Raw genomic sequence first — 57671 nt, 5'->3', positions numbered from 1 at the left:
AACGATTATGAAAGATTTATGTCAGAACCTGTTCTTCCTCTGCGTTGGTTTCGGCTTCAGCTTAAAGATGCTCCGCCATGCAGGCGGCAAGCTTTGCGCCATGATTGCCATCGCTGCCTGTGTTCTGATTACTCTTCAGGATCTTCTGGGCGTATTCGTAGGCAACCTGATTGGCCTTCATCCGCTTCTGGCACTGCAGTGTTCTTCATCCGCTATGTCGGGCGGTGTTGGTACAGCTTCCGCATTCGGACCTATCTTTGAAAGCTGGGGCGCAGCGGATGCCACCACAATTGGTGTCGCTGCCGGTACCATGGGAAATATCATGGGCTCCCTGATTGGCGGTCCTGTAGCCGCATTCCTGATTTCCCGGCATGGTCTTAAATCCGACCCGAATGACAAACCGGAATCAGCAAAATCAGGCACTGTTGCAACACTTGACAACAGCAGAATGATTTCCATGTTTGCCATGACGCTGCTTATCGCTGCTCTTGGTATGCCGATTTACTGTATCCTTGATAACATCCCAATGATTGAGATGCCTAAATTTATCGGCTGTCTGTTCGCAGGCGCAATCGCACGTAATGTCATGGAGGCATGCAATATCAAGTTCTATGTTCCAGAAGTCGACGCTATTGAGCATATGTTCCTGGAACTTTATCTGGCCCTCGTGCTCATGACAACCGATATCACGAAACTGGCTCCTGTAGCCGGCCAGATGGGTATCATCCTTCTCTGCCAGGCAGTTTTAATGGCAGCATTTGCAATCTTTGTATCCTACAACATGTTCGGCCGCGACTACGGCGCCGCTGTTATGGCTGCAGGAAACTGCGGATGGGGATGCGGTTCCGGTCCTAACGCCGTTGCAAATGAAAAAGCCGTTATGGATGAGTACGGATGGCATAATGTAGCATGGGTCCTTTACCCATCCTTCGCCGTTATCATCGACGATATCTACAATCCAATCTTCCTTTCCGTATTTGGAAGCCTGGTGAAATAAAAGCACGTTCATTGCTAACTTAATATAGAATTATTACATAGACAGCCCGGCCCCCCAAATAGCCGGGCTGTTTATCGTTGAGTGGCAATGAAAAGTGTGCGAAGCGTGCTTTTCGTTGTTTCATTGGACGAATTCCCCCACCTGTGTTATAGTATAGACGGATGTAAAGATTTCGCATATTTTATAAAATTTCTTCTGCATCAGACAACCATGTTTACCATAAAATACAAACAGGTGATATATAAATGAAAAAATTATTTTCAAAAGCTTTCTTCTTTACCGCCCTTCTGGGTCTTTCCACCGCTTTATGCAGTTGTTCTTCCTCCGGCTCCGACAGTTCCCCGTTCACCTCCAATTCCGAAACATCACAGGAGATGAAAAACGGACTTCAGGTTCTGACGATAGGAACAGCCGACAGCGGCGGGACCATGTTCCCGGTCGGCAACGCCATTGCCCAGGTTATCAGCGAGCATGATTCCAATATCAAAATCAATATCAGCGCCTCCAACGGTTCTTTCACCAATGTAGAATGGATCGAAGACGGCCAGATTGATATGGGACTTGTCAGCGGGGATGTTGCTCTGGCCGCATATTCCGGAACGCATGAATTTGAAAACAGGCCCGTTAAAAGCCTGCGGACCATAGGCGCCATTTATGTCAGTGTTTCCAACTGGATGGCCCCGGATTCGGCAGGGCTCACTTACGTCCATGATCTGGCAGGCAAGAGCGCTGCGATTGGACCTCAGGGTTCCACAACCGATCTTTCCGCACGCATTGCAATCGATGCGGTTGGCCTGAACTCCAAGAAAACCACCCTGGTTAACTCCGGCCTTGGCTCCGGTTCCGTTGCCGTAGAGGATGGAAGTCTCGATGCCGTACACGGTTTCGCCGGAATTCCCATCACCGGGCTGACCGAGCTTGCAGATACCATTCCCTGCCGTCTCCTCAAGTACACTCCCGAGGAACTGGGAACGATTCTTTCAAAGAATTCCTTCTATTATAAGACGGTAATCCCAGCCGGAACGTATCCTGGCCAGGACGAAGACGTTGACTCCTTCGGTATCAAATGTCTTCTCTGCGTCGATGAGAGAATGGATGAAGATCTCGTCTATCAGATTACAAAAATTCTGGATGAGTCTATCCCACAGCTGGCTGCCAGCCACGATTCACTCGCTTCACTGACGCAGAAAGGGTTTATCTGCAACGATCTGGCTATTCCGCTGCACAAAGGTTCCGAACGGTATTACATAGAAAAGAACTATCTGGAAGAAAAATAACATCTATTACATAACAGCAGAATACGGTGTTCCGGCAATTTAACTGCCGGGACGCCGTATTCTAATTTCTACTTTTAATCTGTAAATTCCCCATAATCATTTCCTGAATTAAGTTTTACTACATCTCATCTTTTACATACCCCGCCAGATTGTAGGCATGGTCTGATATTCTCTCCAGATTGCTGATAATATCCAGAAATACGACTCCGGAGGACGGATCGCACTGGCCGCTTGAAAGACGTTCTATATGTTTATCCCTCAATTCTTCTTCCAGCATATCCACGTCATCCTCATACTGGCTCACCTTCCTCACATCGTCCATATCGCCCGTCTGTCTGGCCGCTATGGCATGGGTGAAGGATTTTACCACTTTCTCACTGATCGCCCTCAAATCGGCGCTTCCCGTCTCTGAGAAGGCCACCTTATGTTCTTCCATGTAATCGGCCTGCTCCGCCAGGTTCTCACAGTGGTCGCCCACCCTCTCAATATCGCTGATACTGTAGAAGAGGTTGTTCACCAGCAGCTTCTGATGTTCGGTCAGGGACAGGTTGTTGACTTTGATAAGATATCCCGTCAGAAGCTCTTCCATCCTGTCGATATCCTTCTCATTCCTGTAAACCTCTTTTGTCTTCTCTTTATCCCTGTTCAAAATAGCACTTGTGGCAAGGCGGATATTATTGAGGGCTATCTGCCCCATATGTACAGTCTCCATCTGAGCCACCTCAATAGCAAAGACAGGCGATTCGAAAATACGCTGATCCAGATGGCGGAACGCCGTCTCGATCTCGCGGCTGTCCTCCCTGCTCTCCTCTTCCGGCTCCCCGTCCTTTACAAGCAGACCAGAAATCTTTACAAGCTGGTTGGCAAACGGATATAAAAGAAGGGTGTTCGTCACATTGAAAATTGTATGGAACATGGAAATCTGCACGGAGTTAATCCCCGAACCGGCCATCATCGGCCGAAGCAGGGACAACGCATACATGCCGATCCCGAATATAACGGCTCCCAGCGTATTAAACGTCAGATGGATGGCCGCCGCCCTCTTGGCCGTCCTGTTGGCCCCGGCGCTGGAAAGCATGGCCGTAAGACATGTTCCTATATTCTGTCCCAGGGTGATATAGATGGCCGCCCCCGTCGTCACGACACCGTTCATCGCCAGCGTCTGGAGAATTCCGACGGAAGCCGTAGAGCTTTGCAGAAGCGCGGTCACCAGGGCTCCTGTTACAATGCCGAGAATCGGGTTTCGCCCCATAATGGCAAACGCCTTTGCAAAAATCGGTGCATCTGTGTAAGGATTAATCGCTCCGCTCATAAATTCAAGGCCCACAAAAAGAAGGCCGACGCCGATTACAATTTCTCCGATCAGGTTATTCTTCTGTTTTTTGGAAAATACGATCAGGAACGTGCCGATACCAATACACAGCGGTGCAAAAAAGGCTGGCTGCAGAACGGTAAACGCGTCTCCCAACTGATTTAAAGATACCATCCAGGCAGTAATTGTCGTACCAATATTGGCGCCCATGATAACGCCTACCGCCTGTGTAAGATTCAGAATTCCAGCATTGACAAATCCGACTACCATAACCGTCGTGGCCGCACTGCTGTGAAGAATTGCCGTAATTAATGCTCCCAGAACCACGCCCAGAAGCCTGTTATTTGTTACCATGCCGAGAAAGTGGTTCATCTTGCTTCCGGCTGTCTTCTGCATGCCGTCACCCATGATGCGCATACCATACAAGAACATGCCCAGGCCTCCGGCAAATGTAAACAGATTGCTTACGTCATTTATCGACATAAAAATTCTCCTCCTGTGTCCGCTTTTTTGGCAGATGCACTGCCGGGTAAAAGCCGATCTTTTCTATCATATCACAGGGAAAATAGCTATTTCAAGCTTTTTGTAAAATATGTAAAATTTATGTAATTTACAGGTAAAACAGGGAGATTTTTATTGCATTTTGTCACTTTTCGTTTTTCAGCCGTCCATGCTCATTTTGCGGTTCTATGAATACACTTTTAATATAAACACTTAAAACGAGGTATGGTATGTTACATGAAATGAATTTATCGCCGGACTCAGATATCTTTGAAATGAACGACTCTGATGTTTCCGGTATTGCCAATCCGGCTGATAACGGAAATTTTGACTCCGGAGTTTCCGCTATGCAGGATAACCGCATGATTGATCCGGACTTTTCTGTTATGCCGGAGGATGACGTAATCGATCCCGATTTCTCCGTTATGCCTGATTATGATGTGATCGATCCCGATTTCTCCGTTAATCCAAACTGGTTTCCAATCGGCCCCGGTCCCGTCATCCCCTGCCCGAACTGTTTCCCACTCCCAACGCAGAACGTCAACGCCAGATTTATAAATGCCTCCCCTGAATTTTCCGGCCTTACGGTGGAAGTTGACAACCGGGTTATCCTGACCGGCATGGACTTTGCAGAAGTCAGCCGCTACAGAAGGTACTCAAGAGGATTCCACAGGGTAACGGTTATGGCGGCCAATGGCTTTGTTTTCCTGCAGCAGAATGTTTTCATCGGCAATAATTCAACCATCGCAATTGTCAGCTCCAATAACAGAATGAACCTGACCACCATCACGGACGGCGGATGCAGCGCCAACTTCAGCAACTCCTGCTTCCGTGTGTGCAACCTGGCTTATGCAAGCGGCGCCGTCAACGTAATTCTGTCAAATGGATTAATGAGCTTTACCAACACCCGCCCAGGCACAGCCGGAAGCTTCAGCAAGCTCCGTCCGGGAAGCTATCCTGTCTCTGTAGCAAGATCTGCACGGCCGGCAGTAAACCTGCTCTCTACCTTCATCAACCTCAATCCAAACAGGGTATACACCTTATATGTCCTGAACTGGAACCCCTCTCCGGACACAATCCAAATCCTCCTTGTGGAAGATATGCGCTGAAAACAGAAAAGTGTATCATTCCTTTAAAACGAAACAGAAGTAATTAAATATAGTCTGCGGGGCCCCTCAGGGAGCCGCCGCAGACTGTCACCGGTAATGCATCTGTCTCATTTATCTTATTTTTAAAATGTGCCTTCCTCACGTCTTTTCAATATCTTCCGTATTACAAGCAGATAGACGGCAACGCTCATCACCGTCCCTCCAAAATCGGAAATCATCTCCGTGTAGAAAATAGAGGTTACGCTGAAAAGGATAGGAAGTCCGAATACTCCGCCCAGATACAGCACCTTACGGAACATGGACAGGAAGATAGCCACGGAGGCAACTCCCATTCCGGTAAAGCCGTCAACCACCGTATACTGAAGAGCCAGAGGGATGATTCCCAGCGTATAGATTCGGATGGCCCACACGGTCAGGGAAATGTATTCTTGGTTCTGCGTAAAAATCCTGGCAAAATAGTAGGGCAGAGTCTGTGAAACCACAAACATAACCGTTGTAAAAACGAGTGCCAGGCTTACAATATATTTCTGTGCGCTTAACACCCTGTCGGAGCGTCTTGCCCCGAAATTATATCCCAGGATCGGCTCCGTGCCGCCCGTGATGCCTCCCAGGGGCATCGTCACCATCAGCATAAAACTCTGGACAATTGTAGCGCAGGTTAAGAGTTTATCTCCCTCTGCCCCACCGTAATGCTGCAGGGCCGCATTAAGGGCAATAATCAGCACATTGTCGAAAGCAATTATCAGAAACGGCGTCATTCCCAGCACCGTAATCTTCCTGATAATTCTCCATTCGTAGCCGCCGAAACCAATCCGGATCGGCACTTTTTTCCCAAATAGGAACAAAAGCACAAAGATACAGGAGGCAAGCTGCGACAGTACCGTAGCCAGGGCGGCCCCTGCAACTCCCATGTGGAGGCCAAAAATAAAAATGGGATCCAGGATAATATTGATAACGGCACCAAGAGTCACCGATTTCATTCCCACCTTGGCAAATCCCTGGCAGATGATAAACTGGTTCATCCCCACCGCCATCAGGGCAAAGATGGTTCCCATCAGATAAATCGTTATGTATTCGTTGGCATAGGGGAAAATTGTTTCACTTGCGCCGAACCACATGAGCAGCCTGTTTTTCAGAAGCAGCGCCACTACCGTTGTGATGACCGAGATAACAGCCAGCATCAGAAAACTGTTAGCCAGTATCTTTTTCGCCTCTTTCTCATTGCCCTCGCCCATTCGGATACTCATTAGCGGCGAACCGCCGATTCCTACCAGGGAGGCAAACGCTGATATCATCGTCACGATCGGCCCGCAGATTCCCACTCCGGCGAGCGCAACTTCTCCAATCCCCGCAATATTTCCTATATACATTCTGTCCACCACGCTGTAAAGCACATTTACAAACTGTGCCAGCATGGACGGGAGTGCAATTCTGATTACAAGTTTCTTTATGTCGTCTTTTCCGAGGTCATTTTCTATCTTCATACTTCTTTTAATTCTCCCTGATTGTCTCAATAAAAAGTGTGTAAAGTGTGCTATACGTGGTCTAAATTCAATGGACGCCACTCGTTTATATCGTGTTTTTGCCGGAAAGTCAAGAGGTTTTCCATTAATAATTTCAGGAGTTCGACAGAAGTCGCCTTTCCCACTATAAAAAGGAGCAGCCGATCTGACCACTCCTTTTACCGTTATGCAGTTTCAACCGCTCTGCATTATCCTTTATATTGAAGAATCCCCTCCATGGCAATCAGCGCGCAGACCACACCATCCAGTACGGGAACTCCGACTGAGGCCTCTATCCTGCGATCAAGGCCGGAAAAACCGGCGCAGCCCAACACTATCACTTCCGCGCCGTCCTCATTCACGGCCTGTGCGGCAGCCTTGATCAATTTTTCCTCCTGGCTGCCCTCCCAGTCTATCCCAGGCGCGCGAACCGAAGCCATAAAACGTTCTAATCCATATTTTTCCACCAGCCTCCTCTTCAGCAAAGTCGTCGCCGGGCTGGAGCCGACCACGGAAAACGTCCGACCCAGCAGAGGCGCCATACGCATAGAAACCTCTCCGATTCCCATGACTGGTTTCCTGGTTGTCTCCTTCGCGCCGTCCAGGCAGGGGTCCAGATGGCAGGCTACGATAAATCCGTCGTATGACGCCTCCTTCTGTTGAATCATTTTCAGCAAAAAAGTTCCTGCTTTCACCTGATCCGCACAGCAGCCAATAAATGGCGGAGCGCCTTCAAGGCAGACCGTATCCGCGTCAAACCGATCGGCCGAATAACTTTGGACCGTCATATCTATAGCCCGCGTCATCTCCTGGCTGCTGTTTGGATTGATTACCAATATTTTTTTCATACTTCATTTTCCTCCGTCTGCCGATCCAGGCAGAGCAGCGTGCGGTAAAGGATCCGGACCCCCTTCTCAATCTGCTCCGCCGTCGTATATTCTTTTGGCGAGTGGCTGATTCCTCCAACACTTGGGACAAAAATCATCCCCGTCGGAACCTTGTAAATCAGTTCCTTGGAATCATGTCCTGCCCCGCTGGACATCACCACAGAGCTGATCCCATCCTCTTGGATGCAGGCCTTTTCTATCGCTTTCATGACCGATTTGCTCAGCATCTTGGAAGGTTTGTTCACCTGAAGTTCAAACATCACCCGAACCTCCGAAAGCTCCCTCTTCGCGCTGATTTCCAGCTCTTTCGCAAACTGCTCCACCCGGGCCTGTTCCAGATCTCTCATCTCCAGGTAGAGAGTAACCTCCGATGGGATGACATTATACATTCCTGGCTGCACCTCGATATTTCCCACCGTAGCCACAAATGGATGACCATATTCCAAAGCCTTCTCATGGATCATCTTGATAATCGCAGCTGCAGCGGTTACAGGATCCTTTCTCAGCTTCATAGGTGTAGTTCCCGCATGGTTGGACTCCCCGGACACCCGAACCTGATAGCGGGTGATGCCGACAATGCCGTCCACAACTCCGATGTCATATCCTTCAGAGGCCAAATAGGCTCCCTGCTCGATATGCAGCTCTACAAAAGCCTTGACATGACTCATATCCCGGACGGAACTTTTAATATCCTCCACGCTCAACTGGTAATGCGCTAATTTTTCTTCCAGTCCCTTCTCATTTAAATCCTGGCGTCCGGTCATCACGCGGCTGCCGAAGGTACCGCCCATCTCACTGCCCTCCTCCGCATTAAATGCCACAACCTCAATCGGATGATCGGTCTCCACCTGTCCATCATTCATCATATGTACGGTTTCCAACGCGGCAATGATTCCCAGATTGCCATCAAACAGCCCTCCGTTTACCACCGTATCCAGGTGGGAGCCGGTCATAATCACCGGCGCTTCCGGATAGCGTCCCTCCCGTCGTCCAATCACATTTCCGATCCGGTCTTCCGTCACCGTCAGGCCTGCCTCCTCCATCATGCTCTTTAACGCTCTCACTGCCTGTTTATATTCCGGACTAAAGCCGGGGCGCGTGTATCCTCCCTCTGGCGTCCGTCCTATGTCTCCAGTACGGTGTAGATTTTCCTCCAGCCGTTTTTTATTTACCTGCATAAACTTCTCCTTCTAAATAGCAATTCTAACCTTCCATTCTCACCTTTTCTGCCCTTACTTCTGCGCCTGCTGTATCTTTCACTTTCTGTTTTCCAAAAAACTCTTCCACTACATCAGCCGGTGGCGCAGGCGTAAGGAGACTCACCACCACATTGGCAGCAGTGGAAGTAAAAATTGCGGGCAGAATCGGCATCCAGCCGAAGGGTTGTCCCAGAAGGTACCATAGAATCGCGGTTACGATCCCCACTATCATTCCAACCAGTCCCCCCTGGGAATTGGAACGTTTCCAGGTAAAGCCAAGTATGATCGTCATGGCCAGCATAGAGCCAAGAACCCCTACCATGTTAGACTGAATCATCAGAACGGTCGAAGAGTTAAACAGGGACAATACAATGGAGATAATTCCCACTGTCAGTGTCGTGGTCTTTGAAATCATGAGCACTTTTTTGCTGTCCGCCTCCGGATTAATAAACTTCTGATACAAATCCCGGGTGGCCGTGGTTCCTGACTGAAGAAGCACTGAAGCCGCCGTCGAGATAGCGGCCCCCAAGATAGCGGCCAGAACAATTCCTCCTATCACCGGACTTACCATCTCTACCATGGCGATGGAAGCCACCGTGTCCGTCTTCACAATTCCCGGCTGCAAAATGCGCATACCCAGACCAATAATCATCAGAGGCAGATAAAAGAGCACAAAGAGGATGCCTGAAACGCCCTGGCTGTAACGCGCTGTCTTTTCATCCTTACAGGAGTTAAACTTTGTAATCAGCTGCGGCAATCCAAAATTTCCGATTCCCCAGGTAACGCACCAGGAGAGCGCCAGCCCCACTCCGATGCTGCCTCCGGCAAACGGGTCCAGTAAAGACGGATCCACAGCGTATACCTGCTCATGAAGAGCCCAGAATCCCCCAGTTTTTCCCAGGATGGCGAACATCAGCGCATACGCGCCGAAAAGAATCAGCACCGAGGTGAGAACGCTGGTCCATGCCACCGATTTCATACCGCCGGTCACGGTAAATGCCAGAAATACGACTCCCACGATGATGACCGACATATATTCAGGGATCCCTGTGATAATTTTAATAATGGAAGCCGACGCCACCAGCTGCGCCATCGTAAACAGGATGGTTGAAAACAAAATCAGCACAGCCGCCAGAGCGCCATGGATACGGCCAAACCTCCTATCCAGGAAATCTGAGATTGTCACGCCTCCAAAACGTCTTAACCGGGCAGCAAAAAAGCCCGCAAATAAAATTGTGCAGATCAGAGTTCCGGCCCAGTTCCACCAGCCGCCCCATCCAAATTGATAATAATATCCCATATATCCTATAAATGAGACCGCGCTCAGCACCGTAGTAAAATAGGACGCCGCACTGGAACAAATGCCAAGGCTCCTGCCCGCCACTGCCCAATCATCACTGTTTTTCACGCCCCGCGATGCAATTTTCCCCACAACGATCAATGCTAAAAGATACAGCAGCAATACAATAATATAGATCATAACTACCTTCCTCCCGCCTTCCTGCAAAGTATTTATGTTATCTTTTCTCCTCTTTTTTAACCTTCCCTACACCGTTCTTCTCATCCGTTTTCTGGGTCCAAACCGCCAGTATCATGGGCAGCAGGCTCAAAAATGCAAAAAACAGCCAAAACACTTGTAACTCTGTCGGTATAAAATCAGGAATCATTTATTTTCCTCCCCATTTGTATTTTAAATAAGTAATTCTGCATTTGCAGCTTTAATCAAAGAATCATTTATGATACGTCTCAATCAGGCGGCCCCAGCCCATGCTCTCCTCATCTACAATCCCGTCTTCCATCACGATGCGGCCTCTGACAACAGTCATCACCGGCTTTCCTTTAAGCTCCCATCCATCGTAAACCCTTGCAATATTCTTCGACTGGGAATAATTCTTCTCCTTATCCACAACAAAGGTTCCGTCCATATCCACCAGCACAAAATCTGCATCCGCGCCCGCGTTAATCACACCTTTTCTCGGATAAAGGCCAAAGGATTTTGCCACATTGGTGCTTAAAAGATCTATCGCACGCTCAAAAGATAAGCGATTCTGATTGACCGCGTTCAGCATCAGGGGCAGCCTCAGATCCACTCCCAGGAATCCGGACGGTGCTTTGAAAATGTCATCCTTTCCGCTTTCCTTTTCTGCTACTGTATAGGTTGCATGATCACTTCCGATGAAATCTACCGAACCGTCATTGACATAATTCCAGAGTGCTTCCACATCCTCTCTCTTTCTCAGCGGCGGATTACATTTCGCATAAGCTCCGTGATTTACCACATCGTCTTCTGTCAGGAACAAATACTGGGGGCAGGTTTCCATATAGACTTCCAGTCCCTCCTGCTTCGCCTTCTTAATCAGTTCCATCGATTCCGGGGTGGACATATGACAGAAAATCAATTTCACTTTACAGTCTTTTGCAATCATAAGCAGCTTGCTCACTGTCTCGTACTCCGCGAACTTCGGGCGTGACAGGCAATGATAGATGGGAGAAACTTTCCCCTCTTTCCGGAATTCCTTGATTAGCTTAGAAATAACATCGTTGTTCTCAGCATGGACTGCACAGAGTTTTCCCGTCTTCGCCACCTCACGGAAACCAAAATACATCTCGCCGTCATTCGCCATGGTAAGTCCCTCGAACTCCTCGTCGCGTCCCTCCGGCGCTTCGTGAAGAAAGGTTTTAAACGCCACGATGCCGGTCTCGCCCATCTCCCTAATCTTGTCCGGATGCTTAGAGCCCGCAGCCGCGAAAAAAGCAAAATCCACCACGCATTTATCCTGCGCATCATTGATTCGGTTCTGTAAGATTTCTTTAGAATACTGCGGTGGTTTTGCAATTGGATGTTCCAGTATGGTCGTCACGCCTCCGGCGGCCGCGGCTTTCGTCTCCGTAAAGAAAGTTCCTCTGTCTGGCCTTCCCGGTTCTCTGATATGCATATGGGATTCAATCATCCCCGGAAGCAGGAAACGTCCCTTTGCGTCAATGGTCTTGACTGCCTCTGGCGCATCCCCGTTTAAACAAACATTAGTGATGGTTCCATCCTTCACTGCGACTGCTCCCTCAAAAAAAGTTCCATTTGTATAGATTTTTGCATTTCTAATTACTAAGTCTGCCTGGTTCATACGATTCCTCCTATTTATTTTACCGAATTTTCCGACTGTCTCATCTCTTCTCCCATAATTCAATCTCCACTTCGGCTGTCTGTCACCCTGTTTCTGTTATTATGAATTCTTTATTTACCTGACTTTGATCTGCGCCATGGCCGGGCGAAAATCTTTTTTCATCCTTGCAAGGAGGAATAGTTTCTGATAACATGATTACAATCAGTTATTTATGAAGCAATTGTAACATGGGGATCAGACCGTGTAAAATAGCAATGTTGGTTAGGAATTATCGGCTTTTCCGATATTTGAAACAGAAGAAAACATGCTGTGCAAACCTTCTATTGTTAATAAACTGATCTGGATTGTATTTACTGGAATGGAAAGGAGAACTTCGTTGAATTTACTGGAGATAGAGGCATTTATGGCAATCACGGAAACACGGAATTTGTCCAAAGCGGCGGACAAGCTCTTTGTATCCCAGTCTACTGTCAGCAGCCGTCTGAACAGTCTGGAGGCGGAAGTCGGAGGACAGCTGATCCTGCGCAGACCGGGCATTAAGGGCGTAACCCTCACCCCCAAAGGAACAGAATTTATCACTCTGGCCAGCAGATATCTGGCTGTGGAAAAGGATATTAAAACCTGGAAGGACAATGTCTCCAAATACGATTTAAAGGTATCGGCTCCCCACAGTATCAATTCCTACCTGTTCACCGGACTTTATCGTCGTTTTTCGAGCAATAGCCATCTCAGGCTCACTATCAGTACACACTGGAATAACACAATTTACAATCTCCTGGACAATTATCTTTTGGATATTGGATTTGTGTCACGGCCATTTCCCTCAAAAAATCTGAACACGACTCCGATTTTCTATGAGCCCCTGGTTCTCATCAGCGACCGCCGTTATTCTTCCTATCCAGATGTACTGGATGCCTCAGAGTTGTCCGTGGAGGATGAGGCTTATCTGGACTTGGGCGTAGAATATGAAATCTGGCACAGCCAGAACTGGAGTCCCGTAGAAAAATCAAAAGTCAATGTGGATACACCTACTCTGATCGAATTTTTTCTTCAGGCAGAGCGCGCCTGGGCCGTAGTACCGCTGTGCGTGGCTAAAATGCTCAATCGGGATGGGAACATCACGCTCTCCACCCCCATCCCTGAACTTCCCCGACGCACCATCTATGTGGTCACCCAGCGAGACGTCAATCCGTCCGGAGTGAATGCAATCCGCATGTTCATTGAGGAAACCAAGCGCTATGTAGCTACTCTGGACTATGTACGTGTGCCCGCGGAAGATGGAGAATAACGCGCTCCGCAGCAAAAGGCCATAAAAATGAGAATTGTATTCAATCGAGTAGGAGGCTAGCCATCAAGTGACTAGCCGACCTCTCACACCACCTGGCATACCGTTCGGTACCAAGGCGGTTCCTTAGTTTTCACAAATTATTAGATAATAGTCAAGCATAGATGTATATCCCAGCTTGGCTATTATTTTATTTGAGAATATTTGGTTCAGGATTTTCGCCATTCTCCAATATCCTTTTCGACTATTCGCTAGTTCCTTTGCTTTCCAATGCTCTAATTTTAAGCGGCGGAGAATCAGAGCGGTCTACTGGAAACAGTGGAAGAAAATCAAGACAAGATACCGAATGCTTAGAAGGGTACATCCGAAATCAATCCAAAAGATGAAGGAAAAAATACGAAAGCTGACAGACCGAAATAATGGAATGAGCAACCAAGTCAGGGAAGAGAAGTATCAAGAGTTTGTGCGGGGATGGGTAAATTACTTCAAACTGGCAGACATGAAAGGTCTTCTCAGAGGCATAGATGAGTGGGCACTTCCCAGCACCTCGATCAGCTTACTCTGGCATACGGTATCAAAGAACTTTTCCAAGTCCATGTCCACCACATATACATAGCCTTCGTTTACATTCTTTTGGCACCGTTTCAGCGCATCATGTGCACCTCTTTTTGGCCGAAAACCTAAGCTGTTTTCTGAAAACTGCTCCTCATATATCGGGAAGAGTTCCTGCGTGATTGCCTGTTGAATCACTCTGTCAACCACAGTTGGAACTCCCAGTTTCCTGAACTCGCCTTTTGTCTCTTTGGGTATTTCTACCCTGCGAACCGGGTTTGGCTTATATTTACCATCCCTTATCTCTTGGATTAGAGTGTCTTGGTTTTCCTTTAGATAGGGCAGAAGTTCATCCACCTGCATTCCGTCCGTTCCACCTGCTCCCTTATTTGATTTCACTTTCTTGTAAGCCCTGTTTAGATTATCTTTTCGCAAAATCAAATCCAAAAGATTGTTCGTCCAATAGTCTGTGATGATACCGCTCTTTTCAGTAATCTTCCCGTAGTCGAACACTTCTGCATACTCTTTCTGTTCCGCAGATACCATTTGCAGATAGTCCTCAATATGAAGTTGTCTGTCCTTAAATCTACTTTCAGTTACTTTCATTGCTTGTATCTCCTAAAGTTCAGCCCTTCGCCGATGTCTTAAGCCATCGGTTTACTATGGCCTCTGCTGACTTCTCGCCATTCGTTGTTACTCACGAGTTTCTTACTCTGTTTCCACTCGCTGACGAGGCCTCCCTGGGTACCACACGTCACTTTCTCTCCATATATCTGCCACATTTATTACAGTTAATTCCGAGTAGTTATTGGACTTTGACTTGTATTGCAGCCTTATCCTTAACTGTAACCTGATGTGATTTCTGTTCGTCAGACCAGAGATTTGCCTCCGCCTTCCTTCAGATTCCCCTCGCGTTAATCGTAGTCTGTACCACGAATAGGACATCCTTGGTCTTGGCTGTATCCTTCCCACTACTAGGGCGGATTGGGGACTTTCACCCGTTAGTAACGTGCGCCGCCAGGCGCACAATAAAAAAGACCGGTACTGAAATTTTCAGTCCGGTTCTTTTTTACTCAGCTGCAGGCCCTGGTTGTCGTCAACCTGCTGCTGAAATGATTTTCTGTGGGGTACTGCCTTCGCGGAATCGTAACGGAGTGTAATGCATCAAGGAATTTCGAGTAACTTGATATTTGGTTTGTTCTTCATCCGTTTTGGTCTCCCGAACAGAAATGATTTTCATCCGTTCAATAAGTTAATGCACCACATGCGCATTTTATTGCACGTATACCAAAAAAAATTATTTTTTTTGATATAGTCTATTTTAGTATGAAAATGGCGATCCGTCAAGTTTTAGCGCACTATCTTGAAGAGATTCCCGTCTTTTGCAAATCCTGGTATCTGATAAAGCACAAGAATGTCGGTAATTTCCTGACTCTTCGCAAAATCCGACGGTTTCATATTAAAATATCTGAGATCTATCATATGAACTTCCTCAAAATGATTGATGACAAAGGGGGCAAATGAGTGGGCATAGGAATCTTTTATAATCAAAAGTTTCTTTCCCTTTGCCTCCTCCCCTGCTTTTTCATTTAAAATTTTCGTCCATCCGTGGTTTCCGTCCAGAAAAACGGAATACTGATCTTTTTTCTCCAGCGCCTTTTCATTATAAAGCGAATCATGCGCCTCCGGAAGTCCATCATAGAATACTTTATATTTTACAGGGGCTGCCGGGAGGAACAGTGTGATATCGTCCGGAACCAGCTCAATACCCAGCTTTGACTGGATGGTTCCCAGGAAATCAGAGGACACTACCGTTTCCGCAAACTCTTCCGGCTCCCACGGTTTAAACCCGGCCGCCTGCCCGTACAGCCGGTAGGCATAATAGGCGCCGAGTGTCGTCCAGTGATGATCCGTCCTGTAATAGACCGGTTCGTCTCCTGCTTTTTTGAGTATTCCTTCAACATCCAGGAGAATGTTATCCTCTCCTGTCATTTCTCTGATTTTTTCCCGGGCCAGCTTTGTCACCGCGGCCTGATCGGCAGGAGCCGCAAAGGGCGGAAGTTTCCCGGTCAGAACCTGGGATGCGGACGGAACCAGCATGATTTTCACATGCTCCTTCCCGGCCATGGCGGTAAACCCGGCCGCCGCAGATGCCAGATAATCCAGATTCTTAAAAAGCTGCTCCGTCATTAAATCCTCTGTATCTGTTTTTTCTATATAATAATGATCTTTTCCAAAATAAACTCCGTTCACGTCTTCCCTTAGAATCAGCCGCTCCGCGTTAGTTTTAGCCGCCACAAACGTTCCCCTGAACGGGAACTGGTCGGACAGCCACGTCTCATAATTTTTTCCAAAGCTTCCGTCCATAAAGGATTCGGGCGTAAATGTCGGTTTTCCCGCCAGATACCGGTTCTCCTCTTCTGAAAAGGTCTTTGCGGGCAGCACCGCGCTCAGAACCGATAAACATGTGAGCGGAATTAAAAATGCCGCTGTCGTAATCACTTTTCGTTTCAAAATGCCTCACCGCCTCCCGTCTGTGTCCTCTTTACCGATGTTACAGTTTTTCCTTTTACTGTTCTGCTTTCCACTGTTTCTAAAATCTGAAATACAGGAACGGGTTATATCCCGCGTTCACCAGATAAGCCGTCGACAGCAGAAGCACGGCGCAGACAAAGAGCGGTTCCAGGATAAAAAGCGTTTTCTCCTGCAGATGTTCCCTGCAGAAGGACGCGGGCAGGGAGGTGGCTCCGATTGCCGCAGCAGCCATCAGAAGCAGGTTTGTAAAAAAGAGATAAAAGGTTCTCGTATTGACCGCGCTGATTCCGGCCGTTCCAAAAAGCTGCCTGAAGTATAAAATTCCCTGTCCCATATCATCGAAGGCAAAGAGCACCCAGCCCATGTAGACTGCAAGCATCGCGTAAAACCATCTGATAAAGGACGGGCATTTTTCCAGCAGGCTGTGCAGGAAAAATTTCTCCGCCAGCAAAAGAACGGCAAAATAAAGCCCCCAAAGCAGAAAGTTCCACCCGGCTCCATGCCAGATTCCCGTGAGCAGCCAGACGATCAGGATGTTCCGAAACTGAAGCACCCGTCCGCACCGGCTTCCACCGAGCGGAAAATAGACGTACTCCTTAAACCAGGTCCCCAGCGAGATATGCCAGCGGCGCCAGAACTCAGTAATGCTCTTCGATTCATACGGATAGTGGAAATTCTCCGGAAAATGGAACCCGAACATCCGGCCCAGTCCCATGGCCATATCGGAGTAACCGGAAAAATCAAAGTAAATCTGCATTCCGAATGCAAAGACGCCAATCCACACCATCAGGACGCTTCTTTCATCGGGCGCAATATGAATAATCTCATCCCAGATCTGTCCCAGCTGGTTTGCAAACAGCACTTTCTTCCCCAGCCCCGCGGCAAACAGGACAATACCCTCCGAAAAGCAGGCAAGCGTCTCCTTCCTCTCCGTCAGTTCCTTAGCGATTGTGCTGTAGCGCACGATCGGGCCGGCAATTAACTGCGGAAACATCGCCACATAGGCGCCGAAGGCCACGATACTCGTCTGGACTCCGGCTTTTCCCCTGTACACGTCTATCGTGTAGGACATGGTCTGGAAGGTGTAAAAAGAAATGCCGATAGGCAGCGCCAGGTTAAGAAGCGGCGCTCCTGCCCCCGTTGCGGCGTTCCATGCGCCAATCAGAAAATCCGTATATTTGAAAATACAGAGAAGCGAAAGATTGATTACGACCGAAGACGCCACGGCAAGCTTCGCTCCTACGATATTCCCCCCGCCTTTTAACCGGTAAACAAGCTTCCCATGAATAAAGTCAACAACCGTGGAAAAAAGGAGGAGCAGAATGTAAACCGGCTCCCCCCATCCATAAAAAATCAGGCTTGCTACAAACAGTATCCCGTTCCTGTACCTGCGGGGCGCTGCATAGTAGACAAGCAGCGCCACAGGAAGGAAACGGAACAGAAACAAAAGACTTGAAAATACCATTTCCAGCTCTCCTTACATTTAATTTAGCGTACTATGATTCAAAAAATCCGGCAATCGTGTCAACGGCGATTTGGTTATTCTCTTTTGCAGACTCAAGCGCTGCTTCCTCGCCCTGCTCTTCCGCTTCCATTTCAGGTGAACCAAGCATGATAAAGAATACATAGTCGCCGTGTGTAACTACTTCAGACGCCTCGATCTTAGGCATATTCATCGGATACTGAAGCGCTCCGTCGAGCTGGCTCTTCCTGTAGTCCTCAAGCGCCTTTGCCACATCGGCCGCCTTTCCTTCTTTAGCCTTGACGCCGATAAACATCTCCACATGTGCAGAAATCATCGGGCCTTCCGCCACATAGGAATCATACTGGTCCTTCGTAATGCCGAAAGTGCCTTCCATCATCGTCTCGTCAAACATCATGCTGGGTACGTACTTCTCGCCATAGGCTTCCTTTACCGCCGCATAGACTTTACCCAGAAGCTCATCTGAAATCTCTGTGCTTGCCTCTGTCCCGGTTTCCCCGGATGCCGTCTCATCATTCTCTTCGCTCTCCGCGGGAACAGTCTCCTGCGTTTCCTCTATTGTAGTTTCCGGTGCTGTTGCCTCCGTTTTCGGTGCACAGGCTGTAAGGCCTGCCGCCAGCGCCGCTGCTGCAAAAATCATCGTTCTTTTCTTCATAATAAGTCTCCCTTGTCTGGTTTTTCATGCTGCCTCCTGCTTTATGTAAGATAACACGCATTTTTATGCATTCCCTGCCTGTTAATGGCCTTCGGGCTATTGCCGAATCGGAATTTCTATATTATAATGGACGCACATATAAATATCAATTGAATTTTAGTTACGAATAGTTTACGATTTACAGGAGGACGATACCCATGGGATTTGAATATGTCAGCAAACTGCCGACACCGGATGAAATTAAGGAACAGTTTCCGCTGGCGCCCGAACTGGCCGCAGTCAAGGCTGTAAAGGACGCGGAGATCCGTGATGTTTTTACAGGAAAGAGCGATAAATTTCTAGTTATTATCGGTCCCTGCTCGGCCGACAGGGAGGATTCCGTATGTGATTACGTAAACCGCCTTGCCAAAGTACAGGACAAAGTGAAAGACAAACTGATACTGGTTCCCAGAATTTACACCAATAAGCCGAGAACCACCGGCGACGGTTACAAAGGTCTGCTTCACCAGCCGAACCCGGAGAAGAAGCCTGATCTCTTTGAGGGTCTGCTGGCCATCAGGAAGCTTCATATGCGTGTTATCGGGGAAACGGGATTTTCAACGGCAGATGAGATGCTCTATCCGGAAAACCTTACTTATTTAAATGACGTAATGTCCTACATAGCCGTCGGCGCCCGTTCTGTTGAAAACCAGCAGCACCGCCTTGTATCCAGCGGCATCGACGTGCCTGTTGGCATGAAGAACCCAACCAGCGGCGGACTGTCCGTCATGCTCAATGCGGTTCACGCCGCACAGCATGGACATGAGTTTATCTACCGAAGCTGGGAGGTCAAGACAAAAGGCAATCCTCTGACCCACACCATTCTCAGAGGTTCCGTTAACAAACACGGTCAGTGCCAGCCAAACTATCATTATGAAGATTTAAAACTGCTTCTTGAACTTTACATGGAACGCGATTTACAGTATCCGGCCTGCATTGTGGATGCCAACCATTCCAACTCCAATAAGCTCTATCAGGAGCAGATCCGTATTGTAAAAGAGGTGCTCCACAGCCGCCGCCATTCGGACGATATCCGCAATTTCGTCAAAGGCGTTATGATTGAGAGCTACATCGAACCTGGCTGCCAGAAGGTCGGCGAACACTGCTACGGCAAATCCATCACCGATCCATGTCTGGGCTGGGATGATTCCGAGCGTCTTCTCTATGAGATGGCCGACAGTCTGTAAGAGACCGGATTGGTATATATTCAAAACTGAAACTGTAGAATTACAAAGCCCTGCCGGTACTGCACCGTCAGGGCTTTGTAATTTGTTATTCGTCTGTATTACCCTCATCTGTCTTGTTCCCAACTGTCTTACTCTCATTTTTGAGTTCTTTCAGCACCTCGTTCAGTTTTTTCACAACAATGCAGGTACAAACAATAATAATGGCCGCTAGGGCTGCTATGCCACTGTAAACAGGGTTTAAGTAGGAGTTGATGAAGGGATCTCCTTCCGGTTTCATCAAAGCCCCCAGCCCAGATAAAAAGACAAAGTTGGAAAAATAAAATACACAAAAACTAATAATGCTTATTACAGCCTCTCTCATGTTAAAAACCTCCCCGGTTCCTATTCTGCAATCCCGCAGATGTAAATTAACATCTGGGTTACTTTTTAACTGTTTTATTATACCATATTATAAACATGAAAATATGAATATTTATTAACAGATATCCGCCGATATTCTTAAAATTCCCCCCGGCCAAGCACCGGAGGATTCTCCTGTGGATAAAAGGAAAGCCTGGCGTTTTTGCACGTCAGGCTATTTTCTTTCTGTTCTGATTATTCTTCTTTATTTCCCATTTATTTATAATCCGTCCGCGTGAAATACCGATTCGGGAAGTTCAATTTCTACAAGTCCCATATAACCGGGAGCCACGTCGTATTCGTTAAAAACAAGCACCATACGTCCCGCATCATTGATATAAAAAGTCTGGTTCTCTTTAATTTTTTCAAAATCACTTCCCATCTCATCGTCCAGGAAGTAGGTTTTATTTTCATCTTCCTGCATGTTCTTTCGCATCACGTCCCTGGCTGCATCGGACAACAGGGTTACGTAGTCTGTTCCCGCTGGAAACATATCTTTCAGTTCCAGTATTTTGTCTGTTTTCTTGTCTATGTTATAGATGATTGCACTCTGGTATCCGCTGGCCATAATCTCATCAGTCTGGATTTTCAGGGTGAAGAACCGGTTGTTGTCTGCCAGCACTTTATATTCGGTATATAGTCCTATATGGGCCTCTTCTCCGTCCCTCTTTACATCTTCTTCAAACTGGGCGATAATCTGGTTGGTGTAGTCTTCCACCGACTTATTAACCTGCTCGGCAGCGCCGGTAATGCCGGAGCCTTCACCGGCCTCGATCTTCGGCACCTCGACTTTCGCTTCCGAATTCTCATTCTGCTGCTCATAGGTTCGGAATGTAACTACTTTTGTAATGGCGCCAAGCACCGGGATACGGCTCATTGCATATGCCGTCTCGGCACTGGTATTTGCCAGAACCGTAACCACCAGAAGGGCTGCCGCCGCCGTCTGTGCGGTTCTGAGGAAATAATGGGAGGCCGTTCTCCTTCTGCCCTGTTTCCCGTTATCCTGAACCTGTTTTGAAACTTCTTTCTTTCCCGTCACTCGGTCTGTCTCCTTCTCCTGTTTTACATTCAGGGCGTCTCTGCCTTCCTGCATTGCCTGCAGCACTCTTCCTTTCAGTTCCGTTGGGACTTTGATTTCTTTATATTCGTGCTCCATCTGCTCCATTCTGTTATTTAATTGTGGATCCGCCATCAGGGATTCCAGTTCCTGGTTTTCATTGTCCGTGATTTCTCTTTGGTCTTTCCCCGCTTTTTTCATGAAACTGCCTCTCCTTTCATCAACTCTGTTTTTAATTTCTTCAGGCTCCTGTACAGGATGCTCTTAACGGTGTTCAGATTAAGCTCCATATACACGGCTATCTCCTCTAACTTCCACTCCTCACAGTATCGGAGCAAAATAATTGTTTTTTCTGTCTGATCCAGTTGTGCCAGCAAATTTATCGTATCAAAATCACAGTATTTATCTTCTTTTGCATCTTCATTTTCCGAGAACAGGGGAAGTACTTTTTTCCTCTTCTCAAGCTCGTCGATAGCCGTATTAATTACGATTCTGAACAGCCAGGTCTTCATATAAGATTCTTCATTCAGCTGTCCTGAATTTTTGATGGCTTTAACTACGCTGTCCTGTACCACATCCAGTGCATCTGCTTCATTTTTCATATATACAAATGCCATACGGTACATAGATTCATAGGAAGCCAGAATTACTTCTTCAAGTTTATCCCGCATTGTTTCTTTTCTCACTTCTCTATTCTCCTTTCTTGACCGTTAGACGGCCGGAATTGCAGAAAAGTTTCAATTTTTTATGGTTTTATATGGTTATTTCCCGAAATGTCAGGCTCGGGGTACTTTTTGTCCATATTTTCATATTCTACAATAAGACTTTAATTTATACCAGGTATCTTTTATGCATATTAATGACTATTACAATAATAATTTTGAAAATCACGTGGGTTCACCTCAGTGTTCGAAATGTCCCCCCTGTTCTGACTGCCCTCTTTGCTATCCCTGCCAGAAGTGCTGTCCTACCGTTGCCGTAGGCACAACTTTGACAGGTGCACCCGGAACAAACGCAAGAGTCACCAATTCAGGGACTCCCTGTAAAGCGGTTCTCAATTTTGAAATTCCAAGGGGCAGCACCGGGGCTACCGGAGCTACCGGAGCCGCTGGAAGCAACGGCTCTACTGGGCCGACCGGGCCAACGGGTGCTACCGGGGCCGCTGGAAGCAACGGTGCTACTGGGCCGACCGGGCCAACGGGTACTACTGGGCCTACTGGGCCAACGGGTGCTACTGGCGCAGCTGGTAGCAACGGCTCTACTGGGCCGACCGGGCCAACGGGTGCTACTGGCGCCGCTGGTAGCAACGGCTCTACTGGGCCGACCGGGCCAACGGGTGCTACTGGCACCGCTGGAAACAACGGTGCTACTGGGCCGACCGGGCCAACGGGTGCTACCGGAGCCGCTGGAAACAACGGTGCTACTGGACCAACGGGACCAACGGGTGCTACTGGTAGCAACGGTGCTACTGGGCCGACCGGGCCAACGGGTGCTACTGGCACCGCTGGAAACAACGGTGCTACTGGGCCGACCGGGCCAACGGGTGCTACCGGAGCCGCTGGAAACAACGGTGCTACTGGACCGACCGGGCCAACGGGTGCTACTGGCGCAGCTGGAAACAACGGTGCTACTGGGCCAACGGGGCCAACGGGTGCTACTGGCGCGACTGGAAGCAACGGTGCTACTGGACCGACGGGTGCTACCGGGGCCGCTGGTAGCAACGGTGCTACTGGGCCGACCGGGTCAACTGGTGCTACCGGCGCAGCTGGAAGCAACGGCTCTACTGGACCGACCGGGTCAACTGGTGCTACCGGCGCAGCTGGAAGCAACGGTGCTACTGGACCGACCGGGGCTACCGGCGCAACTGGCGCTACCGGACCGACTGGCGCTACCGGCGCAGCTCCCGAAGATGTTTTCGCGTCCTTTGCTACTTTTGCTCTGCAATTTATAAATGCCACTCAAATACAGATGGGAACTTCTACCGCAGATCCGAGCGGTCAGATTGTATTAACGGATCTTACCCGTATTGCACTTGCGCCGGGATATTATCTGATTTCGTACCATGTTTCCTCGATTCTTGCAACTCCCGGCTATATGCAGATTACGCCTTCCTACAACGGAAGTTCTCATATTGAATACGGAATATATTTTAGAACAGGAACCAACTATTCAAGCGCCTACGGTTCCAACTCAATCATCATTGAAGTTTTGCAGGAAACGTTTTTTACACTGACATTTAACAGTAACGTCCCCAACAGCGAGGGCACCGCAACAATAGCCATCGTCAAGCTCAACCGGGATGCTTCGGGGGCAAACGCCGTGAGCGCCCTTATTTAAAAAGCAGTAAACCTCTCTGCTCTCCTGTCCTTTCTTTCACGGTTTATTACAGACAATTTAAAAGTCCGCTCCGGTTACTAGCCGGGGCGGGCTTTATAGATACAATGGAATATTCGCGGCAGTGACAAATTCACAAACCCTCTTTTCGCTGCCTGAAGCAGCTCAAACGCTTTGAATTTTCAGCAAGATATGTGAAGTATTTTCCTCCATAATCTGCTATTCTGGAATCAGGAGGAATTTTGATATGGATAACAATTTACTGGAAACGGCGCGGGTGATTGAATATATTGAAGCGCATTTACTGGAAGACACTCTGGATCTAGAATCTGTTGCAAAGGAAATCGGCTATTCGAAGTATCATTTACACAGAATGTTTGCCTCTGTCGTCGGCCTTACACTCCATAATTACATTAAAAGACGCAGAATGACGGAGTCCGCACAGATGCTTTTGTCTACCGATTTATCCATCCAGGAAATTGCACTGTGCGCCGGTTATGACGCACAACGTTCTTTTTCCAGAAGCTTCAGAACCATGTATCAATGCAGTCCCCAATATTATAGAAAACACGGCGATTTTCTCCCCCTTCAACTGAAATATGATATCACCAGCCGAAAAAAAATCAGAGGTGATATGATACGGGAAATCAAAATCGCAGAATTGGATGCGCTGACTCTCATCGGCTACAGCGCCTGCACCGGAAAGGGATTTCAGACCATTGGAAGATGCTGGCACAAGCTGCACAAAAACAAATCCAGAATTAAAAACAGAACGGATCTTTCCTTTTTAATCGGTGTCAACGATTACTCGGAATTTGAAAACGGCGATGAAAGTCCCGTCTTCAGATATATTGCGGGAGCGCAGGTATCCTCCATCGAACACCTTCCCGGAGGAATGGAAGTCTTTCACCTGCCATCCGGCAGATATGCCGTATTCTACTGGAGAGGCAAAAATGAAGATAGTCTGAAGCCGGTTGCGGAGTATATCTATCAGGAATGGTTTCCCCATTCAACCTGCCGGTTCAGTGAAAATAACCCCTATGATTTTGTCCGGTATGGAGAGGATACCGACGAACACGGTGAAAATGAAATACAATACTGGGTACCTATCGCATAAGGCAGCCGAAGCATACATTTCAGCGCTCCCAATATTTCTCAATTTTGCGGAGAACCCTGTCCGAAGGTTCTTTTCTCACTGAAGTATTTGTACAGACAAATTTTGCGCCGCATTTCATTCCTGATGTTTTGAAAAATTCCTTCATCGCACGCAGCGCCCCGCTGCTCTGGCCGCACAGCCCGGAAAATGGGAATGGGGTGTTGCATGCAGTCAGGAGGACATACCTCTGCTGTTCCGACAGACGTGGCTTCGGAAAGGTACTGGTCTCCTCCATCACAACGCCCAGAAGGCGGTCAAACATATTTTTTACCGCGGCAGGGACATTCGCCCAGTAAACGGGAGCCGCAAGAATGACCGTGTCACACTCCCGCAGAAGAGCTGCTATCTCCCGGATATCATCGTTCCGGATACACATTCCCGAAGTAAGGCAGGAACGGCAGCCGCGGCAAAATTCAATATGTTTCTCATATAGATTTATCTTATCCACTTTCCAGCCATTGCGTTCGGCGGCATTTACCGCGCACTCCAGCATCTTCGCCGTAACCCCGTTTCTGCGGGGACTCCCCGCTATGGCCAGCACTCTTCTGTCGTTCATCTGAAACTCCTCTCTGCTCAACATTCTGTTTTCAAAATGGAGCGGTAAAGCGTGTCGTAGCCGTAGTCCAGAAACTCCTGTTTGGAAAGCTTAAGTTCCCGGCTGATGTAAGCCTCTTTACTTGACGCCGTCTGTATCAGGCCGGAGAGCATTCCCCAGAAAGAAAATATGGTGGCCATAACCTCCAATTCCTCCCTCAGCACGCCCTCCCTGATTCCATCATTTATAAATTCTTTCAGCTCTTCATTCAGCACCTCTCCGATGCGGTAAGTCTCCAGCTCTTCCGGCATAAAATCCCGACCGTCAAAATCAATATTAATCGTATCTGAAACCATTTTAAAATAGAGTGGAAATTCTTCCTGATACTCCTGTAACGCACGGCATATTAAATCGTATCTGCGCCGCGTGTTTTTCTCCTTTCTGAGTGCAGAACTGATGCAGCCATGCAGTTTTTTCATACTCTCAAGGGCAAGAATGCCTGCAATCTCTTCCTTATTTTTAAAATACACATACAGTGTTGCCTTACTGTACCCCGATTTCTCAGCAATCTCATCCATTGACGTCGCATCAATGCCTTTTCGTGAAAACAGCGCTTCAGCTGCTAAAGCAATTGCCTCGCGGTGCACACTTCCCGGTTCTTTTTTTCTTCGTCCCATGGCCCCTCCATTAATTAAACTGTTAGTTTAATTTTATCCATCCAACTGGTGCCTGTCAACCCTTATCTTAAAACTGCCGGACATTTTTATTCAGCCACTCACAAAACTTGTTCAATTTTCATATAGTATATTGAACAGAAAAAAAGCCATCCAAGTGAGAGCTTCTTATTCCTGACTAAAATTTAAAGTAAGGAGATAACACTATGTATTTAAATAATTCAAATGGAATGAATCATTCCAACTGCTCCGATTATAATTCGGACGGAGATTCATTTGAAGGACGCCGCTGTCCGGAACCGGACACGGCTGACTATAGATGCGGCTGTGGCGGCTGCGGGTGCAATTGTTGCGGCCGAGGACCAACCGGGCCAAGGGGACCGCGGGGCTGCCCAGGACCTCAGGGGCCAAGAGGATCTCAGGGACCGAGAGGGCCTCAGGGACCTCAGGGACCTCAAGGACCAAGAGGATTCCAGGGACCTCAGGGTATGGTAGGGCCGACAGGCGCCATGGGACCTCAGGGCTATGTCGGACCGACAGGACCAAGGGGACTTATGGGACCGACCGGTTTACCGGGAGTGACGGGAGCCACAGGCACTACCGGCGCTACGGGTGCTAACGGTATGAACGGCGCTATGGGACCGACCGGGCCGACTGGTGCTGCCGGTATGAACGGCGCTATGGGACCGACCGGACCAACTGGTGCTACTGGCGCTGCCGGGGCTACTGGCGCTGCCGGGGCTACTGGCGCTGCCGGGGCTACTGGTGCTACGGGGGCTACTGGCGCTACGGGCGCTATGGGCGCTACCGGTGCTCAGGGACCCGCAGGACCGACCGGTGCTACTGGCGCAAATGGTGCCAATGGCGCACAGGGACCGACCGGACCGACCGGTGCTGCCGGCGCCAACGGTGCTACTGGCGCTACTGGTGCTACTGGCGCTACAGGGGCTACTGGCGCTGCCGGGGCGAACGGGGCTACTGGCGCTACCGGTGCTAACGGTGCTGCAGGACCTACCGGCGCCACGGGTGCCAACGGCGCGAACGGCGCTACAGGACCTACCGGTGCTAACGGTGTTACAGGACCAACAGGACCTACCGGTGCCAACGGCGCTACAGGACCTACCGGTGCCACGGGTGCAAACGGCGCGAACGGCGCAGCAGGACCTACTGGATCGACTGGTGCTACGGGCGCTACCGGGGCGAACGGCGCTGTCGGGGCGACTGGAGCGACTGGATCGACTGGTGCTACAGGTGCCAGAGGTGCTACCGGTGCAAACGGCTTAAACGGTGCTACCGGACCTACAGGACCTATGGGTGCTACAGGGGCTACAGGAGCCGCAGGCGCTACAGGGGCTACAGGAGCCGCAGGCGCTACGGGGGCTACAGGAGCCGCAGGCGCTACAGGGGCTACAGGGGCCACAGGCGCTACCGGTGCCACAGGCGCTACCGGGGCTACAGGCGCTACTGGGGCCGCTGCTACCATCACTATCGGAACTGTAACCACAGGTGAGCCTGGAACAGACGCACAGGTCACCAACTCCGGCACGGAACAGGATGCCATCTTCAATTTTGTTATCCCACGCGGCGCAACAGGATGCTGCTGCTGTTGCCCGAGTATGCTGGCTGCAGTCGATACCAATTCCCAGTCACCGGCAGAGCAGGGCGCTCTTATATTTACCGACACCCCCATTGTTTCAGGAAGCGGAATCTACCATCAGCCTGGCAGCTCTGTAGTGGAAATCACGGAATCAGGCATCTATCAGGCCTTCTTCCACAGCACCATTGCGGTTGACTCCTGTACTCCAATTCCGGCTTCGGCACTGGTACGGCTCTATCTCAACGGTTATCCGATCCCCGGTGCCTCAGCACGGCACACCATCACTTCCACAAATGAAGTTGCCACCATATCTTTCGATGTAGCATTCCCGGTTCACAATCCGACTGCCTACCTGGAAGTTATCGTTGATAACGCCGGATTTACTTTCTTCGATACTGCGCTTACAGTCATAAGACTTGGAAATCTTTGTTATGCAGATGAACAGTAATCCCGGATTATAACCTGCACGCTTCGCGCAAAGCTCACCGTAATCAATAATGTAAAACACTCTCCGAAATTTTTATTACCATGCACTGCCCGGGTAAAACGTACGCCACGCATTTTACCCCGTTAAAGTATAGAAAGCAGACACAAAAGTCCTTTCACCACCGCAATCAGACAACGGAAAGCACGCCCCGCGGACTTTTCATTGCCAATCAATAAAATATGCCATATTGCAGTTCTGTCGCCAGGCTGCAATATGGCACTTACATTAAAGAATGTGCAACTGTTTATAAAATCGGCAGATATCCAAACAGAAGACCTGCCCCCATGAATATCACAAAAATTCCAATACACCATTTGAAAATATATCCCTGGTACTCGGCCAATGAGATTTCCGTCATATCCATCAGCAGATAAATAAACGGCACCAGCGGGCTCAGGAAATGGAACGCCTGCCCCATCAGGGCTGCAAAGCCAATCTGGAGATCGGTGAAACCATATGCCTGTGCGGTAGCGGCCAGAGGCGGTAATACACCGTAATAAAAAGCGTCATTATTAAGAAGATATGTACCGGGCGCGCTGACTACTGCGATAATAACTGCAAAATAACGTCCCAGTGATTCCGGAATTATTGATACAAGGAGCTGCGCAATGGCATTGGACATACCTGCGTCTTCCGGTCCGTTTAAAACTCCCATCAGGACTCCTGCTCCCAGAACCATCATAACAACGCTGATCATGTCGGGCGCCAGAGAACTGATAACCTTCCTCTGGGTTTTCTGGACAGGATAGTTTACCACCAGCGCAATTGCAGTTCCCACGCCAAAGAGAATCGCCGAGGATGCGAGTCCCATAATCAGGGACGCAATAATAGCAGCCGTCAAAATCACGTTAAACAGGATTAGTTTCGGACGTTTCCATTCGCGCTCTTCTCCGGAAATCTCCACCGTATTTACCGAGTTGGTAATATTTGCAATTCCCAGTCTTTTCCGTTCTTTTAATCCCAGATAATACGAAACTCCGATTACATAGATTGCCGAAAGAGCCATTCCCGGCACAAGCGGGGCGAGAATCTCGCCCGCATCCAGGTTCATGACCGACATAACGCGGGCGGTAGGGCCTCCCCACGGAATCAGGTTCATGATACAGTTCTGGAGAATAATCAGGTTGGCGAGATAAATCTTTTTGATTTTCAGCCTGTTGTAAATCGGAATCATCGCGGTACAGCAAATCATTACCGTCGTTGTTCCGTCGCCGTCAAGAGAAACGAAGGCGGCGAGAACGGCCGTTCCGACCAGAACCTTAAGCGGGTCTCCCTTACACCAGGCGACAACCCGGTCAACCATCGGGTCAAACATGCCGGCAGTAAGCATAACCCCAAAATACAGAATAGCAAATGTCATCATTGCAAATGTAGACGCAACGCTCTTAATTCCGTCCATGGCATACTTAAGCGTATCCCATCCATACCCCGCCAGCAGGCCGAAGACAATCGGCACCAGTATTAAAGACGTGAACGGACTCAATTTTTTGGCCATGATTAAGGCCATAAAGACAACGATCATAGCTAACCCCAGAAAAGCTAAAGACATAACATACTCCTCCTTTTATTTATATAATCTCTCGGAATCTCTAAGCCACTAAATTCAAGGCTTTCAGATTCACTTTTTATTAAAATCCCCCACTTTTTTGCCATAACACTTGACAACTTCATCGAAAAATGCGGCGCTCCGCGCCCTTGATTAAAAGTATATTTTTCGATTGGAGGCGATTTTCTTGTTACCTGTTAACTCTGGCGGTCACTCCGCCTATCAAGACTTTGTTCTTGAAAATCTTCGTATATACTATCCGAATCCTGATTCTATTGCCCGCTCCACTTGGGATATCATAGATCGGTTTTGGAACCTTGACCTTTCTTTCACGGATAGTTTTATGCGGGATAAATACTCTGTTTATGGTCCCAAACCCAGAACTCCCTCCTGTATGCAGCGGTCCTATCTGTTATCCCTTGATTTCAAAGTCTCTTCGCTGACTGACTGGGCCGCACAGCTTAAAATCAATCCTCTTTACGCCATCTTAAGTGGATTTGAGTTCGGGAACACTCCCGGTGTCGGCACTTTTTATGACTTCCTCGACCGTTTGTGGGATTCTGATGACAATCATCTTTCCCCTCATATCCAGCCTCTTAAGACAAAAGTTAAGAAGCCTAAAACCAAAGGCGCCAAGGCAGATTCTGTTGAGAAAATCAAAGTGGCGCAATTACTTCCCAAATTAGAAAACACCATTTTTGATATCAAAGACCAGCCTTATGCTTCCCTTTTTTCTCTTTATCAGAATGAATTCCTAAACAGGTCTGTTTCCAAGGGACTTATCAATCCCAAAGCTCTGGCTTTAGCTGGGGATGGAACTCCTGTTGTAACTTCTCACAGAGAGCGGAAACACCGCATCTGTGACTGTGCTTCGAACGGCATTACCGATTGTAACTGTGACAGATTTTTTTCTCAGCCTGACTGCGATATCGGTTGGGACTCCTCCAGAGACTGCTGGTATCATGGCTATGATTTATATATGCTTGTCGCATCGGATTCGGAAAGCGATCTTCCTGTCTTCCCTTTATTGAACTCCGCTTCAAAGCATGATTCTCACAGTTTTCTGCACACCTATTTCAGAATGAAAAGCTTTCTTCCCCATTTCAATGTCTCAAAGGTTCTACTGGATTCTGCTCATGACGCAATGCCTTACTATGAATATTTCAGGAAGGAAAACATCACACCTTTTATTGATCTCAATGAAAAGCGGGGCATCAAACTGCCTTACAAGGACGACTTCACCATTGGCAAAGACGGGGTTCCTGTATGCAGAGAAGGCAGATGTATGAATCATGATGGTTCTGAGCCTTCCAAACACCGTATAAAATTCAGATGTCCTTTAGCCAGCAGGAAATATGGATGCTCCTGTGAACATCCCTGCTCCCGTTCTAAATATGGAAGAACCGTACATGTGGCTATGAAAGATAATCCAAGGCTGTTTAATATTCCGCCTCGTGACTCGCAAGAATGGAAACTTGAGTATAACGCAAGAACTTCTGCTGAACGCTCGAACAAGCGTGAGAAAGTAGACTTTAAATTAGAAGACGGCAGACACCGCTCAACTAAGATGTGGTACTGCCGCCTCTACCACATCCTGATGCTGCAACATCTGGATGCATGGGATTTGCCTTTTGAATCTGCCCTAAGAAAGTTGATTCTACAAGCGGCATAATCCATTCCCTATTATAACTGATTTCTCAAGGCATAGCGACAGTTATGTCTATTTCTCCTACTCTTTTTTCCATTTTTTATTTCTTATCGGATAATAATCACTTTTCAATGTTCTGTTGCCAGCTTCGCTGGCATAATCACTCAAGATTCCGAGAGATCATTTATTTGCTTCTTTTGTTTTCTTTACTGCCATTCTATTCCGTGCTTCTTAATATCTCGTGAAAAAGTCTTAAAAAACATTCACATTTTAGTCGGATTAGCCACTCTTAGCGGAAAATTAACGGGATGTTTCTGCTATTTTTCTTATAATAAGAATAAGTAAGAAAAGGAAAGGTGGAAATTTATGTCGGACGGAACCGTATTGATTGTAGATGACGAACCTGCGATACGCAAGCTGCTTTCAAGAGTGGCTTCAAACTGCGGCTATGACGCTGTCACCGCCTCAAACGGCCATGAGGCAATAATCATGAGCCGCGACAGCAAAGTCAACCTGATCCTTCTGGATATTATGATGAACGGCAACGATGAGGGGTTTGAGGTAATCCGCCGTCTGAGGGCTGCGGGTAATGAAATCCCCATCATTGTCCTGAGCGGACGAACGGAAGACTTTGATACGCTGTACGGACTGGATATCGGGGCCGACGATTATATCGGCAAACCGTTTAACCCTGTCGTGTTGGGTGCGAAGATGAAAGCCCTGATTAGAAGAGATCAGAAAGCTTCCCGCTCTGTCCCGGACTTTATCACCGCCGGGCCATTCCGGTATAACAGCATGTCAATGGAACTTTTTAAGGAGGATCGCCGTATTCCGCTCTCCTCCCGGGAAAATGTTCTGATGAAACTGTTCCTCTGTAATGCAGGCCGCGTTTTTTCAAAAGAGCAGCTCTACGAACAGGTCTGGAACAGTTCCATCGTAGATAAAAATACCATTATGGTCTACATAAGCCATCTCCGGAACAAGATAGAGGATGATCCGAAAAACCCCAGATATCTGAAAACTGTCTGGGGCCTCGGATATAAATTCTCAGTTAAAAAATAGCAACTCACCGACTTATCCATAAATAAAACTGTCTGTTCCATCCGCTGCCTCTATTTTATATATGCAGCGGCTAATTTTATTCTTGCATAGAAGATACTTATGCCATAGAATAGAACTAATATGGTAAAATTTTTATAAAATAAGTAAAAATATGTACTATCATCTGTCACAAACCACTCCTGCAAAAGAAAGGATGCCACTCTATGTTGGAGCATTTTAAAGATACGCAGAAAATACAGGAACTCCTCCATGCGGCCCAGACCGGACTCTGGGCAATTGAACTGGACGAGGGCAGAAAGCCCAGAATGTACGCAGACAACGCCATGCTATACCTTCTCGGCTTTCATGAGACACCGTCCCCCGAGGAATGCTACCGCGCCTGGTATGAAAACATTGACGACGATTATTATGACTATGTCCAGGCCGCCGTGGAGAAAATAATTTCCGATGAGCGGGCCGAGGTTCAGTATCCCTGGAAGCACCCGGAATGGGGAGAGATTTTCATACGCTGCGGCGGCATGCGGGACTGGAGCTACACGGACGGCATCTGCCTGCGCGGATACCATCAGAACATCACTAACACGGTTATGCTGAAAAAGGAATACGACATTATCGTACAGACTCTCGGCGAGAGCTATACCGGCATTTTCCTGTGTAATTTAAATGATCAGACCTTTAAGACAATCAAAATCTCCGACCGTCTGAAAGAAATGGCCCAGGATGTTACAAATTACGGAAAGCTGTTCCGTCTGTATGCCCTGGAAGACGTCGCTGTCTCGTACCGTCCGCTGATTACGGATCTGGCCAATCCCGACTATATTGCCCGCAGGCTCTCCCACGGTGAAAAACAGTTTGAACTGCTTTTCAGGAATGTGGCCGGAGGCTGGAGGCGCATTAAGATTCTTCCGGTATCGGAATTCTCCGCACAGTATCCGTGGGTGATCGCGGCTTTTGACGAGCAGGATGATAAACAGGAAGCCCAGATGCGGGAGGATGTACTTTCCACGCTCTGCCAGTGCTACTATTCCATCTATCTGTTTGATCTCGACAATGATATCGAGGAAGCAATCTGGCAGGAAGATTTCATCCGCGAAAGCCATGATTTTCCCAAGGGAAACCTCAGCGTCTACTATGAAAAATTTGTACGTAATCTTGTATTTGAGGAGGATCAGGAAAAAATGCTCCGCGCCGGCAGCCCTGATTTTCTCCGTAAGACGCTGTCCCAGCAGCAGCCTGTCTACGATGTGGACTTCAGGCGTATTTACCCGGAAGGCCTTCTCTGGGTCCGTTCCCGTTTCAGTATTGCGGAGATGACGGACGGGCGGGTTAGCAAGGTGATTTTTGCGAACATGCAGATACAGGATCAGAAGATCAAGGAGCTGGAAGAAGAACAGCAGAAAAAACTGTATTTTGAACTGCAGAATATTATCCAGGGACTTTCCGCATTCTACCAGTCTGTATTTTACGTCGATTTGTCAGCGGAAACCTTCCAGCACTTCAATATCATGGACGACATAGCGGCCCGGCTTAACGGTGATACCGGTTTTGACAGCTTAAAAATTGTTTTATGTGATTTTGTCCACGAGGAGGACCGGGAACTATTTGCCACTAAGCTTTCTCTCGATGAAATCCGCAGAAGAATATCGGGCGGCGAGACGATTTATTCCTTTGAATACCGCAGAAAATACGGTAATTCCTACGGCTGGATGCGCATGCATGTCATCCTGGCCGAGAGCCGCGCAGGCGTGCCGATCAAAGCCGTCCTGGCCTCCCACAGCGTGGATGAGGAAAAGGAACTTGAAGAACAGAACCGCAAGGCTCTGATTGCCGCCTATGAGACAGCAAAAAAGGCCAACGAGGCTAAAAGCAATTTCCTTGCCCAAATGTCTCACGATATCAGGACACCGTTAAATGCTATCACGGGAATGACGTCCATCGCCATGTCACAGGCCGGAAATCCTGAGAAAACAAGTGACTGTCTGCAGAAAATTTCTCTCTCCAGCTACCACCTGCTGGAACTGATTAACGACGTGCTGGATATGTCCAAGATAGAAAAAGGAAAGCTGGAGCTCTCGGAAGAACCATTTTCTCTGCGGGAACTGATGGAGAACGTTAACTCCATCCTCTCTTCCCAGGCCTCCGCTAAAAACCAGGGTATCATTTTCCATACGTCAGAACTGATCCATGATAATCTGCTGGGAGACGCCGGCCGAATCAGGCAGGTTCTGATCAATCTCCTCACAAATTCTGTCAAGTACACACCGGAGAATGGAACGATTATCGTCACCGCACAGGAGGTATCCCCGCGTCTTCCGGGATACGGCTCTTTTGTCTTCACTGTGGAGGACAATGGAATCGGCATGTCGAAAGATTTTTTAAATTACATATTTGTTCCATTTTCCAGGGCGGAGGAGGCTAAATCCTGCCATATCCAAGGCACTGGACTGGGAATGCCTATCGCCCTCGGGATTGTTACCGCCATGCAGGGTAATATCCAGGTGGAAAGCAGGCCGGGAAAGGGGAGCCGTTTTATTGTTACCCTCAATTTAAAGATTGCCGAACCGCTCCCCGTAAAGCCGGCCGGCCCCGAATTTACCCCCGCTCTGTCCTCCTCTTCCGAACTGCCGGAAATCAGGCAAAAAGCCGCCGGAAAACATCTGCTGCTGGCAGAGGATAATCTGTTAAACATGGAGATTGCCCAGACCATCCTTTCGGATGCCGGTTTCACGGTAGACGGCGCATTTAATGGTGAGGAGGCGCTCCGGCGTTTCCTGGATTCAGAGCCAGGCACCTACGATGCAATCCTTATGGATCTTCAGATGCCGGTCATGGACGGCTATACGGCCACCCGTAAAATCAGGACCAGCTCACACCCACAGGCCTCTGAAATTCTCATCATCGCACTGACAGCCAATGCCTTTGCCGAAGATATCACCAAAGCTCTGACCGCGGGAATGAACGACCATGTGTCAAAGCCAATCGATTACAGGCAGTTGTTTGAACTTTTGACCCGATAAAAAAGAGTTTCCTATGAAATGAAAAAGCCCTGTGCCGTTTGGCACAGGGCTAAATCATTAGGAATTCGGATTTCAAAAAGGTTAAAGGATTTAATTCGTTTGTATCGTGCATTTATTATGTTTATAGTATAGCACCCTTCTCAGAAAAATGTTTGTATTCTCTTTGAATAAATTATGAAGACTTTCTTAATATTGCACTTTTGACTGCAATAAAAATGCCTCTTTCTGCATTATAGCAGAAAATAAATTTATTTTCGGGTTCAGCCCTTTTTGAACATATCACAGAAATCGAAGGTTGCAAAGTAATCTTCCGGTGTCTCTTCCCGTCTGATCATCTGTACGGAACCGTCCTCTTTGAGAAGAAGCTCTGCCGATCTCAGCTTTCCGTTGTAATTATATCCCATAGAAAATCCGTGCGCTCCCGTATCGTGGATAACCAGTAAATCTCCCGGCTGAATCTCAGGGAGCATCCTGTCGATTGCAAACTTGTCATTATTTTCGCAGAGAGAGCCAACCACATCATATTTATGATCACACGGCTGATCCTCTTTTCCCATCACGGTAATATGATGGTAAGCGCCGTACATGGCCGGACGCATCAGGTTCACGGCACAGGCATCCACTCCGATATATTCTTTGTGTGTATGTTTTTCATGGATGGCGGTTGTCACAAGGCAGCCGTAAGGCGCGAGCATGAAACGTCCCAGCTCCGTATAGAGCGCCACATCCCCCATCCCCGCCGGTACGAGAACTTCCTCGTACACTTTTCTTACACCCTCTCCAATGGCAAAAATATCATTCGCCTCCTGGCCGGGACGGTAAGGAATTCCCACGCCGCCCGACAGGTTGATGAAACGGATATCTGCTCCCGTCTCCTCTTTCAGCTTTACCGCTACCTCAAACAGGATTTTTGCAAGCATCGGATAGTATTCATTCGTCACCGTATTGCTGGCAAGAAATGCATGGATCCCAAAATGCTTTGCCCCTTTTGCCTTTAATACCTTAAACGCCTCAAAAAGCTGTTCCGTGGTCATGCCGTATTTGGAGTCTCCCGGATTATCCATAATATCGTTGCTGATCTTGAACAGGCCGCCCGGATTGTAACGGCAGCTGATAGTCTCGGGAATCGAACCGATGGTCTTCTCCAGAAAATCAATATGGGTAAAATCATCCAGGTTAATGACGGCTCCCAGCTCACTGGCCAGTTTAAATTCTTCCGGAGGAGTGTCGTTGGAAGAAAACATAATTTTCTCCCCTTCAAAATTCATGGCCTGAGCCATCATAAGCTCGGTCAGGGAAGAACAGTCCACTCCGCTTCCCGTCTTTTTAAGAATGTCGATGATAAACGGGTTCGGAGTCGCCTTCACCGCAAAATACTCCCTGAATCCCTTATTCCATGCAAATGCCTTGTTTAAACGCTCTGAATTCTCCCTTATTCCTTTCTCATCATAGAGATGGAACGGAGTAGGGTATGTCTTTATAATCTCCTGAAGCTGAGCCAGTGTGACAAATGGTTTCTTTTCCATTGCGGTATCCTCCCTTGTATCTGTCAAAATATATTTTTCTGCCTGCATGTACGTTTCTGCTGATACGTAAAAAGAGCCTGAACCGGTTCCGGAAACTGATTTTCCTGAATTCGGGGCAGACTCCATTGTCCTGATATTATTTATACACTATTTTTCCGGATTGATCAACCTGTATTCCTGGAAAAGTGGGGGATTTAATTGAGAAATGAGGACGCCGCCGTCAGGCCAGGGGCCGGGGTGGTGAGGGGGATCGATGGGTCTTTCGTCCCGGGCGTCAGGTTATCGCAGGCGGGGAATCCGGGCAGAAAAAGTTCCTGCGGGAAACGCTCGCGCTCTTTGGAGTACATAATGGTACTAACCTCGAAAAGACCTCGGTAAGTACCAATGAACTCCCAGGTTCCCTCCGGAATCTTTTTCTCCCTTCTTCCCCCGCAGGAAGGTTATGGCCGGGACGAAAGACTCAGCCAAGATGGCTGCCCGGCCCCTGGCCTGCGGCGGCTAATCTGTCCTCTTTCTTCAATGGGGAGGCGCTTGTCGCTGTCACTACGTTGCTCAGGATGCCTAAAAACTATATCCTGTTCACTATGAGACTGTGTAAGCTTATAATCCTATAGAGTTTATCATGATACTCTTTTTATGCAGCCCAAAATGCCGTTAAAATGTAAAAGAATCACGACTATATAGTGGCCGCGACAATACCTCTCCCACACTTGACGAAAGAGACAATCAGCCCCTGAAGCCGGCGGACGGGGCAGTCACTTTCCCTGAGTCTTCAGTCCCGTCGACAATCTGCCCGGGGAAGGAAGGAGAAAACTTTCCGAAGGGGACCTTGGAGCCCACCGGTGCTTAGACGGCGTTCTTTGACGTCTTAGCATCCGCTGTGCGCTCCACCAGCGGGAGCGAGTCCCCGTAGGAATTTTTTCTCCTGGATTCCCCCTCACCACAACCTTCAAACCGGGACTGAAGACTCATAAACACCCCCCACTCCCCCGTCCGCCGTCTTACAGAGGCGTCCTCGCATCTCAACTAAACTCTCAATCCACCTCCACCACACGCATAATATTCGTATCAGCTGCCGGTGAATGGCGGTTAGCATAAGTCACAACGCCTGCCGTCGCTACGACAATATCTCCCGTTTCCACAATTTTCTTCTCTTTCAGAAGCTCAATCGAAGAATAAATCAGAACGTCGGTTGACTCGGCGCGTTTTGCGTGGAACGGTTTCACTCCCCAATAGAGCTGCATCTGCCTGACGGCCGACATACTCGGGGAAAGTCCTGCGATAATTGCATTCGGGCGCCATTTGGAAAGCATCCTGGTCGTGAATCCGCTGATACTCGGCGCCACAATGACGCGGGCTCCCAGATCATGGGCGGTGGATACGGAAGAATAACAGACGGCGTTGGAAATGTTCTTTACATTCTCCGCGCTGACTTTCCTCTTCTGATAGGAAAGGTAATCGAGATGTTTCTCGGAATCTTCCACAATCTGGCTCATCATTCTGACTGCCTCCACCGGATAATGGCCCATGGCCGTCTCTCCGGAGAGCATCACGGCATCCGTGCCGTCGTATACAGCATTCGCAACGTCCGTCACCTCCGCACGCGTCGGCCTCGGGTTTCGAATCATGGAATCCAGCATCTGGGTGGCCGTGATAACCACCTTGCATGCCTCATTACATTTTCGAATCAGCATCTTCTGGATATAAGGAACCTTCTCGGCCGGAATCTCGACGCCCATGTCCCCGCGGGCAACCATGACGCCGTCGCTCGCCTCGATAATCTCATCGATATTCTCGATTCCCTCGGCATTCTCAATCTTTGCAATAATCTGCATCGTCGAGCCGCCGTCCTCTATAATCCGGCGTATCTCCCTGATAGCGTCCGCGTTCCTTACAAAGGAGGCTGCTACAAAGTCAAAGCGTGCCTCAATACCGAATCGGATGTCATCCTTATCTTTATCCGTCAGGGCCGGAAGCTTAATCTTAACGTTCGGGACATTGACGCCCTTCTGTTCTCCCAGTTCTCCTCCGTTGATGATCGTACAGACAATTTCCCGTCCGTTTACCGCTTCGACGTCCAGTTCAATCAGTCCGTCGTCGATCAGAATCTTGTCACCTTTTTTCACATCTTCCACAAGGCCCGAATAGTTGATATATCCTCTCTTATCATCCCCAATGATTTCTTCTGTTGTGAGGATGTATGTTTCCCCTTCTTTCAGCATAACCTTACGGCCGTCTTTCAGCTTTCCGGTACGGATCTCCGGTCCCTTTGTGTCAAGCAGGGCTGCAATCGGAAGATCCAGCTCTTCCCTGACGCTTTCAAGGATTCTGAGACGTCCCATATGCTCCTCGTAGTCCCCATGCGAGAAGTTAAATCTGGCTACATCCATACCATTTAAGGCAAGCTGTTTCATCACTTCCCTGTCGTTGGTATTCGGCCCCATGGTACAGATAATTTTTGTTTTCTTCATCGGTCAATATTCCTCCTGTCACCGTTTTGCATCTTTTTCAGGTCTTCTATCTTTGTCTAACTATAATATAACCTATGTTACTGCATTTCTTTCAGCTCTTCTTCACTTACATGTTTATGAGTATATAAATGATCCATGCAATATTCAAGGCCGCCCGCGCATTTTGAACAGTATCTGAACTCCAGGCCCGGATTGTCCTTCTCCGTTCTTCCGCATACGGCGCATTTGTGATGGGACAGAATAATCTTCTGTACCTCGGCCTTCTTCATCTGCGATTTGAATTCCTGCTTTCTCTTCACTTCTTTCGGATTAATCTGCCTGTAGTTTCTCGTCATCAGGAAGAAAATCACGAAGTTCAGCATGGACAGGCCGATTCCAATCCTGGAAACGATTCCACCGAAAAAGAAATCATAGACAAACTGGGCGCCGATAAAGATACCAAGCCATTTTGCCTTGATCGGCAGGATACCCATGAGCCAGAACTGCATCTCCGGAAAGGTGGCTGCAAATGCCAGCAGCAGAGACTCATTCAGGTAATACGTGGTCAGCGGATAGGAAACCCCCGTCACAAAATAAATGATAAACGCCGCCAGAACATGGCCGAGAACTCCCATAAAGAAATAAACGTTGAACCGGAATGCTCCCCAAGTGCGCTCCAGAGTCGTTCCCAGCGAATAGTAAAGATACATTGCAATCAGGTTAAACAAAATTCCCGATGCGGGCGGACAGATCAAAAACGTCACGATTCGCCATACCTGGCCGCGAAGAATGGCTCCTGCATCCAGGGACAGGTACATATAATAGAACATCGGGTTGATCAGATTCAGCAGAATTCCTGCCAGATACATGATGATAATATAGTACATCAGATTGCGGATTGCATACTTCCCGTACTTATATTCCATTTTCCTAAAAAAATTCATAGTTCACATCCTTTTCTTCATTAAAAGGCCGTAAAAATGCCTTTTGAATTCTAATTATAGATACCGGTGCCTGCTTTGTCAAATGTATTTAAATGTATACAATAAGCAGCCCCGGAAAGCGGTTCAAAGCCCCGCCAGTTTACGGCTGGCGTAAACGGCCTAAAAGCGTCATTTTTCCCGTTTTTCCGACCGGCATTAACTGCTTTTTAACACCGTTTTAACAGCTTTGCCGCCTTTCCTCCAAATGTCTTCCACAATAGGCAAAATTAACAAATAAGCGCGTTTTTTAGCGGCTTTTTAACGCATAGGATCAATTGTTTTCTTTCCTATTCTATGTTAAACTTAGGCCGAATACATGTGTAATACAAAGGAGGGAAGGGGTAATCCCCGACTGATCATGAATTCTAATAAAAGATTAGGAATCGACATAGGTTCCACCACAGTAAAAATCTCCATCATTGACGATGCGGGCGAGATTCTCTTTGCCGATTACGAGCGTCACTTTGCCAATATCCAGGAAACCCTCTCGGGTCTTCTGAAAAAGGGCGCTGATGTTCTGGGCAATCTGAGTGTAGAACCAATGATTACAGGTTCAGGCGGTCTGACACTTTCCAAACATCTGGGTGTTCCATTTGTCCAGGAAGTCGTAGCCGTAGCCACATCCTTAAAAGACTTTGCTCCCCAGACCGATGTTGCCATCGAGCTAGGAGGAGAAGACGCCAAAATAATTTATTTCACCGGTGGTATCGATCAGCGGATGAACGGAATCTGCGCCGGGGGTACCGGCTCTTTTATTGACCAGATGGCCTCTCTGCTTCAGACAGACGCATCCGGACTGAACGATTACGCCAAAAACTATAAATCCATCTACCCGATCGCCGCCCGCTGCGGTGTCTTTGCAAAATCCGACATCCAGCCGCTTATTAACGAGGGCGCCACGAAGGAAGATCTCTCCGCCTCTATTTTCCAGGCTGTTGTAAACCAGACAATCAGCGGCCTGGCCTGCGGCAAACCAATCCGCGGCAACGTGGCATTCCTCGGCGGACCGCTCCACTTCCTGTCCGAACTGCGCGCAGCTTTTATCAGGACACTGAATCTGGGCGAAGACCAGATCATTGCCCCATCCCACTCGCACCTTTTCGCCGCCGTGGGCGCCGCCATGAACTCGGAAGGTAAGGCTACTGTAACACTGGAAGATATGATCGAACGTCTCTCCCACGGCATCAGAATGGACTTTGAAGTCAACCGCATGGAGCCTCTCTTTGAAAACCGTGAGGCATACGGTGAGTTCACAAAGCGCCATGAGAGCCACAATGTGAGAAAAGCCGATTTATCCACCTATGAGGGCAACTGCTATCTCGGCATCGACGCCGGTTCCACCACCACAAAGGTGGCCCTGGTCAGCGAGGACGGAGCTCTCCTTTATCATTTCTACAGCAACAATAACGGAAGCCCGCTGGCGACCGCAATCCGCGCCATGAAGGAGATCCATGAGATTCTTCCCGAAAAGGCAAACATCGTATATTCCTGTTCCACCGGCTACGGTGAGGCGCTGTTAAAAGCGGCGCTGATGCTGGATGAGGGCGAAGTTGAGACCATCTCCCACTACTATGCGGCCGCAGCTTTTGAGCCGAATGTGGACTGCATTCTGGATATCGGCGGACAGGATATGAAGTGCATCAAGATCAAGGACGGCACCGTGGACAGCGTACAGCTCAACGAGGCATGCTCCTCCGGCTGCGGCTCCTTCATCGAAACCTTTGCAAAGTCTTTAAACTATAGCGTAATTGATTTTGCTAAAGAAGCCCTGTTTGCAAAGAACCCGACCGACCTGGGAACGCGATGCACCGTTTTTATGAACTCCAACGTAAAGCAGGCCCAGAAGGAGGGCGCAACCGTCTCCGATATTTCCGCAGGCCTCGCTTACTCCGTCATCAAGAATGCGCTGTTCAAGGTAATAAAAATCACCAGCGCCGAGGATCTCGGACATCACGTTGTCGTACAGGGAGGCACGTTTTACAATGACGCCGTCCTCCGGAGCTTTGAGAAAATCGCCGGCTGTGAGGCCGTGCGTCCCGATATCGCCGGAATCATGGGCGCCTTCGGAGCCGCTCTCATCGCCAGGGAACGCTACAATGAATCAAAGACCACTACGATGCTCCCGATGGATAAGATTTTAAATCTTTCCTATGAGACCAAGATGGCCAGATGCCAGGGCTGCACCAACCACTGTGTCCTGACGATCAACCGTTTCGACGGCGGCCGCCAGTTCGTAAGCGGAAACCGCTGTGAACGCGGTCTCGGCGGCACAAGGGCCAAACGCGACGCCCCCAACCTTTTTGACTATAAATACCACCGAATGTTTGACTTCGAGCCTCTGACCGCCGATATGGCGCCCCGCGGCACTGTAGGAATCCCGAGAGTCCTCAATATGTATGAGAACTACCCGTTCTGGGCCGTCTTCTTTAAAGCATTGGGATTCCGCACCGTGCTCTCCCCCCAGTCTACGAGAAAAATCTACGAGCTGGGAATTGAGACGATACCAAGTGAGTCGGAATGTTATCCCGCCAAGCTGGTGCACGGTCACATACAATGGCTGATTAAACAGGGAATTGAGTACATATTCTACCCCTGCATCCCTTACGAGCGCAACGAGACTCCCGATGCAGGCAACCACTTTAACTGCCCGATGGTCACCTCTTATGCAGAGAATATTAAGAATAACGTCGAGGAGCTGACCGAGCACAAGGTGAAATTCTCCAATCCGTTCATGGCTTTTACCGATGAAGAGATTCTGACCAAACGCCTGATTGAAGTTTTCCGTGAAGATTTCTCCATTCCGGAACAGGAAATCCGCGATGCGGCTAAGAAGGGCTGGAAAGAACTGCTTGACTCCAGAAAAGACATGGAGAAAAAGGGCGAGGAAGTTCTTAAGTGGATGAAGGAAACGGGCCATCACGGTATTGTCCTGGCCGGTCGTCCTTACCACGTGGATCCGGAAATCAACCACGGAATCCCGGAGCTTATCACCTCCTACGGTTTTGCCGTACTGACGGAGGATGCCGTTTCCCATATGGGCCGTGTGGATCGGCCGCTGATCGTCACAGACCAGTGGATGTACCACTCCCGCCTCTACGAAGCTGCGTGCTTTGTCAAGACTCAGCCGAACCTGGATTTAATCCAGCTCAACTCATTCGGCTGCGGCCTGGACGCCGTCACTACCGATCAGGTGAATGATATCCTGACGCGTTCCGGCAAGATATACACCCTGCTCAAAATTGACGAGGTCAATAACCTGGGAGCCGCCAGAATCCGCGTGCGTTCCCTGATCTCCGCAATCCGTGTCAGGGAGATGAAACATTACCACAAATCGGCCGTATCAAGCGCCTACAGCCGTGTCTTCTTCACCAAAGAGATGAAGAAAGATTATACCATCCTCTGCCCGCAGATGTCCCCGATTCACTTTGAGCTGATCGAGAAAGCGGTCAGGAGCTTTGGCTACAAGCTGGAGGTTTTGCAGAATGCGGACCGCAGGGCCGTCGACACGGGACTGAAGTATGTCAATAACGACGCCTGCTATCCTTCCCTGATTGTGGTGGGCCAGATTATGGACGCCCTGCTCTCGGGCAAATACGATTTAAACCGCACGGCCGTGATTATGAGCCAGACAGGCGGCGGCTGCCGTGCATCCAACTATATCGGTTTTATCAGGCGTGCCTTAGAGCGTGCCGGTATGCCGCAGATTCCCGTTATCTCCTTAAATGCCAACGGCATGGAGACAAACCCGGGATTCAAGATCACACTGCCCCTGATTACAAAAGCAATGCAGGCGGTTGTATATGGAGATTTGTTCATGCGCGTGCTCTACGCCACCAGGCCTTACGAAGCGAAGCCCGGTTCGGCCAACGCACTCCATGAAAAATGGCGGGATATCTGCCAGAAATCTCTTTCCAAACGCGCTCCGAACATGATGGAGTTTAACAAAAACCTCCGCGGCATCATTAAGGACTTCGATGAACTTCCGCGCAGAAACGTCGTAAAACCGAAGGTGGGCATTGTCGGGGAGATCCTCGTAAAGTTCTCTCCTCTCGCTAACAACCACGTGGTGGATCTGCTGGAATCCGAGGGTGCGGAAGCCGTTATGCCGGATCTTATGGACTTCCTGCTGTATTGTTTCTACAACAGTAACTTTAAGGCGGATAACCTGGGCGGCAAACGCTCCAGCGCTTATCTTTGCAATATGGGAATCTCACTGCTTGAATATTTCCGCCGGACGTCCAGAAAGGCGCTGGAACGGAGCGTACACTTCATTCCTCCGGCCAAAATCGACGACCTGGCCTCCATGGCCTCACACTATGTTTCCATCGGCAACCAGACCGGCGAGGGCTGGTTCCTCACGGGAGAGATGCTGGAGCTGATCAAGAGCGGAACTAAAAATATTATCTGCACCCAGCCGTTTGGCTGTCTGCCGAACCATATCGTAGGCAAAGGAGTCATCAAGGAACTGCGCCGCAGCCATCCTGAAGCCAACATCATCGCCATCGATTACGACCCGGGCGCGAGTGAGGTCAACCAGTTAAACCGTATCAAACTCATGCTGGCAACAGCACAGAAAAATATAGGCAAACCGGGAGAAGTTTCCTAGTTTCGCTGAACTGGAAATTTTTTACTGAGTTTCTTCCAATTTTTTGCTGACAATTTTCTTCCAACATGGTATACTATGAATACTTGATGAGGTTTTTTCGAATCTAGTATGAGTCACACCTAAATACTTAGCGAGGTTTTTCCGAGCTTAGCATTTACGGTGTACTATGAATACTTGATGAGGTTTTTCGAATCTGGTACTCATAGTATACTATATATAAAAATATGTCTCTTTTTCGCCTGAGACAAACACGGAGGGTTTAAGGATGCGGTTCAGAACTTTAATCTGTACTGCACTGATGGCGCTGACATTTTCCGTCACTGCTTTTGGTGCTGAACATACTGCCCAGGTTGTAAGCTTCGGTCAGAGCGTTGATTCCGATGCTGCCATTGAACTTACGGGTTCAAAGGTCATTACAGACGATTTTTCTTTTAAAATGCCAAGCGGATGGTCCGGTAACTGTGTAATCGTCCCTGGTGAATCTACCTACGAAATCTATGATAAAGCTGCATATGAGGAGGACGGGTCAGGTCTGCTCTTCTCCATTATCTGTTATGAAGACGTCGATTATAAAGATCTGCAGGGATGTTCCATCCTCGGTTTTTATGACAACAAGACCTACATACTGGAACCGGAATACAAAGATTATCTGGAAGATACCACTTCCAAAGAATATAAGTCATGTCAGGAAGCTACAAAGGTTTTGAAGAAAAGTTTTGTTGCGATCGTGAAAGAACCGACGGAGTAATCTGTCGGTTCTTTTTTTAATCCTTAGGAAATACATAGAATAGGGGTAGTTGAAAAATGAGGACGCCGCCGTCAGGCCGGGGACCGGGGTGGTGAGGGGGATCGATGAGTCTTTCGTCCCGGGCGTCAGATTGTCGTGAGCAGGGAATCCGGGCAGAAAAAGTTCCTGCGGGAAACGCTTGCGCTCGTTGGAGGCTCTTCCGCAGCTATGGACAGCCGTGGTATAATGGTGGTAGAAAGAAGGGATCTTTTATGATGAAATATAAGGAACTGGAAAACTGCCCCCTAAAGTTTGACGAAAACCACTTTATCTATGAGTGGCACGACGATGGCTCCACCCTGCACCTCTACCTAAAATCCAGGTCCCACCCTTGTGCCTGCCCCGATTGCGGCGCCCTGTCGTCTACCCTAAATTCGGCTTATACCCGGACCCTTCAGGATACGCCCATCCGAGGCAAGCACACACTCCTTCATGTCAAATCTTATAAATATAAGTGTACTAATCCGGACTGTCAACGGAAGGTCTTTGTAGAACCCCTTCCCTTCGCAAGACATTCCCAAACCAGGACGGACGCCCTGAACGCAATGATCCTGGACGCCTTTCTTGCCGGAAATGCCGAAGGCAGCAGCCGCAGGCTGGCCCAAATCGGGGTAAAGGTCAGCGGGGATTCCATCTTGCGGCTTGGCAGCCGGTTTCAGCTGCCGGATGATCCGGAGGTGACTTCCATCGGAGTGGATGAGGTCGCGATCCGAAAAGGGCAGACCTATGCGACGGTTATTTATAACGCGCAGACCCATCTGCCGCTCGCTCTTTTTCCAGGGCGTGACGGAGCCTCGTTGAGGGAATGGCTTCTGGCCCATAAAAAAGTAAACAAGGTGGCCCGGGACCGGGCGAGCGCTTACTCGGAAGCAATCCGCCTGGCCCGCCCGAACTGTATCCAGATAGCCGACCGTTTTCATCTCTTGCAGAACCTGAGTACCGCTCTTTCGAAACTTGCTAAAGACGAAATACCGGACCATCTTTATCTAAAGGACGGAGAGATTCTGAAAAAACGGCCTGAAAAGATCTGGGTTGAACGGACCATCGATCCGGCTAAAATGGCCTCTCTGCACTATGATAACGCCTGCCCCTTAAAAACGGACGGGACGGAGCTTGTTTTCGACAGCCAATTCCATCGTCTGAGCGACGCGGTTCGGAAAAAACAGGATGAAGCCATTAAAAAAAAGCGAACGAATCCGTGCCGTACAGGAGAGGTGGGCCCAGATGGAAGAAAAGAAGATCCGCCCTCTGATGGACGAGTTCCACATGAAATATGAGACAGCAAACCGATATATCCATATGACAGAGGAAGAAATCATGCGCCTGGGCCGGAGAGAAATCCGGAAGGAAGGTTCGAAGGTAGCCGCCTATTCCAACCTGATTTACAAGATGATCCAAAACGGTGAAAGTGATCTCACGATTTATCAATACATCAGGTATCAAGGATACAGTGGGAGCCTGAACACGATATGGGATTACATTCACTGCCTAAAGGAAAATAACTTTCCCGGCTGGAAACAGAGCAACGCGATCTGTGCGTATCGCTCTTCTGAGGCAGAAGGGGTGATCCGTCTCAGCCGGGGACAGGTGGTAAGGTACTTGTTGACGGTCAATGCGAAAACCAAACGGGATAAAACAGTGCAGAAAAACAGTTCTGCCATCCAACAGGCCTATCCCATTACATCAGAAATCCATACCATGTACCAAGAATTCCATAAAATCCTGATGGGATCCAATGAGAAAGAATTAGCCCCGTTCATCCGGAAGTATGAGAAGAGCCGGATCCAGCCCTTTTGTGAAAGCATAAAAAAAGACATAGACTCAGTGAAAAATGCAATCAGGAATCCGGAAAGTTCCGGATTTGTGGAAGGGGGAAACAATCAATTCAAACTCACGAAACGGAATGAATATGGAAGAATGAAACTGGAAAGCCTGTTTAAAAAGTTTTGCCTGTCCTTTCTAGAAAAACGGCCCGGTTTCGATCTCAACCAGCTACTGCTGACTCGTTTTGGTTTTAAAGCTTAATGTCCATAGCTGCGGAAGAACCTCGTTGGAGTACATAACGGTCACTAACCTCGAAAATACCTCGGTAAGTGCCGATGAACTCCCAGGTTCCCTCCTGAATCTTTTTCTCCCTCCCCGCAGGAAGGTTATGGCCGGGACGAAAGACTCAGCCAGGATAGCGGCCCGGTCCCCGGCCTGCGGCGCCTGATCTGTCCTATTTCTTCAAGAGGGGAGGCGCTTGTCGCTGCCACTACGTTGCTCTGGATGCCTGAAAACTACATCCTGTTCACTATGACACTATGGTAACTTATAATCCTAGAGTGTTTAAAGTGTTTATTCTGATACTCTTTTTATGCAGCCCAGGATGTCGTCAGAATGTAAAAGAATCACAACTATATAGTGGCCGCGACAATACCACCTCCCCACTTGATGAAAGAGACAATCAGCCCCTGAAGCCGGCGGACGGGGCAACACACTTCCCTGAGTCTTCAGTCCCGCCGACAACGTGCCCGGGGAAGGAAGGAGAAAACTTTCCGAAGGGGACATTGGAATCCGCCAGTGCTTGCTGAGGTCTTACACGAAGCTAGCATCCGCTGCGCATTCCACAAGCGGGAGCGAGTCCCCGTAGGAATTTTTTCTCCTGGATTCCCCCTCACGACAACCTACAAACCGGGACTGAAGACTCATAAACAACCTCTCACTCCCCCGTCCGCCGTCTTACAGAGGCGTCCTCGCATCTCAACTAAACCCCCTTTATTGCCCACTGATAAGACGCCGCCGCCTGCTTATAAGTGATCTCCGCACTCTTGTAGGAAGCAATCGCCGTATACCATGTCGCCTCCCCGGACAGATATGTGCTTTTATTGATCATGCCGGCCCTGTATTTTGTCTGTAAAGCGCCATAATCTTTTTCTGCCGCCGTATAGGATGCCGCCGCCCCCTCATAAAGCTGTTTTGCCTCCGTCACAGCCTGATAGAGTTCATCCATAGTCAGACTGGCGGTTCCCTCAGCCTCTGCAAGCTGCTGTCTTCGCAGTTTCCGGGCCGTGTCGCCGGTTGCGGTACTCTTCTTAACCGATTTGACGTTTGAATCGGCGATTACCGCTTTTTCCTTGTCCTCCGATAGATTCATTTGGTCCAGCTCTTCCTGTGTGACGGCCGGGATTTCGCCGATCTGTATCTCATTCGCATTTTTCCCCGTCATAATGGCTAATTGGCGTTTCAGCTTATCTGCGCTGTCTTTCGTGGACTGTAATGAGGCCTGGGCGTTTAAAAGGCTCTTTTCCGCCTCCAGAAGGTCTGTCTCCGTAAGCAATCCGGCCTGCCTCTTGGATGATGCCAGTTCGTATGCTGCGCTCTGGGCTTCTGCCCGCTTTTCGGCTGCGCTGACCTGATATTCCATCTGCTTATAAGAATACATCAGGGTCTGGGCCGATTTGACAAGGCTGTTAATGGTCCTGCTGACAGACGCCTGGCTGGTGGCGGAATTCAGGGAATTGATGCTTCTCTTCATCTGACTGGCCGATGATGAGAGAATCTTTGCGTTCTGGTCATAGTTTGCAATAAGCTCATCGGCTGCCCCTTCGTCTTCCAGTTCATCCGCCTTGTTGATCATGTCACGTTTTGCGCTCATCAGGGAATCATAGGCTGCCTGATAGATTTCCAGACTGTTTTCATAGCTCTTCTGTGTGTTGATTGCACTGCTGTTTCCGGTGCGGATGAGCTGTTCCAGTTCGATGTACTCTATCAGGTTATCATTCAAAGCCTCCTCGCTGACTGCCGCCGTTCCACCGGACTCATCCGCTTCTTCCCAATTCTCGGCAAGGGCAGGCCCTTCCGCTTCTCCCGACTCCTCCAGGCCCGATATCAGAGGCCCTGATGCGGCCTGCACCGGAAGCTGGTACAGCAGGCTTAAGGCCGTTCCGGCTGCTGCCGCCCATCCCGCTATTCTTCTATTCAATCTGCTTCCTCCTTTATGCTATGGATTACGTTGCCGGCGCATTACGCCCCAGATGCCCCTCCTTTTGAATGCACCCACCGTAGATCTTTATGTTGTGGATGCCAGGCCGTCCACCGCCCACTGATAGGCATATTGGGCCTTTAAAAGCGACAGCGCGGCCGTTTCTTTTTCCGTCTTTGCCTTGGTATAGGAGGTCTGCTGACTCTGATATGCATTCTGGCTCATGGTTCCGGCCGCTTTCTTACGCTCGGCCGACTGCATGGTTTTTTCCTCCAACTCAAAGCTCTTCAGGGTCTGGGAATACTGGTTTTCCGCCAGCAGAAGACTCTGCCATGCCGATTTCACGTTGGCCTTCACCGCCTCCTCACTGCTTTTCAATGTCTCCTCATACTGCCTCTGTGTAGCGCCCACCTTGGCATTTTTAACTTGCCGGGTCAGAATTTTCAGCTCATAGTTATTTTCCACCGCTTTGACCAGATCTTCTTCCAAATTGATTGTGCTGCTCTTTGACGGATCCGGCTCCGGGAGGGCGCCAATCTCCACCTCATCCCCGTATTTCCAGCCCATCATCAGGCACAGATTCTCTTTTGTAGACGTTATCGTGCTTTCAGCCGATGTAATGGCGGCTTCCGCCTGAAGCAGCGTATCTTTCGCGTTCAGGACAGCCGTCTGGGTCGCCGTGCCTGCCGCGGCCTGAAGTTCGGCCGTCTGACACGCCTTTTCAGCCGTCTCCCTGGTGTTCTTGCTGTTTTCCAGGGACAGGACGGAGTTCCAGTACGTGATCATCAGGGTCTGGGCGGACTGGACAAGGGATTTTTCCGTCTTGTCATATCCCCACTTCACCACATCGCCGTCCGATACGTTTTCGTCTCCCCGTTCCATCATCTGGTCGGCCTGAAGTTCACTGCTCTGGGCTGCCGCCAGGCTGGAACCGTAATTAGCGTCGTCCGAATCCGGGTATTCGATACTTCCATATATCTCGTCAGCCGTATCGTAGTAAGTCTGGGCCACCTCGTCGCTGTCTTTTCCTTTATAGTCCTCGTAGGCAATCTGATTGCTCAAAACGGTGCTGTTATACTCGTGAATCAAATCTCCTATCTCGTCAAATTCCAGCTTATTATCCCTCATGGACGCCCATTTTTCCTCTGTATAGGCAAACGGCGGACTGGCCGCCAGGGCTGCATGGGGAACTGTCAAAGAAAATATGGCAGTTCCGGCCGCCAGGACGCAGAACCGCGCCCCTTTTCTGTTTTTTTTCCGCATTCCTCTCTTCCTTCCTGATTTCCTGTAAATATTTTATCCTGCAAAAACGGCTCTTTTAATCTATATCCTGATATTCTTCTTTTGGCCTCCTGCTCAGCAGTCCGTAATAAACAGGCAGCATGAACAACGCCACAACGACGCCGACCGCCAGTCCGCCAATATCTACAATCGCAATACCCTGGGTCGTGGAACCGCTGCTTCCGATTGCCATAGCCATTGGGATCATGGAAAGAATCGTTGTCAAACTTGTCATCAGGATAGGCCGGATTCGGGTTGCGCCCGCCTCAATCAGGGCCGTATGTAAATCCATCTCCTGCCGGTACTGGTTCACCGTATCCACGTAAAGGATACCATTATTTACAACGGTTCCGATGAGGATCAGGAAACCGAGCAGCGTCGTCATACTGATAGTGACTCCGGTGATTTTCAGGAATCCGAAGGACCCCACCAGGCTGAACGGGATTGTTGTCATAACCATGACGGAAAATTTTACCGACTCAAACTGGCTCGACATTACGACGAATACCAAAAATACGGCAATAGCGATAGCCGAATAGAGGGAACTGAACTCCTCCTGCATCATTCTGTCCCTGCTGTTAGTTCCCAGCGTAATGGTTCCCGTCAGGTTTGGGGAAATGACTTCGCTGTCGATGGCTGCCTTAGTATTTCCGCCCGTGTAATCTCCGCTGATTGTAATTTCATATGCTTTATCCGTCTTTGATATGGAAGACGGACTATCTTTGAAAATAACGTCTGCTACCTGGGTGAGAGCCACTTTGCCGCCTTTGGAATCGGTGAGAATGATATCTTTCACCTGATCCACTGTTCTGTATTCATCCTCCGGGTATTCCACCTGGACGGAAATCTCCTCGCCGTCCACTTTCAGTGTCGTTGCCTCAACACCGCTCAACATCTGGTTGACCGTGGAACCAATGGAGGAAGCGGTCAGGCCGTGGGCTTTTGCCATTACCGGGTCTACCTTGAGCGTGACGATAGGGGCATTATTTTCAATACTGGAATGGACATTGATGATGTCATCCCTCGCCGTCAGTTCCTTTACTATCTTGTCGCTGACTTCCTTCAGTTCATCATACTGGGTGCCGTGCAGGAGTACCTCATAGCCTCTCTGGCCTCCCATAAAGCTCATGGACGTGGACGCCGAGACGTCGATGGTGCAGTTTTCAATGTTATCCATCTCCTTCTGCCACAGATCGGCAACATCCTCCGTGTCCATACTCCTTTTGTCCTTCAGGTAAGCGGTGATGCTGCCGCTGTCCCCGTTATAGCGCAGCATATAGGAATCCACGTTATCATCCGCTGCTACGACAGCCTCGGCCTGTTCCAGGGCATCGCTTACTTTCTCCTGTAAAAGTCCCGGCCTGGTCTCAATGCTGACGCTGACCGTACCGGTATCGTCGGAGGTCATAAGCTCCGCCTGCATTCCCGACGCCATGTAAATGGTCGCAGCCATAATAGCGATGGAAGCCAGCATTACGATTCCCTTCCGTCTCAGCAGTTTTTCCATTACTCTGCGGTAAAACCGCTGAAACCGGTCTATCGGGCGTGACATAAGCGCCTTCTGCGTTTCTATCGGTTTATAGAAGAGATAACAGAGCGGAACAATCGTCATGGCCGACAAAAGAGAAGCCAGCATACAGAAGACAACAGTAAAGCCTAACGGCTTAAACATCTGGCCCGTCATTCCCTGGATTGCCGCCAGAGGAATAAATACAACACAAGTTGTAATGGTGGAGCCAATAATGGAGTTTCCGACAATCGACGTTCCTTCCAGGGCCGCCTTACTGTATCCGAGGATTCCCTTATCATCGCCCTCAGCCGTGGCTCTGAAACAGCTTTCCAGCACAACGATAGAGTTATCCACCATCATACCAACGCCGAGAACCAGGGCGCTCATCGTGATGACATTCAGAGAAAAACCGGCCGCCGTGATTGCAATCAGCGACATCAGAATGGACGTGGGGATGGAACTTCCTACAATCAGGGACGCCTTATAATCACCGAAAAACAGGAAAATGACAATCATGGAAATAAAAACAGCCAGCACCATGGTCTCCGCCACATCCATCAGTGAATCCATAATGCTCTCCGAAGTGTCGTTTGCCACATTGATATGCAAATTCTCATCGGCTGCCTCAAGCGCCTCGATGGCGCTCTTTACCGCACTGGAAACTTCCATAGCCGTATTGCTCTGCTGCTTTGTAATAGAAAGGGAAATCGTCTCCTCCCCATTGTAGCGGGAAACGCCTCCCCTCTCCTCTTTTGCCTCATAGATATTTGCCACATCCGACAGCATAACCAGATCGCCTGTTGCGGTGGCAACCGGAATGTCTTTCAGTTCATCCACTTTTTCCGTCTCCAGAGATGTGGTCACTGACAATTCCAGGTTTCCTGCCACGGCCTCCCCGGAAGGGTAAGCCAGGTTTGCCGAACTGATGGCCGAAGTGACGTCGTTCATAGTCAGCCCGTACTGTGTAAGTTTTTCCGAAAGAAGCTCAATCTTTACATATTCGGAGGAGCCGCCCATAGCGCTCACTTCCGCTACCGAAGAAATACGTTCAAACTCCGGAACAATATTTTGATCAACGTAATCGTAGAGATTATCCTGTTCCGAATGGCTGATGGAGAGCATCATTGTCGTTCCCGCATTCATGCTCATCTCCATAATAGAGGTATCCACATCGTCGGGAAGATTCCTCTCCGCATTCTCAAGCTGTTTTTTCAGATTATCGTAAGCTTCATCCATATCAGTTCCGTAATCGTATTCCAGCATTACCATGGCGCTGCCGTCGTTCGATGAGGAACTCATGCTCTTTACGCCTTCCAGCGTACTGATGGCGTCCTCGATCGGCTCCGTCACCAACTCACAGATATCTTCCGGGCCTGCACCGGAATAACTGGCCCTGACAATCAGCATCGGCGTCTCCATATCCGGCATCTGTTCCAGCTTTGCCGAGAAAATGGATGAGATACCGAAAACAATGAGGCAGAGAAGCGCCATAACTGTAGTGACCGGATGTTTAAGGACGTACTTTGTAATTCCTCTTCCCATTAATTATCCCCTCCCACCGGTTTTTCTCCCGCTGCATCACCTGCGTCTGCAAGCGCCTGCGTGGTATCTTCCTCCGTCTTTAAATTGACTGTAGAACCCTCGTAAAGCTGGGAACTCCATGTGCTGACTACCATTTCTTCCGCCGTCAGGCCGGAGCGTATCTCCGCTGTCTCCGAATCGTAGAGGCCGACTTCCACCTCTTTTTTATGTATGGTCCCGTCTTCGTATACGTAAACATTTCCTACGCCCCCGTCATAATAAATGGCATCCACCGGCACTGTCATCACGTTGTCGGCTCTTTCGGAAACTACCTTCACCTTGACCACGCTGCCCGTCGCAACGGAATTCACTTCCGTCAGATCCGCTTTTATCTTGAAAAGGCCGTTTGAATCGTCCACCATGGTGCTGATATCGCTGATTACACCCTCGTAGGAATTTCCATCCCTCTCGATTGTCATCTTGTCGCCCTGGCTCAGATTCTGGACCACATTCTCCGTTACATAAAAGGAAACTCTCTTGTTACCCTGGCCTGAAATGACGCAAAGCTGAGCCGACTGATTTACGCGGTCATACACCTCAAGATCACAGCTCTCTATCTTCCCTCCGATTGGAGCTGTTACGGAACTGTATTCCACCTGCTTTTCGTAGGCCAGCTTTGCCGATTCATACTGCAGTTTGGCGCTCTTTACATTATTCTGGTACTGTTCCCATTCCTGGTCGGATATATCGCCGCCCTGGTATAAAAGCTGCATCCTGTTCAGGGTGCTCTGTGCCTCCGACAGGGAGATCGCCGCCGAATCCATGGAATTTTTGGCGGTGTCCACCTGTTCCGTGTCAATGGTGCACAGAAGCTGGCCCGCTTCCACCGTATCTCCCGCTTTGACGAGAACAGAAGTTACATCTCCTCCCGCTTTCGCGTAAACATAAACCACATCCGCCGGCTCCACCGTCCCTGCCAGGCTGGTCGTCTTCTCAAGACTGCCGGTCGCCGGAACCTCCGCTTTTACGGTTGCGACATTGTTCATCTCCTGGCCACCCATCATCCCGCCCGGCATCGCTTTTTCTTTTCCTCCCCTGGCCGCTGCCGCCGCAACCAGAACAATCAGAATAACGGCTGCCGCTGTCAGTTTTTTCCTCTTCTTAGCCGCTTTTATAAACGAGTTTACTTTCTCTTTTATCATTATCTGGTCCTCCTCACTGACCGGTGCAGGAATCTCCTCCCACTGTCCACAGTACTGCAAACCTTGTAAAAACAAGGTTTTGCGCACAATGGTATTCCCCACCTCAGGTTTCAAATTGAGCTGAGTATACCATCCCTCTTTAAATGGAAAATCAACTGAACATGAACTGAATATAAACTAACCGTGATTTTTTTGTGTTCCCTCCTGATTTTTAAAATTATTCCTGTAATTAAGCTTCCGGTTTATAATTAGTTCATAAAGATGTGATATGAATTTTAGAAATGATATGTTTGATTGAACGGAGGATAAATATATGTTTCATGTTCTGGTCGTAGAAGACGACGTAAAACTGCGCTCCCTTTTCTGCACCGTCTTAAACCGCAGCGGGTATCTGGCCGTTCCGGCGGCGGATGGCGGGGAGGCGCTTGAACTTTTGGACACTGAATATATTGATTTGATTATTTCCGATGTCATGATGCCGGGGATGGATGGCTATGAATTGATCCGAACGCTGAGGGGAAACGGGTACACGCTCCCGATTCTTATTATTACAGCAAAAGAACGGTTTGAAGACAAACAGGAAGGGTTCCTCGCCGGAACCGATGATTACATGGTAAAACCCATTGATGTAAACGAGATGGTCCTGAGGGTCGGCGCCCTGTTAAAACGGGCCAGAATCGCCACGGACCGCCGGATCACATGCGGCAATACTACACTCAATTACGATGCCCTGACCGTGACCATAAACGGCGAAGAGACACTGCTCCCGCAAAAGGAGTTCTATCTGCTCTATAAACTGATGTCCTACCCCAACAAGATTTTTACCAGACAGCAGCTTATGGATGAGATTTGGGGAATGGACTCCACCTCGGATGAAAGAACCGTGGATGTCCATGTTAACCGGCTGCGGGAACGTTTCCGTGACTGCGACGATTTTCTGATCATGACCGTGAGAGGTCTTGGATATAAGGTGGTGAAATCCGAACTATGAAAAAGAATCACTTTCATCTTCCGCAGTATTGGTTTCTTATGCTGATTCTTATTTTTATCACCCTGTCTGTGATGCCGCTGATGGCAGGTTTTCTGGTAAACATCATTGCAAACGGAGAGGAACGGAAAATCCGCTTTCTGCAGTTTAACCCGTTTTTCCCCAGCCTGATTTTTTTTCTGAGCAGCGTCTTTATCAGTTTCGGCATCTCCCTGGTATTGTGGTTCAAGGTACTGGTGCCCCTGGGCAATATCAGCCAGGCTGCAAAGCAGGTGGCAAAAGGTGATTTCACGATACAGGTAGAGGCCGGGAAATCACTGGGGGAACTGAGGGAACTGACCGACAATTTCAACAGGATGGTGCAGGAACTGGGAAGCATCGAGTCTTTCCGGAACGACTTTGTGACAAATATTTCCCATGAATTTAAGACTCCCCTTGCAGCTATTGAGGGCTATGCCACCCTGCTCCAGGAACCTTCCCTCTCGGAAGAGGATAAAAACGAGTATATCCGCATTATAATGGACAGCACGAAACAGCTTTCCTCCATGGCCGGCAATATCCTCATGCTCTCCCGCCTGGAAAAGCAGGAGATTATCACCGGCCAGTCAAACTTTAAGCTGGACGAGCAGATACGCCAGGCCCTGCTTATGCTGGAACCTCTCTGGGAGAAAAAGCATCTGGATCTGGACATCAGCCTGCCACCTGTCCGCTATTTCGGCAATGCGGATCTTCTGATGCAGGTATGGCTGAACCTGTTTCAGAACGCAGTCAAATTCACACCCGCAGGCGGCAGCATCGCCGCTTCCATGCAGGTTCTGCCGGAATCCGTGGAGATTACAATTTCAGATACCGGGATTGGAATGGATGAAAGTACCAGACGGCGCGTGTTTGAAAAATTCTACAGCGCGAATAAGGAGCTGGGACGCAGCGGAAACGGGCTGGGACTGTCGATTACAAAGAGAATTGTGGAATTGTCGGGCGGGACGATCTCAGTGGAGAGCAGGGTGGATGAAGGGAGTTGTTTTAAGGTGATTCTGCCACGGGGGATTTAGTTGAAAAATGAGGACGCCGCCGTCAGGCCAGGGGCCGGGGTGGTGAGGGGGATCGATGAGTCTTTCGTCCCGGGCGTCAGGATGTCGCGGGCGGGGAATCCGGGCAGAAAAAGTTCCTCCGGGAAACGCTTGCGCTCATTGGAGTACATAATGGTACTAACCTCGAAAAGACCTCGGTAAGTGCCAATGAACTCCCAGGTTCCCTCCGGAATCTTTTTCTCCCTTCTTCCCCGCAGGAAGGTTATGGCCGGGACAAAAGACTCAGCCAGGACGGCTGCCCGGCCCCTGGCCTGCGGCGGCTGATCTGTCCTATTTCTTCAATGGGGGAAGGCGCTTGTCGCTGCCACTACGTTTCCCCGGATGCCTGAAAACTACATCCTGTTCACTATGAGACTATGTAAGCTTATAATCTTATAATCTTAGAGTGTTTATTTTGATACTCTTTTTATGCAACCCAGGATATCGTCAGAATGTAAAATAGTTACGACTATATTGTGGCCGCGACAATACCACCTCCCCACTTGACGAAAGAGACAATCAGCCCCTGAAGCCGGCGGACGGGGCAACAACCTTCGCTGAGTCTTCAGTCCCGCCGACAACCTGCCCGGGGAAGGAAGGAGAAAACTTTCCGAAGGGGACCTTGGAAT

General features: G+C 48.9%; 44 protein-coding genes and 1 pseudogene (1 of these 45 running past the window's edge). 18 read left to right on the top strand and 27 right to left on the bottom strand.

Translation table 11 applies throughout. The annotated features are described in order from the left end of the window. Together EJL91_RS21410 and EJL91_RS21405 are read left to right on the top strand one after the other, a co-directional pair. A protein-coding gene (locus EJL91_RS21410; protein WP_125144003.1) for a sodium/glutamate symporter crosses the window boundary here: on the top strand, positions 1-997 show its 3' portion. It extends 251 nt beyond the left edge of the window; only the last 997 of its 1248 coding nucleotides appear in the window; its start codon lies off the left edge, out of view; its stop codon occupies positions 995-997. Positions 998-1242: 245 nt separating this feature from the next. Beyond that, a complete protein-coding gene (locus EJL91_RS21405; protein ID WP_125144002.1) occupies positions 1243-2274 on the top strand; it encodes a TAXI family TRAP transporter solute-binding subunit in 1032 nt (343 codons plus the stop codon). Between the two features lie 118 nt (positions 2275-2392). Here the strand turns inward: EJL91_RS21405 and EJL91_RS21400 are convergent, their stop codons facing one another. Beyond that, positions 2393-4069, bottom strand: coding sequence for a Na/Pi cotransporter family protein (locus EJL91_RS21400; RefSeq protein WP_125144001.1), 1677 nt, complete (start codon positions 4067-4069; stop codon positions 2393-2395). Positions 4070-4317: 248 nt separating this feature from the next. Between EJL91_RS21400 and EJL91_RS21395 the strand changes: the two genes are divergently transcribed. Next, a complete protein-coding gene (locus EJL91_RS21395) occupies positions 4318-5196 on the top strand; it encodes a DUF4397 domain-containing protein (protein WP_125144000.1) in 879 nt (292 codons plus the stop codon). A 122-nt stretch (positions 5197-5318) separates the two neighbouring features. Here the strand turns inward: EJL91_RS21395 and EJL91_RS21390 are convergent, their stop codons facing one another. The 6 genes from EJL91_RS21390 to allB form a co-directional block, all read right to left on the bottom strand. Then, a complete protein-coding gene (locus tag EJL91_RS21390; RefSeq protein WP_125143999.1) occupies positions 5319-6680 on the bottom strand; it encodes an MATE family efflux transporter in 1362 nt (453 codons plus the stop codon). 227 nt (positions 6681-6907) lie between these two features. Next, complete coding sequence (locus EJL91_RS21385; RefSeq protein WP_125143998.1) at positions 6908-7546, bottom strand: aspartate/glutamate racemase family protein; 639 nt, start codon at positions 7544-7546, stop codon at positions 6908-6910. Then, on the bottom strand, positions 7543-8763 hold the full coding sequence (locus EJL91_RS21380; protein WP_125143997.1) for a Zn-dependent hydrolase: 1221 nt from the start codon (positions 8761-8763) through the stop codon (positions 7543-7545). The genes EJL91_RS21385 and EJL91_RS21380 overlap by 4 nt, the downstream gene beginning before the upstream one ends. 25 nt (positions 8764-8788) lie before the next feature. After that, positions 8789-10264: a sodium:solute symporter family protein gene (locus EJL91_RS21375; protein ID WP_125143996.1), complete on the bottom strand. Its 1476-nt coding sequence runs from the start codon at positions 10262-10264 to the stop codon at positions 8789-8791. A 37-nt stretch (positions 10265-10301) separates the two neighbouring features. Beyond that, positions 10302-10451: a hypothetical protein gene (locus EJL91_RS24715; protein WP_164516914.1), complete on the bottom strand. Its 150-nt coding sequence runs from the start codon at positions 10449-10451 to the stop codon at positions 10302-10304. 63 nt (positions 10452-10514) lie between these two features. Further along, complete coding sequence (gene allB / locus EJL91_RS21370; RefSeq protein ID WP_125143995.1) at positions 10515-11906, bottom strand: allantoinase AllB; 1392 nt, start codon at positions 11904-11906, stop codon at positions 10515-10517. 376 nt (positions 11907-12282) lie between these two features. Here allB and EJL91_RS21365 point away from each other — a divergent pair, with 376 nt between their 5' ends. Further along, positions 12283-13194 carry a LysR family transcriptional regulator gene (locus EJL91_RS21365; protein WP_125143994.1) on the top strand — a complete coding sequence of 304 codons (912 nt, stop codon included), beginning with the start codon at positions 12283-12285 and terminating at the stop codon, positions 13192-13194. Between the two features lie 343 nt (positions 13195-13537). Beyond that, positions 13538-13666: pseudogene (locus EJL91_RS25420) on the top strand (group II intron maturase-specific domain-containing protein); the annotation flags it as partial. 5 nt (positions 13667-13671) lie between these two features. Here EJL91_RS25420 and EJL91_RS21345 read toward each other — a convergent pair. The 4 genes from EJL91_RS21345 to EJL91_RS21325 all read right to left on the bottom strand — a co-directional run bounded on the left by EJL91_RS21345 (position 13672) and on the right by EJL91_RS21325 (position 18416). Next, positions 13672-14349 carry a reverse transcriptase domain-containing protein gene (locus EJL91_RS21345; RefSeq protein WP_125143993.1) on the bottom strand — a complete coding sequence of 226 codons (678 nt, stop codon included), beginning with the start codon at positions 14347-14349 and terminating at the stop codon, positions 13672-13674. Between the two features lie 744 nt (positions 14350-15093). Beyond that, positions 15094-16257, bottom strand: a complete 1164-nt coding sequence (locus EJL91_RS21335) for a DHHW family protein (RefSeq protein ID WP_125143992.1) — start codon at positions 16255-16257, stop codon at positions 15094-15096. Between the two features lie 79 nt (positions 16258-16336). Then, a complete protein-coding gene (locus tag EJL91_RS21330; RefSeq protein WP_125143991.1) occupies positions 16337-17743 on the bottom strand; it encodes an MBOAT family O-acyltransferase in 1407 nt (468 codons plus the stop codon). A gap of 31 nt (positions 17744-17774) precedes the next feature. Beyond that, on the bottom strand, positions 17775-18416 hold the full coding sequence (locus EJL91_RS21325; RefSeq protein ID WP_125143990.1) for a DUF4358 domain-containing protein: 642 nt from the start codon (positions 18414-18416) through the stop codon (positions 17775-17777). A 197-nt stretch (positions 18417-18613) separates the two neighbouring features. Here EJL91_RS21325 and EJL91_RS21320 point away from each other — a divergent pair, with 197 nt between their 5' ends. Next, positions 18614-19642 carry a 3-deoxy-7-phosphoheptulonate synthase gene (locus EJL91_RS21320; protein ID WP_125143989.1) on the top strand — a complete coding sequence of 343 codons (1029 nt, stop codon included), beginning with the start codon at positions 18614-18616 and terminating at the stop codon, positions 19640-19642. 85 nt (positions 19643-19727) lie between these two features. Here EJL91_RS21320 and EJL91_RS21315 read toward each other — a convergent pair whose 3' ends face one another. The 3 genes from EJL91_RS21315 to EJL91_RS21305 form a co-directional block, all read right to left on the bottom strand. Beyond that, positions 19728-20003 carry a hypothetical protein gene (locus EJL91_RS21315; RefSeq protein WP_125143988.1) on the bottom strand — a complete coding sequence of 92 codons (276 nt, stop codon included), beginning with the start codon at positions 20001-20003 and terminating at the stop codon, positions 19728-19730. 258 nt (positions 20004-20261) lie between these two features. After that, positions 20262-21299, bottom strand: coding sequence for an RsiV family protein (locus EJL91_RS21310; RefSeq protein ID WP_125143987.1), 1038 nt, complete (start codon positions 21297-21299; stop codon positions 20262-20264). Next, positions 21296-21784 carry a sigma-70 family RNA polymerase sigma factor gene (locus EJL91_RS21305; RefSeq protein WP_125143986.1) on the bottom strand — a complete coding sequence of 163 codons (489 nt, stop codon included), beginning with the start codon at positions 21782-21784 and terminating at the stop codon, positions 21296-21298. Before EJL91_RS21305 ends, EJL91_RS21310 begins: the two co-directional genes overlap by 4 nt. Before the next feature lie 1282 nt (positions 21785-23066). Between EJL91_RS21305 and EJL91_RS25040 the strand changes: the two genes are divergently transcribed. Continuing rightward, complete coding sequence (locus tag EJL91_RS25040) at positions 23067-23435, top strand: hypothetical protein (RefSeq protein ID WP_243125512.1); 369 nt, start codon at positions 23067-23069, stop codon at positions 23433-23435. A gap of 244 nt (positions 23436-23679) precedes the next feature. Next, the gene (locus EJL91_RS21295) at positions 23680-24549 is read left to right on the top strand and encodes an AraC family transcriptional regulator (RefSeq protein ID WP_125143984.1); all 870 of its coding nucleotides are present in this window, start codon (positions 23680-23682) and stop codon (positions 24547-24549) included. Between the two features lie 19 nt (positions 24550-24568). On the opposite strand, the gene EJL91_RS21290 is transcribed toward EJL91_RS21295, so the two are convergent. Both EJL91_RS21290 and EJL91_RS21285 read right to left on the bottom strand, forming a co-directional pair. Then, entirely contained in the window at positions 24569-25144 is a 576-nt protein-coding gene (locus EJL91_RS21290) for a flavodoxin family protein (protein ID WP_125143983.1), read from the bottom strand. Positions 25145-25161: 17 nt separating this feature from the next. Then, the gene (locus tag EJL91_RS21285) at positions 25162-25800 is read right to left on the bottom strand and encodes a TetR/AcrR family transcriptional regulator (RefSeq protein WP_125143982.1); all 639 of its coding nucleotides are present in this window, start codon (positions 25798-25800) and stop codon (positions 25162-25164) included. A gap of 551 nt (positions 25801-26351) precedes the next feature. Here EJL91_RS21285 and EJL91_RS21280 point away from each other — a divergent pair. After that, complete coding sequence (locus tag EJL91_RS21280; protein ID WP_479723360.1) at positions 26352-27842, top strand: collagen-like domain-containing protein; 1491 nt, start codon at positions 26352-26354, stop codon at positions 27840-27842. A gap of 283 nt (positions 27843-28125) precedes the next feature. Here the strand turns inward: EJL91_RS21280 and EJL91_RS21275 are convergent, their stop codons facing one another. Beyond that, positions 28126-29430 (bottom strand): CitMHS family transporter, encoded by a 1305-nt coding sequence (locus tag EJL91_RS21275; RefSeq protein WP_125143981.1) that lies wholly within the window; start codon positions 29428-29430, stop codon positions 28126-28128. A gap of 184 nt (positions 29431-29614) precedes the next feature. Here EJL91_RS21275 and EJL91_RS21265 point away from each other — a divergent pair, with 184 nt between their 5' ends. The 3 genes from EJL91_RS21265 (at position 29615) to EJL91_RS21255 (ending at position 35154) form a co-directional block, all read left to right on the top strand. Next, positions 29615-31099, top strand: coding sequence for a hypothetical protein (locus EJL91_RS21265; RefSeq protein ID WP_125143980.1), 1485 nt, complete (start codon positions 29615-29617; stop codon positions 31097-31099). 342 nt (positions 31100-31441) lie between these two features. Continuing rightward, entirely contained in the window at positions 31442-32137 is a 696-nt protein-coding gene (locus EJL91_RS21260) for a response regulator transcription factor (protein ID WP_125143979.1), read from the top strand. 203 nt (positions 32138-32340) lie between these two features. Further along, a complete protein-coding gene (locus EJL91_RS21255; RefSeq protein WP_125143978.1) occupies positions 32341-35154 on the top strand; it encodes a hybrid sensor histidine kinase/response regulator in 2814 nt (937 codons plus the stop codon). A gap of 260 nt (positions 35155-35414) precedes the next feature. On the opposite strand, the gene EJL91_RS21250 is transcribed toward EJL91_RS21255, so the two are convergent. The 5 genes from EJL91_RS21250 to EJL91_RS21240 all read right to left on the bottom strand — a co-directional run bounded on the left by EJL91_RS21250 (position 35415) and on the right by EJL91_RS21240 (position 40074). Continuing rightward, on the bottom strand, positions 35415-36680 hold the full coding sequence (locus EJL91_RS21250) for a diaminopimelate decarboxylase (RefSeq protein WP_125143977.1): 1266 nt from the start codon (positions 36678-36680) through the stop codon (positions 35415-35417). A 194-nt stretch (positions 36681-36874) separates the two neighbouring features. Continuing rightward, entirely contained in the window at positions 36875-37027 is a 153-nt protein-coding gene (locus tag EJL91_RS24710; protein ID WP_164516913.1) for a hypothetical protein, read from the bottom strand. A 499-nt stretch (positions 37028-37526) separates the two neighbouring features. Continuing rightward, positions 37527-37652: a hypothetical protein gene (locus EJL91_RS25200; RefSeq protein ID WP_279230060.1), complete on the bottom strand. Its 126-nt coding sequence runs from the start codon at positions 37650-37652 to the stop codon at positions 37527-37529. Positions 37653-37714: 62 nt separating this feature from the next. Then, the gene (gene pyk / locus EJL91_RS21245; protein WP_125143976.1) at positions 37715-39151 is read right to left on the bottom strand and encodes a pyruvate kinase; all 1437 of its coding nucleotides are present in this window, start codon (positions 39149-39151) and stop codon (positions 37715-37717) included. 77 nt (positions 39152-39228) lie between these two features. Further along, entirely contained in the window at positions 39229-40074 is an 846-nt protein-coding gene (locus EJL91_RS21240; RefSeq protein WP_125143975.1) for a rhomboid family intramembrane serine protease, read from the bottom strand. Between the two features lie 397 nt (positions 40075-40471). Here EJL91_RS21240 and EJL91_RS21235 point away from each other — a divergent pair, with 397 nt between their 5' ends. The 4 genes from EJL91_RS21235 (at position 40472) to EJL91_RS21220 (ending at position 47531) form a co-directional block, all read left to right on the top strand. Further along, positions 40472-44719 carry an acyl-CoA dehydratase activase-related protein gene (locus tag EJL91_RS21235; RefSeq protein WP_125143974.1) on the top strand — a complete coding sequence of 1416 codons (4248 nt, stop codon included), beginning with the start codon at positions 40472-40474 and terminating at the stop codon, positions 44717-44719. Positions 44720-44984: 265 nt separating this feature from the next. Then, positions 44985-45467, top strand: a complete 483-nt coding sequence (locus EJL91_RS21230) for a hypothetical protein (protein ID WP_125143973.1) — start codon at positions 44985-44987, stop codon at positions 45465-45467. A gap of 251 nt (positions 45468-45718) precedes the next feature. Further along, on the top strand, positions 45719-46783 hold the full coding sequence (locus EJL91_RS21225) for an ISL3 family transposase (protein WP_243125265.1): 1065 nt from the start codon (positions 45719-45721) through the stop codon (positions 46781-46783). Beyond that, the gene (locus EJL91_RS21220; protein WP_164516771.1) at positions 46731-47531 is read left to right on the top strand and encodes a transposase; all 801 of its coding nucleotides are present in this window, start codon (positions 46731-46733) and stop codon (positions 47529-47531) included. Before EJL91_RS21225 ends, EJL91_RS21220 begins: the two co-directional genes overlap by 53 nt. Positions 47532-48252: 721 nt before the next feature. On the opposite strand, the gene EJL91_RS21215 is transcribed toward EJL91_RS21220, so the two are convergent. From EJL91_RS21215 to EJL91_RS21200, 4 genes are all read right to left on the bottom strand, one after another. Further along, a complete protein-coding gene (locus EJL91_RS21215) occupies positions 48253-49470 on the bottom strand; it encodes a TolC family protein (RefSeq protein ID WP_125143972.1) in 1218 nt (405 codons plus the stop codon). Positions 49471-49557: 87 nt separating this feature from the next. Further along, the gene (locus EJL91_RS21210; protein WP_125143971.1) at positions 49558-50733 is read right to left on the bottom strand and encodes a TolC family protein; all 1176 of its coding nucleotides are present in this window, start codon (positions 50731-50733) and stop codon (positions 49558-49560) included. Positions 50734-50788: 55 nt separating this feature from the next. Next, positions 50789-53803, bottom strand: a complete 3015-nt coding sequence (locus tag EJL91_RS21205; RefSeq protein WP_125143970.1) for an efflux RND transporter permease subunit — start codon at positions 53801-53803, stop codon at positions 50789-50791. Beyond that, positions 53803-54984 carry an efflux RND transporter periplasmic adaptor subunit gene (locus EJL91_RS21200; protein WP_125143969.1) on the bottom strand — a complete coding sequence of 394 codons (1182 nt, stop codon included), beginning with the start codon at positions 54982-54984 and terminating at the stop codon, positions 53803-53805. The genes EJL91_RS21205 and EJL91_RS21200 overlap by 1 nt, the downstream gene beginning before the upstream one ends. 313 nt (positions 54985-55297) lie before the next feature. Between EJL91_RS21200 and EJL91_RS21195 the strand changes: the two genes are divergently transcribed. Both EJL91_RS21195 and EJL91_RS21190 read left to right on the top strand, forming a co-directional pair. Further along, a complete protein-coding gene (locus EJL91_RS21195) occupies positions 55298-55975 on the top strand; it encodes a response regulator transcription factor (protein ID WP_125143968.1) in 678 nt (225 codons plus the stop codon). Continuing rightward, positions 55972-57024 (top strand): HAMP domain-containing sensor histidine kinase, encoded by a 1053-nt coding sequence (locus tag EJL91_RS21190; RefSeq protein ID WP_125143967.1) that lies wholly within the window; start codon positions 55972-55974, stop codon positions 57022-57024. Before EJL91_RS21195 ends, EJL91_RS21190 begins: the two co-directional genes overlap by 4 nt. On the opposite strand, the gene EJL91_RS24705 is transcribed toward EJL91_RS21190, so the two are convergent. Continuing rightward, positions 57021-57173 (bottom strand): hypothetical protein, encoded by a 153-nt coding sequence (locus tag EJL91_RS24705; RefSeq protein ID WP_164516912.1) that lies wholly within the window; start codon positions 57171-57173, stop codon positions 57021-57023. The genes EJL91_RS21190 and EJL91_RS24705 overlap by 4 nt on opposite strands. Positions 57174-57671 lie beyond the last annotated feature (498 nt).

This window comes from Clostridium transplantifaecale (genome assembly GCF_900626075.1).
GTDB classification, from domain to species: Bacteria; Bacillota; Clostridia; order Lachnospirales; family Lachnospiraceae; genus Otoolea; species Otoolea transplantifaecalis.
This window is presented reverse-complemented; position numbering and strand designations above follow the sequence as displayed.

Coding starts and splice junctions, on each gene's coding strand:
- EJL91_RS24705 (WP_164516912.1), bottom strand. CDS start 57,173: ATGTACTCCAATGAGCGCAAGCGTTTCCCGGAGGAACTTTTTCTGCCC.
- EJL91_RS21330 (WP_125143991.1), bottom strand. CDS start 17,743: ATGGTATTTTCAAGTCTTTTGTTTCTGTTCCGTTTCCTTCCTGTGGCG.
- EJL91_RS21295 (WP_125143984.1), top strand. CDS start 23,680: ATGGATAACAATTTACTGGAAACGGCGCGGGTGATTGAATATATTGAA.
- pyk (WP_125143976.1), bottom strand. CDS start 39,151: ATGAAGAAAACAAAAATTATCTGTACCATGGGGCCGAATACCAACGAC.
- allB (WP_125143995.1), bottom strand. CDS start 11,906: ATGAACCAGGCAGACTTAGTAATTAGAAATGCAAAAATCTATACAAAT.
- EJL91_RS21395 (WP_125144000.1), top strand. CDS start 4,318: ATGTTACATGAAATGAATTTATCGCCGGACTCAGATATCTTTGAAATG.
- EJL91_RS21200 (WP_125143969.1), bottom strand. CDS start 54,984: ATGATAAAAGAGAAAGTAAACTCGTTTATAAAAGCGGCTAAGAAGAGG.
- EJL91_RS21320 (WP_125143989.1), top strand. CDS start 18,614: ATGGGATTTGAATATGTCAGCAAACTGCCGACACCGGATGAAATTAAG.
- EJL91_RS21225 (WP_243125265.1), top strand. CDS start 45,719: ATGATGAAATATAAGGAACTGGAAAACTGCCCCCTAAAGTTTGACGAA.
- EJL91_RS21285 (WP_125143982.1), bottom strand. CDS start 25,800: ATGGGACGAAGAAAAAAAGAACCGGGAAGTGTGCACCGCGAGGCAATT.
- EJL91_RS21205 (WP_125143970.1), bottom strand. CDS start 53,803: ATGGGAAGAGGAATTACAAAGTACGTCCTTAAACATCCGGTCACTACA.
- EJL91_RS25200 (WP_279230060.1), bottom strand. CDS start 37,652: ATGAGTCTTCAGTCCCGGTTTGAAGGTTGTGGTGAGGGGGAATCCAGG.
- EJL91_RS21255 (WP_125143978.1), top strand. CDS start 32,341: ATGTTGGAGCATTTTAAAGATACGCAGAAAATACAGGAACTCCTCCAT.
- EJL91_RS21240 (WP_125143975.1), bottom strand. CDS start 40,074: ATGAATTTTTTTAGGAAAATGGAATATAAGTACGGGAAGTATGCAATC.
- EJL91_RS21290 (WP_125143983.1), bottom strand. CDS start 25,144: ATGAACGACAGAAGAGTGCTGGCCATAGCGGGGAGTCCCCGCAGAAAC.
- EJL91_RS25040 (WP_243125512.1), top strand. CDS start 23,067: ATGGGAACTTCTACCGCAGATCCGAGCGGTCAGATTGTATTAACGGAT.
- EJL91_RS21210 (WP_125143971.1), bottom strand. CDS start 50,733: ATGCGGAAAAAAAACAGAAAAGGGGCGCGGTTCTGCGTCCTGGCGGCC.
- EJL91_RS21405 (WP_125144002.1), top strand. CDS start 1,243: ATGAAAAAATTATTTTCAAAAGCTTTCTTCTTTACCGCCCTTCTGGGT.
- EJL91_RS21220 (WP_164516771.1), top strand. CDS start 46,731: ATGGAAGAAAAGAAGATCCGCCCTCTGATGGACGAGTTCCACATGAAA.
- EJL91_RS21195 (WP_125143968.1), top strand. CDS start 55,298: ATGTTTCATGTTCTGGTCGTAGAAGACGACGTAAAACTGCGCTCCCTT.
- EJL91_RS21260 (WP_125143979.1), top strand. CDS start 31,442: ATGTCGGACGGAACCGTATTGATTGTAGATGACGAACCTGCGATACGC.
- EJL91_RS21325 (WP_125143990.1), bottom strand. CDS start 18,416: ATGAAGAAAAGAACGATGATTTTTGCAGCAGCGGCGCTGGCGGCAGGC.
- EJL91_RS24715 (WP_164516914.1), bottom strand. CDS start 10,451: ATGATTCCTGATTTTATACCGACAGAGTTACAAGTGTTTTGGCTGTTT.
- EJL91_RS21345 (WP_125143993.1), bottom strand. CDS start 14,349: ATGAAAGTAACTGAAAGTAGATTTAAGGACAGACAACTTCATATTGAG.
- EJL91_RS21385 (WP_125143998.1), bottom strand. CDS start 7,546: ATGAAAAAAATATTGGTAATCAATCCAAACAGCAGCCAGGAGATGACG.
- EJL91_RS21235 (WP_125143974.1), top strand. CDS start 40,472: ATGAATTCTAATAAAAGATTAGGAATCGACATAGGTTCCACCACAGTA.
- EJL91_RS21280 (WP_479723360.1), top strand. CDS start 26,352: ATGGGACCGACCGGTTTACCGGGAGTGACGGGAGCCACAGGCACTACC.
- EJL91_RS21190 (WP_125143967.1), top strand. CDS start 55,972: ATGAAAAAGAATCACTTTCATCTTCCGCAGTATTGGTTTCTTATGCTG.
- EJL91_RS21315 (WP_125143988.1), bottom strand. CDS start 20,003: ATGAGAGAGGCTGTAATAAGCATTATTAGTTTTTGTGTATTTTATTTT.
- EJL91_RS24710 (WP_164516913.1), bottom strand. CDS start 37,027: ATGTACTCCAAAGAGCGCGAGCGTTTCCCGCAGGAACTTTTTCTGCCC.
- EJL91_RS21230 (WP_125143973.1), top strand. CDS start 44,985: ATGCGGTTCAGAACTTTAATCTGTACTGCACTGATGGCGCTGACATTT.
- EJL91_RS21400 (WP_125144001.1), bottom strand. CDS start 4,069: ATGTCGATAAATGACGTAAGCAATCTGTTTACATTTGCCGGAGGCCTG.
- EJL91_RS21310 (WP_125143987.1), bottom strand. CDS start 21,299: ATGAAAAAAGCGGGGAAAGACCAAAGAGAAATCACGGACAATGAAAAC.
- EJL91_RS21390 (WP_125143999.1), bottom strand. CDS start 6,680: ATGAAGATAGAAAATGACCTCGGAAAAGACGACATAAAGAAACTTGTA.
- EJL91_RS21380 (WP_125143997.1), bottom strand. CDS start 8,763: ATGCAGGTAAATAAAAAACGGCTGGAGGAAAATCTACACCGTACTGGA.
- EJL91_RS21250 (WP_125143977.1), bottom strand. CDS start 36,680: ATGGAAAAGAAACCATTTGTCACACTGGCTCAGCTTCAGGAGATTATA.
- EJL91_RS21375 (WP_125143996.1), bottom strand. CDS start 10,264: ATGATCTATATTATTGTATTGCTGCTGTATCTTTTAGCATTGATCGTT.
- EJL91_RS21275 (WP_125143981.1), bottom strand. CDS start 29,430: ATGTCTTTAGCTTTTCTGGGGTTAGCTATGATCGTTGTCTTTATGGCC.